This is a genomic window from Modestobacter excelsi (assembly GCF_005930495.1).
In the GTDB taxonomy this organism is placed as follows: Bacteria; Actinomycetota; Actinomycetes; order Mycobacteriales; family Geodermatophilaceae; genus Modestobacter; species Modestobacter excelsi.
In genome coordinates, this window is the sequence record NZ_SJEX01000015.1 from 1 (window position 1) to 57,671 (window position 57,671).

Below are 57,671 nucleotides of genomic sequence, written 5' to 3' on the forward strand. Positions count from 1 at the left end.
GGGTGTCATCTTCACAGTGTTACGGCGGTCATGGCGAAAGGGAAACGCCCGGTCTCATTCCGAACCCGGAAGCTAAGCCTTTCAGCGCCGATGGTACTGCCCGGGGGACCGGGTGGGAGAGTAGGACGCCGCCGGACATAACTCCCAGGAACGGGGTCACAGCAATCTGCTGTGACCCCGTTCCTGCATTCCCGGGCATGTCCCGGGCATTGCCCGGGCTGCGGGATGGGAGCTCGCTTTCCGCGCCGAAAGCAACCTCACCACCTCACCGGCACCCGGTCCCGCGCTCCCACGCGCGCAAACACCCCTACTCACGCGCGAAAGCGTGCTCAGGTCGGTGGGGCCGATCCCGGTGGGGGTCGTCGGCATACGTCAGGACGGAACTGCGGCTGGTCAGCGGCGGCGGTCGGGTGGCGCGGTCGTCGCTCCGACGTTGTCGGCGAGCCACTGGTTGAGGCCGGCGCAACAACGCCAGGCATCCCGGACGTGCTCGAGCGCGGCTCGCGACTGCAGCCAGTCGGCCGGCTCCCAGGACCGGGAGGCGTGCAGCGACTTGTGCCGCAACAGGTCCAGTCGCGGATGGTCCGCGGGGTGGCCGCGGGGCGTCCGCACGAGCCTGTCGCCGTCGATGGCGAAGTCCCGGCCGCGCAGGGACGCGACCTCTGCCTCGAGCCGGGGGCCCTGGACGTCGTCCGCCACCGCGCGCCGGTAGCGCCCGACCTGGTCGGGCTGCAGCCGCCAGCACCCGCCGGACACCCGCAGCCCGTCGGCGGAGATCTGCACGTACACCGAACCCGCGCCGCGGCCCTCCAGGTGGAGCACTGCTCCCTGGTGCGTCTTGTACGGCGTCTTGTCGTGGCTGGAGCGGACGTCGCGGTAGGGGCGGAACAGCTTGGGCGTACCGAACTCCGGTGCCAGCTCGTCGACGAGCTCCTGCAGAGGCCGCCGGACGTGCTCGTCATAGGCGTCCCGGTGCAGTGCCCAGTAGGCCTTGCTGTTGTCCGCATCCAGGCCCTCGTAGAACACGAGCCCCTCGTCGGGGAAACCGGAGAACGTCACTGCACTCCTCGCTGGTCGATCTCGTCGGGCTGCACGTCGTCCAGCAGGGTGTGCCAGCGGAGCTGCCGCAGCGTCGAGCTCCCGGTGTCCAGGGTGCGCACCCATCCGTCGGTCGCCCAGCCGGCCCCGGTCAGGAAACGCCCCGTGACGTCGTCCTCCTCGGGCAGCCACAGCTGCAGGCGCCGGACCTCCGCCGCGACGGACAGGTCGGTGACGGCGGCGAGCAGTCGGCTGCCGTGACCACGCCGGCCCCAGCGCGGTTCCACCAGCAGCGCGGTGACCTCGTTGGTCGGACCGTCGGGCAGGGGCTGCTCCCCGGGGGAGAGCTCCGCCGGACCGAAGGCGGCGAAGCCGGTCAGCTCCGGGCCGTCCAGGGCGACCAGCACGCCGTGTCCCGGAGTGGGGGGCGTGACCACGGCAGCCCGCCACGCGGCCACGGCAGCGGACTCGTCCCAGTCGTCGAGGACCGCGGGCGGCAGCAGCGCGCGGTACGCCGCCCGCCAGGTCACCACCTGGACCCGCGCGATCGCCTCGGCGTCCTCGGGTCGGGCGAGCCGCACCGACACCTCGGCCCGGCCGGGCAGACCGGGGCGGGGTGAGGACGTCACCGGGGCAGCGTAGGTGTCGGGGTCCGGTGGCGGGACGGTCGTACCCCCACGGCAGGATCGCGACCGTGACGTCGTCCGGAGAGCGCCTGTCCGCGGGGCTGGCCCGACGCATCGCCCTGGCCGCGCAGGGCTTCGCCGACCCTCGCCCCGACGGCGACGTCGGCACCCGCCTGCTCCGCCGGACCGTCGAGCGGCTGGGCGTGGTGCAGATCGACTCGGTCAACGTGCTGTCCCGCTCGCACTACCTGCCGTTCTTCAGTCGGCTCGGCCCGTACCCGCGGACGGCGCTGGACGCGCTGTCCAACCGGCGGCACGACCTGTTCGAGTACTGGGCGCACGAGGCGTCGTTCCTGCCGGTCCGGCTCCAGCCGCAGCTGCGCTGGCGGATGGCCGCGGCCGAGGAGCACGCCTGGGGCAACATGGTGCGGCTGCAGCGGGAGCGCCCCGGGTACGTGCGCGAGGTTCACGACCGGGTGCGGGAGGGCGGGCCGCTGCGGGCCAGCCAGCTGCTCGAGCCGCGCCCCGACCGGCCGGGGTCGATGTGGAACTGGCACGCCGGCAAGGTGGCGCTCGAGTGGCTGTTCTTCACCGGGGCCCTCACCGCGCGGGCGCGCACCGCCGGGTTCGAGCGGGTCTACGACCTCACCGAGCGCGTCCTCCCGCGCGAGGTGGTGCAGGCGCCGACCCCCGACCGCGCCGACGCCGTCCGCGCGCTGGTGGGCACCGCCGTCCGCGCGCTGGGCGTGGCGACCGAGACCGACCTGCGGGACTACTTCCGGCTGCCCGTGGTCGATGCCCGGACGGCGATCGCCGAGCTCGTCGAGGGCGGCGCGCTCCAGCCGGTGCAGGTCGATGGCTGGGACCGGCCGGCCTGGCTGGACCCGGGAGCCCGCCGACCCCGGTGGGTCCGTGCCCGAGCGCTGCTCAGCCCGTTCGACTCCCTGGTCTGGGAGCGGCCCCGGGTCGAGCGGATCTTCGGCTTCCGCTACCGGCTGGAGATCTACACCCCGGCCGCGAAGCGGGTGCACGGTTACTACGTGCTGCCCTTCCTGCTCGGGGACCGCCTGGTCGGCCGGGTGGACCTGAAGGCCGACCGGCAGGCCGGCGTGCTGCGGGTGCAGTCCGCCCACGCCGAGCCGGGGTTCGACGCAGCGGAGGTGGCGTGGGCATTGGCTGCCGAGCTCCGGCTGATGGCCGACTGGCTGGAGTTGGAGCAGGTGGCCGTCGCCGGGGTCGGGGACCTCGCGCCGGCGCTCACCGGTGCCGTCACCGCGGCCGGCTCACCGCTGACCGGGGTTGGTCAGCCGGCGGACGGGGGCGCGGTCGCCGGCGGCTGACCGGCAGCCCGGCGCAACCGCAGGTCGCCGGAGACCGTGGCGAGCCGGACCGTGCGGCTGGCTGCCGAGCCGATCCGCACGTCGGCGGAGGCGGTGCGCGCAGTGGTGGCACCACGGGCACGACACGGGTGAGCCGCGTCGGCCGGCCGGCCCCTCGACGTAGGCTCGTCGCCGTGCCCACCATCGCCCCGCTGAAGGTGCAGGTCGTCGCGCAGACCCACTTCACGCCGCCGGCCGACGTCCCGTGGGAGACCGACGCGGACGGGGGGCAGGCGCTGGCGGAGTTCGCCGGGCGTGCCTGCTACCAGTCCTGGGACAAGCCGAACCCGACGACGGCGACCAACGAGGGCTACCTGCGGCACGTCCTCGAGGTCGGCCACCTCTCGGTGCTCGAGCACGGCACGGTGAGCATGTACCTCTCCGGCGTCTCCCGGTCGCTGACGCACGAGCTGATCAGGCACCGGCACTTCTCCTACAGCCAGCTGTCCCAACGCTACGTGCCCGAGCGGGACGCCGCCGTGGTCGAGCCGGCGGTCATCGCCGAGGACCCGGAGCTGCACGAGCGGTTCCTCGCCGCGACCGACGCGGCGATCGCGGCCTACGAGGAGCTGCTCGAGGGACTGGAGAAGCGGTTCGCCGACGTCCCCAACGCCACGCTCCGGCGCAAGCAGGCCCGGCAGGCGGCCCGTTCGGTGCTGCCGAACGCGACCGAGACCCGCATCGTCGTGACCGGCAACTACCGGGCCTGGCGGCACTTCGTGGCCATGCGCGCCAGCGAGCACGCCGACGTGGAGATCCGCGAGCTCGCCGTCGCCTGCCTGCGCGAGCTGCAGCGGGTCGCCCCGCACGTGTTCGACGACTTCCGGATCAGCGACCTGGCCGACGGGACCGCGGTCGCCGCGAGCCCGCTCGTCGCCGAGGGCTGACCGCTCCCGACCTGCTCCACCCACCGCCGCGACGAGGAGTCGACATGGCCGAGCTCGCCGTCCACCCGGGGACGCCGGAGTCCAGCACCGCCGTGGACACGCAGTACGAGGACCTGCTGCGCCGGGTGCTCGAGACCGGCAGCCCGAAGTCCGACCGCACCGGCACCGGCACCGTCAGCCTGTTCGGTGAGCGCCTGCGCTACGACCTGTCGACGGCCTTCCCGCTGGTGACGACGAAGTCGGTGCACTTCCGGTCGATCGCCTACGAGCTGCTGTGGTTCCTCCGCGGCGAGGGCGACGTCGGCTGGCTCAAGGAGCACGGCGTCTCGATCTGGGACGAGTGGGCGGCCGAGGACGGCAGCCTGGGGCCGGTCTACGGCGTCCAGTGGCGGTCCTGGCCCACGCCGGACGGCGGGTCGATCGACCAGATCACGCAGGTGCTGGACACGCTGCGCGCGGACCCCGACTCGCGCCGGATGCTGGTCTCGGCCTGGAACGTGGCCGCGCTGCCGGAGATGGCGCTGGCGCCCTGCCACGCGCTGTTCCAGTTCCACGTGGCCGACGGCAAGCTGTCCTGCCAGCTCTACCAGCGCAGCGCCGACCTCTTCCTCGGCGTGCCCTTCAACATCGCCAGCTACGCCCTGCTGACCCGGATGGTGGCCCAGCAGGTCGGGCTGGAGCCGGGTGACCTCATCTGGGTGGGCGGGGACTGCCACATCTACACCAACCACCTGCCCCAGGTGCGCGAGCAGCTCTCCCGCGAGGTCCTGCCCTTCCCGCAGCTGACCATCGACCCGGCCCCGTCGCTGTTCGACCACGACTACGCCGACTTCCACCTGCTCGACTACCGGCACCACCCCGCGATCCGGGGTGCGGTGGCCGTCTGATGCTCCGGATGGTCTGGGCGCAGGCCGCCGGCGGCGTCATCGGCGCGGACGGCGCACTGCCCTGGCACCTGCCCGAGGACCTGCGGCTGTTCCGGGCGCTGACCGTCGGCTCGACGGTGGTGATGGGCCGGCGCACGTGGGAGTCGCTGCCGCCGCGGGTCCGGCCGCTGCCCGGGCGGCGCAACGTCGTCCTCAGCTCGACGCTGGACGCCGACGAGGGCGTCGAGGTCGCCCGGTCGGTGGACGACGTCCTGGCGCTGGAGGGTGACGTGTGGGTCATCGGCGGCGGAGCGGTCTACGCGGCGCTCCTCCCGCACGCCGACGAGGTCGTCGTCACGGAGGTCGACGTGCGGCTGCCGGGGGACACCTGGGCACCGTCGCTCGGCCCGGAGTGGCATCCCGGCGCGCGGGTCCCCGCGGCCGGCTGGGCCGGGTCCGGAGCCGGGCTCCGGTTCCGGGTGACGCACCGGCACCGCGGGACGACGGCGTCCGGTCCGGTGCCCCGCGTCCTCGCCGACCAACTGGCGGCGTGGAGCGGCGCCGGGCAGTCCGGTGGCGTCGGTGCGGGCCGGTAGATTCCTGGCATGACCACCGACCCCACCCGGCCGTTCGGGCGCGTCCTCACGGCGATGGTCACCCCGCTCGCCGAGGACGGCACGATCGACCTGGCCGGCGCGCAGGAGCTCGCCGCGCACCTGGTCGACCGCCGGGCGCACGACGGCCTGGTCGTCTTCGGGACGACGGGGGAGTCGCCGACCATCAGCGACAGCGAGCAGCACGCGGTGCTGGAGGCGGTGCTCGACGCCGTCGGTGACCGGGCCACGGTGGTCGCCGGCGTCGGCACCAACGACACCGCCCACTCGATCGAGAAGGCCCAGGCCGCCGCCCGCCTCGGGGTGCACGGCCTGATGGTCGTCACGCCCTACTACAACAAGCCCCCGCAGGCCGGCCTGCTCCGGCACTTCACCGCGGTCGCGGACTCCACCGACCTGCCGGTGATGCTCTACGACATCCCGCCGCGCTCCGTCGTCCCGATCGAGGTCGAGACGCTGGTCCGCGCCGCGGAGCACCCGAACATCGTCGCGGTCAAGGACGCCAAGGGCGACCTCGGCGCCGTGGCCTGGACCAAGGCGCGCACCGATCTGGCGTACTACTCCGGTGAGGACATGCTGAACCTGCCGCTGCTCGCGCTCGGCGCGGTCGGCGTGGTCAGCGTCGTCGGCCACCTCGTCGGGCCGCGGCTGGCCGAGCTGGTCGCCGCGGTGGAGTCCGGCGACCTGGTCAAGGCACGCGCCGTGAACGAGGCACTCCTCCCGGTCTACACCGGGATCTTCCGCACCCAGGGCGTCATCCTGGTCAAGGCGGCGCTGCGTGCACTGGGGCTGCCTGCCGGCCCGGTCCGCCCGCCGCTCGTCGACGCCACCCCCGAACAGCTGGAGCAACTGCGCATGGACCTCGCCGCGGGAGGCGTCACCCTGTGACCGCCTCGAACCTCACGTCACAGCCGCACCTGGACCTCAAGGCGCCGCCCCCGCTGCCGAAGGGCGCGCTGCGGGTCATGGCGCTCGGCGGGCTCGGGGAGATCGGCCGCAACATGGCCGTCCTGGAGTTCGACGGCCAGTTGATGGTCGTCGACTGCGGGGTGCTCTTCCCCGAGGCCGAGCAGCCCGGCGTCGACCTGATCCTGCCCGACTTCGGGGTCATCGAGCACCGGCTCGACGACATCACCGCCGTCGTCCTCACCCACGGGCACGAGGACCACATCGGGGCGGTGCCCTACCTGCTGCGGCTGCGCGCCGACATCCCGCTCGTCGGGTCCCGGTTCACCCTGGCGCTGGTCAAGGCCAAGCTGCGCGAGCACCGGATCGACCCGGTGCTGGTCGAGGTGGCCGCCGGTGACGACCACCTGGCCGGGCCGTTCCACTGCGAGTTCATCAGCGTCAACCACTCGATCCCCGACGCCCTGGCCGTGGCCGTGCACACCCCGGCGGGGACCCTCGTCCACACCGGCGACTTCAAGATGGACCAGCTCCCGCTGGACGGCGTGCTCACCGACCTCGGCGCGTTCGCCCGGCTCGGCGTCGAGGGCATCGACCTGCTGCTGGCCGACTCGACCAACGCCGAGGTGCCCGGCTTCGTCACCTCCGAGCGCAACATCGGCCCGGTGCTGGACTCGGTCTTCGAGCGGGCCAGCCAGCGGCTGATCGTCTCCAGCTTCGCCAGCCACGTGCACCGGATCCAGCAGGTGCTCGACTGCGCGGTCAGGCACAAGCGCAAGGTGGCCCTGGTCGGCCGCTCGATGGTCCGCAACATGGGCGTCGCCCAGGACCTCGGCCTGCTCCGGGTCGCACCCGGGCTGATGGTCAAGCTGGACGAGGCGACCGCGATGCCGCCGGAGCAGGTGGTGCTGATCAGCACCGGCTCGCAGGGTGAGCCGCTGTCCGCGCTGGGCCGGATGGCCCGCGGCGACCACCACCAGGTGACCATCGAGGCCGGCGACACGATCATCCTGGCGTCCTCGCTGGTGCCCGGGAACGAGACCGCGGTCTACAAGGTGATCAACGGGCTGGCCCGGCTGGGCGCCACGGTGATCCACAAGGAGACGGCGATGGTGCACGTCTCCGGTCACGCTCCCGCCGGTGAGCTGCGGACCCTCATCAACGTGGCCAAGCCCCGCTACCTGATGCCGGTGCACGGGGAGTGGCGGCACCTGCGGGCGCACGCCGCGCTGGCCGAGCAGACCGGGATGACCGCCGACCGGATCCTGCTCGCCGAGGACGGCGTCGTCGTCGACCTGGTCGACGGCAAGGCCTCCATCGTGGGCAGCGTCCCGATCGGCAACGTCTACGTCGACGGGCTCAACGTCGGCGACGTCGGCGAGGAGTCGCTGCAGGCCCGGCGGATCCTCGGCGACGAGGGGTTCGTCGCGCTGACCGTCGTCATCGAGCCCTCCACGCGCACCATCGTGCGGCCGGTGCACCTGTCCACCCGCGGCTTCTCCGACGACCCGAGCGCCTTCACCGAGGTCCTCGCACTCGTGGAGAAGGAGCTCAAGCGGGCGATGGAGGACGAGCAGGTGGACGCCCACCGGCTCTCCCAGGTGATCCGCCGGACGGTCGGCAAGTGGGTGTCGGACAAGTACCGCCGCCGCCCGATGATCATCCCCACCGTCCTCGAGGTGTGAGCGGCCCGGGCCGTTGATCACCGCACCACGGTGATCGGCTCGATCCCCTCCCCGGCGGGGAGCTCGAAGCCGAGCACCTGGGCGTGGAAGGACAGCTCGCCGTCCAGGGCGGCCCGGATGTTCTCCGCCTTCCGGAAGCCGTGCTGCTCGCCGGCGAAGAGCACGTAGGCGTGCGGGACGCCCTTCGCCCGCAGCGCGGCGACCATCATCTCGGCCTGCTCGGGCGGCACCACCCGGTCCTCGTCGCCCTGGAAGACCGCCAGCGGGGTGTCGAGGGCGTCGGTGTGGTGGACGGGAGAGCGGGCGGCGTAGACGTCGGCGCCGGACGGCCACGGCGCGATCAGCCCGTCGAGGTACCGCGACTCGAACGAGTGCGTGTCCGCGGCCAGCGCCGCCAGGTCCGCGACGCCGTAGTGGCTGGCACCGGCGGCGAAGACGCCCGGGCGGAAGGTGAGCGCGGCCAGCGTCGTGTAGCCACCGGCCGAGCCGCCCCGGATCGCCAGCTTGGCGGGGTCGACGCGGCCCTGCTCCGCCAGCCACTGCGCGCAGGCGACGACGTCGTCGAGGTCGGTGATGCCCCAGCGGCCCTGCAGCGCGTCCCGGAAGCGCCGGCCGTAGCCGGTGGAGCCGCGGTAGTCGACGTCGGCGACGGTGAAACCGCGCGAGGTCCAGTACTGGATGCCGAGGTCCAGCACCGACCGGGCGGCGGAGGTCGGACCACCGTGCACCAGCACGAGCAGCGGGGGCCGCGCGTCGTCCGGTCCGGTCACCTGCGGGTTGGTCGGCGGGTAGACCAGCGCGTGCGCCTCGCCGACCCCGGAGTCCCGCGGGTCGGTGGGGAAGGTGACGTGCTCGGGGCGGGAGAACCAGGCCGGGTCCAGCCCCAGCTCCCGGGCCGGGCGGAGCACCTCGGCCGTGCCGTCCAGCGCGACCCGCAGCACCACCGGCTCGGAGGCCGGACCGCCCGCGACGCAGACCACGGCGTCCCCGGCCGCCCGCACCTGGCCGAAGCTGGCGTGCTCCGAGGGCAGCTCGCGGACCTCCCCGTCGGGGGTCAGGACGGCGAGCCGGTCGGCGCCGTCCCGGCCGTAGGCGACCACCACCCGGCCGTCGGGCAGCAGGGTGAAGCGGCTCTGCCCGAACACCCACTGCGGACCGGCGATGTCGCTGCCCACGTCGAGGACGAGCTCCACCTCCCCGTGCGGCCGCCGGCGGTACAGCGACCACACGTCCGTGCGGTCGTCGAGCCACCACAGCGACAGGTCCGCGCCCCACACCGGCTGGACCACCGACTCGGCGGGGCCGCCGGCCAGCACGTGGTCGGTGCCGTCGGCGGCCCGGACCACGAGCTGGGCGGTGTCCCACGGCATGTTCGGGTGGTCCCACTGCAGCCAGGCCAGCGTCACGCCGTCGGGCGCGCGCCGGGGGTCGGAGACGAAGTCCGGCCCGCTCACCAGGACGTCGACGGCGCCGTCGGCGGCGATCCGCACCACCTCGTGGACGACCTCGGCCGACGACCCCGAGGCGGTGTGCGTCTCGCGGACGGCCAGGACGCCGTCGCCGTCGGCGGACAGGTCGGCGAACCGGACACCGGCGGGGACGGTGGGCTCCGGGGTCACCGCGACCGGCTCGCTGCTGCCCGGGTCGACCCGGTACAGCCGCTGGTCGGCGTGGTCGGTGAACCAGACGGTGCCCCCGGCCACCGTCCACGCGGCACCGCCGTACTCGTGCACCCGGGTGCGGGCGTTCCACGGCGGGGGGAGGAGGTCGGTGGTCGTCCCGTCCGGGCTGCGCCGCACCAGCACCGTGCGACCGCCCTCGCTCGGCCGGCCCTCGGCCCACCAGACGTCGTCCCCGTCGACGACCACCTCGCCGAGCCGGGCCGCGGCGCGCACGACCAGCTCGGAGGTGATCCGGGTCGGCCAGCTGCCGTAGGGGAGGGTCTGCGTCGTCGGCGTCACGGCAGCGACCGTAGCCGGGGAGGCGCCGACCCGGTCCAGGTCAGCGGCGGACCTCGACCAGCAGGACCCAGGCGGTCGCGAGCCCGCCGAGGAACGCGACGAGGACGACGGGCACCACCCAGTACAGCCCGCCCCCCGCGCCGGCGGACAGGGTCACCCCCGCGGCCAGCAGCCCCGCACCGATCGTCGCGCTGGGCAGCAGCCGGATGAGCACCCAGCTGAGCAGCGGCTCCAGGCTGCCGCGGTTGCTGGGCCGGTTCATCCGCAGCAGCAAGCCGCCCGCGGCCGCGCCGGTGAGCACGAGCTCGCTGCCCAACGCCGCCCGTGGCTGGGCCGGCACCAGGACCAGGGTGCCCACCACCAGGGGGACGAGGAACAGCAGCAGCGCGTTCAGGCTGCGGGCGGTGAGCGCGTCGCCGGCCAGGATCTGCTCGACGTTGATCGACACGGCGACGAAGAGCAGCCCGGTGAGGGCGGCCGAGGCGCCCACGACCGCCACCGAGAAGTCCGCCCAGGGCTCGGTCTGGTAGCCGCTCATGCGGGCGCATCCTGCCGCAGCCATGGGGCCGGCGGCGGCAATCAGGACCGCCCGGTGCCCCTCCGCCGGCTGTGCACCGGCTGGGTCCGCGCCGGACACGCTGCGCGAGATGGGCCGCTGGAGCCGTCGACCGGATTACCGTCTGACGCATGCCTGCTCGCGCGTCGACGTCGAACCGGGCGCCGGCGCGTGGGAGCGGCACCACCCGCCCGCGCTCCGGCAGCACCGCAGCCAAGAAGCGCCCCCCGGCCAAGCGCGGCTCCACCGCCGCCCGGCGGCCGGCCCCGAAGCGGAACCAGAGCACCCTCGCCGGCAGCCTGTGGCGCGGCGCCTCCGGCACGTGGGGTCTGCTGGCCCGCGGCGCCGGCGCCGTCGCGCGGTCGGTCGCCCGGCCGGAGGAGGCCGAGCCGCTCGCCGCCGAGCACCGTCGGGACGGGGTCGGTCTCGCCGTCCTCGGCCTGGCCATCGTGCTCGGCGCGGCGACCTGGACCGACGGGATCGGCCCGGTCGGCGCGGGCCTCGCCGACGCCGTCCGCTGGGCGATCGGCGGGCTCACCGCGGCGCTGCCCGTGGTCCTGTTCCTGGTCGCGCTGCGGCTGCTCCGGCACCCGCCGCACCCGGAGGCCCGCGGCCGGCTCGTCATCGGCTGGGTCAGCGTGGTCGCCGCGGTCGTCGGCATCGCCCACGTCACCGGCCCCGACGTCGACACCGACGACCGGTCCGGCGCCGGCGGCCTGCTCGGCTGGGCGGTCGGCAGCCCGCTGAGCGCGGGCCTGGGCAGCGTCGTCACGGTGCTGCTGCTGGTCCTGCTCGCCTTCTTCGGTCTGCTCGTCGTCACCGCCACACCGGTGCACCAGGTGCCCGAACGGCTGCGCGAGTGGGCCGACCGGCAGCTCGGCCGGGACGACGAGGACGGCGACGACCTCGAGTTCTACGACGACGAGGACGAGGACGAGGAGCCCGCGCCGAAGGCCCGGCGCGGCCGGAAGTCCGCCGCCTCGCAGGTGCAGGACACCCTGGACACCGGCGTCATCGACCACGCGGCGTACGCCGAGGCGCCGCAGGCGGTCGCGCAGGAGCCGGCCGCCGAGGCCGTCCCGGTGGCCTCGGCGCCGGCCCGCCGGGCGCCGATGCCGGTCGACCGGACCGCCCCGCCGGAGGACCTGCCGCCGATCGAGGAGCCCGAGCAGCTCCGCATCGAGCCGGTCGAGGGCACCTACACGCTGCCCTCGGTGAGCGTGCTGCGCCCGGGCACCCCGCCGCGCGCCAAGTCCAAGGCCAACGACGTCGCCATCGAGGCGATCACCGGCGTCCTCGAGCAGTTCAACATCGACGCCGCCGTCACCAGCTACACCCGTGGTCCGACCGTCACCCGCTACGAGATCGAGCTCGGCAACGCGGTCAAGGTCGAGAAGATCACCGCGCTGACCAAGAACCTCGCCTACGCCGTCGCCAACGACAACATCCGCATCCTGGCCCCGATCCCGGGCAAGTCGGCGGTCGGTGTCGAGGTGCCCAACACCGACCGGGAGACGGTCAGCCTCGGCGACGTCATGCGCTCGCAGGTGGCCAAGCAGGACCCGCACCCCATGCTGGTCGGGCTGGGCAAGGACATCGAGGGCGGCTTCGTCTGCGCCAACCTGGCGAAGATGCCGCACCTGCTGGTCGCCGGCGCCACCGGTGCCGGCAAGTCCAGCTGCATCAACTCGCTGCTCACGTCGCTGCTGCTGCGCGCCACCCCGGACCAGCTGCGGATGATCCTGGTCGACCCGAAGATGGTCGAGCTGACGCCCTACGACGGCATCCCGCACCTGATCACGCCGATCATCACCGATCCCAAGAAGGCCGCCACCGCGCTGGCCTGGCTGGTCGAGGAGATGGAGCAGCGCTACCAGGACATGCGGGCCACCGGTGTGCGGCACATCGACGACTTCAACAAGAAGGTCGAGCGCGGCGAGATCACCGCCCCGCCCGGCAGTGAGCGCATCTACCAGCCCTACCCGTACATCCTGACGATCGTCGACGAGCTCGCCGACCTGATGATGGTCGCCCCGCGGGACGTCGAGGAGTCGATCGTCCGGATCACCCAGAAGGCCCGCGCGGCCGGCATCCACCTGGTGCTCGCCACCCAGCGCCCGTCGGTCGACGTCGTCACCGGCCTGATCAAGGCCAACGTGCCCTCGCGGCTGGCGTTCTCCACCTCCAGCCTCACCGACAGCCGGGTCATCCTCGACCAGCCGGGCGCGGAGAAGCTGATCGGCATGGGCGACGCCCTGTTCCTCCCCATCGGGGCGGGCAAGCCGATCCGGGTGCAGGGTGCCTACGTGTCCGACGCCGAGATCGAGGCGGTCGTCGAGTTCACCAAGCGGCAGGCCGAGCCCGAGTACCGGGAAGAGGTCTTCACCGCCGCAGCCGGTGAGAAGAAGGAGATCGACGAGGACATCGGCAGCGACCTGGAGCTGCTCGTCCAGGCCGTCGAGCTCGTCGTCACCAGCCAGTTCGGGTCCACCTCGATGCTGCAGCGCAAGCTGCGGGTCGGCTTCGCCAAGGCCGGCCGGCTGATGGACCTGATGGAGAGCCGCGGCATCGTCGGGCCGTCGGAGGGCTCCAAGGCCCGCGACGTGCTGATCAAGCCCGACGAGCTGGAGTCGGTCCTGTTCACGCTGCGTGGTGGACAGCTGTGAGGGAGGACCCCGCTGGTGCGCCACCCGGCCGGGAGCCGGACGACGCCTAGGATGAGGCAGTGCCAGCTCTGCCCAGCCCCCTGACGTCCCCCGAAGGGCAGCCCCCTGTCGCCACGCCCCGCCGCGTGGCGGTGGTGACCCTCGGCTGCGCCCGCAACGAGGTCGACTCCGAGGAGCTCGCCGGCCGGCTGGCCAGAGACGGCTACGAGCTGGTCGAGGACGCCGACGACGCCGACGCGGTCCTGGTCAACACCTGCGGCTTCATCGAGACCGCGAAGAAGGACTCCGTCGACGCGATCCTCGCCGCGACCGACTCCGGTGCCGAGGTCATCGCCGTGGGTTGCATGGCCGAGCGCTACGGCGCCGAGCTCGCCGGCGCGCTGCCCGAGGCGACGGTGCTCGGCTTCGACGACTACACCGCCATCGGGGACCGGCTCGACGACGTCCTCACCGGCCGCCCGCTCGTGCCGCACACCCCGCGCGACCGGCGGACCCTGCTGCCGATCAGCCCGGTGGAGCGCACCGCGGCGGCCGCGACCGCGGACGCCCCCGCGATTCCCGGTCACGACTGGCTGAAGCGCCGGCGGCTGGCCGGCGGGCCGTCCGCAGCGCTGAAGATCGCCTCGGGCTGCGACCGCCGGTGCTCGTTCTGCGCCATCCCCGCCTTCCGCGGCGCCTTCGTCTCCCGGCCGGCGGGCGAGGTGCTCGGCGAGGCCCACTGGCTCGCCGGCCAGGGCGTCACCGAGATCGTGCTGGTGAGCGAGAACTCGACCTCCTACGGCAAGGACGCCGGCGACCTGCGCTCGCTGGAGAAGCTGCTGCCCCAGCTCGCCGCGGTGCCGGGCATCGCCCGGGTCCGGGTGGCCTACCTGCAGCCGGCGGAGCTCCGGCCCGGGCTGCTGGAGGTCATCGCCGCGACGCCGGGCATCGCGCCCTACTTCGACCTGTCCTTCCAGCACTCCTCGCCCGGGCTGCTGCGCCGGATGCGCCGCTTCGGCGGCACGGACGACTTCCTCGGGATCATCGAGCGGGCCCGCGCGCTCGCGCCCGGGGCGGGCTTCCGCACCAACGTCATCCTCGGGTTCCCGGGGGAGACCGAGGACGACGTCGCCGAGCTCGAGCGCTTCCTCGTCGAGGGCCGGCTGGACGCCGTCGGGGTCTTCGGCTACTCCGACGAGGAGGGCACCGAGGCCCTCGGACTGCCCGGCAAGCTCGACCAGCACGAGATCGACGCCCGGGTGCGGCGGATCACCGACCTGGTCGAGGAGCTCACCGCCCAGCGTGCGGAGGCCCGCATCGGCACCACCGTCGAGGTGCTGCTCACCGAGGACCTCGCCGGGTCCGAGGGTGCCGGCACGTGGGCCGGCCACGCCGCCCACCAGGACCCGGACGCCGACGGGACGACGACGGTCGCCGGGGTGCCCGCCGATGCGGTGCCCGGGCAGCTGGTGACCGCGACGGTGGTGGACACCGAGGGCGTCGACCTGCTGGCCCGGGCCGTCGTCCCGGCGCTCGCCGCGGCTGGGGTCTGACGGACGTGGGCGAGCCGGCGAGCCGACCGGAGAGGGACCGCGTGAGCGCCGTGGTGCCCGACGGCTCGGCGGACCCGGCGGCGACGCCCCCGCAGTCCGTGCGGCTGCTCAACCTGCCCAACGCGCTGACCCTCCTCCGGCTCGCGGTCGTACCGCTGTTCGCCCTGCTGCTGCTCTCCGACGGCGGCATGGACGACGGCCGGCGCGTCTGGGCCACGCTCTTCTTCGCCGGCGCCATCATCACCGACCGCTACGACGGCATGATCGCCCGCCGGACCAACCAGGTGACCGAGTTCGGCAAGCTCGCCGACCCGATCGCCGACAAGGCGCTCACCGGCACGGCGCTGCTCGGGCTGTCGATCCTCGGGCTGCTGCCCTGGTGGGTGACCGTGGTGATCCTGGTCCGCGAGGTCGGGGTCACCCTGCTGCGGTTCTGGGTCATCCGGCACGGGGTCATCGCCGCCAGCCGCGGGGGCAAGGCCAAGACCGTGCTGCAGGCGCTGGCGATCGGGCTCTACATCCTGCCGCTCACCGGCGTGCTGGCCTCGGCCCGCTGGTGGGTGATGGCGGCCGCCCTGGTGCTCACGGTCGTCACCGGCATCGACTACGTCTACCGGGCACTCACCCTGCGGCGCACCAGCGCGCGGGCGCTGCGCGCCGCTGAGGCCCGCCGAGCGGCTGCCGGTGGTGACAGCACACCCGGGAGCACCCGCCGGGACGACGCCGCGTGAGCCGGCCGCCGGCCGAGCCGTCGACCGCGGCACGGGTGCACGCCGGGCTGCTGGCCCGGGGCGAGACCGTCGCGGCGGCCGAGTCGCTGACCGCCGGGCTCCTCTGCGCGACCCTGGCGTCCGTGCCCGGCGCCAGCGGCACGTTGCGCGGGGGAGCGGTCGTCTACGCCACCGACCTGAAGATCGCGCTGGCCGGTGTCCCGGCCGACCTGCTGGCCGAGCACGGACCGGTCAGCGAGCGCACGGCCGCGGCCCTCGCCGAGGGCATCCGCGTCCGCTGCACGGCGACCTGGGGCGTCGGGTTGACCGGCGTCGCCGGCCCCGACCCCGTGGACGGGCACGCCCCCGGGCGGGTCTACCTCGGGCTCAGCGACGGGCTGCTCACCGTCGTCCACGAGCTCGACCTGCCCGGGGACCGCGCCGAGGTGCGTGCCGGCGCGGTGGAGGCCGCGCTGCTGCGGCTGCTCGACCGGCTGGAGGAGCACCCCGTGCCGGCCGGGAACCACTCCGGGTCCGGCGGTGTTACGCCATGAGCGGACGTGCCCCCACCGGGACGGTGACCAGGGTCATGGCCGCGTACGGTGACCACACGGGGTCCTCCGGTCCGTCCGGTCGGTGCCCGTGCACACGACACCACGTGTCGGAACTGCTCGTCGGAGTGGACAGGAGACGGCCATGACGCTGCTGCGCACACAGCTCGGGAACACCCTGCGGGGTCACCGGCTGCGGCAGCGGCGGACGCTGCGGGACGTCTCGGGCGCGGCCCGGGTCAGCCTCGGCTACCTGTCGGAGGTGGAGCGGGGGCAGAAGGAGGCGTCCTCCGAGCTGCTCGCCTCGATCTGCGACGCCCTGGACGTGGAACTGGCCGACCTGCTGGCCGAGGTCAGCCTGGAGATGCGGCTGGCCGAGCCGGCCCGCCGCCCCGTGCGCCCGGTCGCGCTCGCCGGGGTCGGCGCCGGTCGTCCCGGCACCCCCGAGGACGACCCGGCCGCGGCCGCCGCGGCCGAGACCGCTGAGCAGGGTGCCACCGAGACACCCGTCCCCGAGCCCGCCCTCGCGCTGGTGGGGGGCGCCCAGCCGGCCCGCTCGGGCGCCCGCGCGACCGGGGCCGTCTGCCTCGCCGCCTGAAGAAGGACCCCCTCGCCCCCCACCGCTCGCACGCTCGCGGCGGGACCCTGCGAGGGGGCCGTTCCAGTACGTCGCCAGGCCCCTGCGAGGGGCCGTTCCACACGCCACCTCATGGGACGGGTGCTGCTCGCGAGGCGACACGAACATCCCTCGGTGTCCACCTGCTTGACCCAGTGCGACCATCAGGGCACAAAGTGTCCATGTCTTCCCCCGGATCCCGCACCCAGCTGACGCCGCAGTCCTCCGCGCCGGCGGCTCCCGCCGGTCGTCCGGGGGGCACCGTCCTGGACGCCGACGCGGCGGAGGCGGCCGCGGCCGAGGCGGCCGCCACCGCCGGGCACCACCTCACGACGCCGGTCCCGGTCGGGGCCTTCCTCCAGCCGCCCGCCCCGGGTCTGCAGCTCACCGCGCCGGTGCCGTCGCTGCCGGTCGCCGTCCCGGCCCCGCGCCCCACGGCCGCGGCACCGCGCGACCCCCGCCGTCCGCTGACCCGGCCCGGCGTGGCGATGAGCCGCACCCGCCGCGGCCTGCTCACCGGGGCCCGCAGCGCCTTCGCCGAGCGCGGCCTGAAGAAGACGACGATGCAGCACGTCGCCGCCGCCGCCGGCGTCGCCAAGGCCACGCTGTACAACCACTTCCGGACCAAGGACGACGTCGCGCAGGCGCTGGTCGCCTTCGAGCTCGACCGGCTGGCCGCGCTCGCCGCCGAGCTCCCGCTCACCGTCGCGGTGCCCGCGCTGGCCGAGGAGGTCGGCGCCCACCCGGTGCTCCGCCGGCTCGCCGACACCGAGCCCGAGACGCTGGTGCAGATGATGGGGCTGGACTCCGAGCGGTGGGGCGACGTCGTCCTGACCCTCGCCTCCGCACTGCGGATCAGCCGCCCTGAGGCCGAGCTCGTGTGCCGGTGGCTGCTGGGCCTGGTGCTGCAGCCGGGCACGGCGCCGGAGCGGGCCGCGCAGGCCGCCGTCGTCACCGGGCAGCTCGTCGGCTGACAGCGAGGATGTAGGCGAGCCCCGGCGGCCGCCCGTGCCCACCTTCGGGGGGCCGGGTGGCCGCATCGTGTCCGGGGTCACACCGACCGGCCGGACGTGACATCGTGGCGCCACGCCGCGAGCAGTGCCGGCGCCGACGGGCCCCGGCCGACCGACTCACGGAGGGCGTGATGCGGTACCTGTTCCGGCCCCCGGCCGCGGAGGCTGCCGGGTTGCTGGCCCTCCCGTGGCACCAGCCGCTGGAGGACTGGGACCCGGACCTGCTGCTCGAGGTGCCGCAGCGCGGCATCTCCCGGCACATCGTGCGCTTCACCGTCTCCGAGGGCCGGGTGTACGCCCTCAAGGAGATCAACGAGTCGCTGGCCCGGCACGAGTACGCGCTGCTGGCGGAGTTCGAGGCGGAGGGGCTGCCCTCGGTCTCGGTGCTCGGCATCTGCGTCGACCGGCCGGGCGAGCAGGACGCCGTCCTGGTGACCCGCTACCTCGAGTACTCGATGTCCTACCGGTACGTGTTCAGCGGACCGCGGGCGGCGCACTCCCCGGACCGGCTGCTGGACACCCTGGCGCAGCTGCTCGTGCGGCTGCACCTGGCCGGCGTGTACTGGGGCGACTGCTCGCTGTCCAACACCCTCTTCCGCCTCGACGCCGGCGCGTTCACCGCCTACCTGGTCGACGCCGAGACCGTCGAGCGCCGCCCGAGCCTGTCCGCCGGGATGCGCGCCTACGACGTCGAACTGGCCCGCGAGCGGGTCGGGGCCGAGCTGATGGACCTGCAGGCGGGTGAGCTGCTGCCACCGGACATCGACCCCGTCGACGTCGCCGACAGCCTGGCCGGCCGCTACACCGCGCTGTGGGACGAGGTGACCCGTGAGGAGGTCTTCCGGCTCGACGAGCAGGCCTACCGCGTGGCCGAGCGCCTGCAGCGGATCAACGACCTCGGCTTCGACGTCGGTGAGGTGGAGCTGGTGACCTCCCCGGAGGGCGCCCGGCTCCGGGTGGAGACCCGGGTGTCCGAGCCGGGGCAGCAGCGCCACGAGCTGTTCCGGCTCACCGGACTGGAGGTGCAGGAGAACCAGGCCCGGCGGCTGCTCAACGACCTGTGGTCCTACCGGGCCTACCTCGAGCAGCGGGCCGGCACGCCGGTGCCCGAGGCGGTGGCCGGACGACGCTGGCTCGCCGAGGTCTACCAGCCCGTGCTCGGCATCGTCCCGGACGAGCTCGCCGGCCGGCTGGAGCCCGCGGAGGTCTTCCACGAGGTGCTCGAGCACCGGTGGTTCCTGTCCGAGCAGGCGGGCTTCGACGTGGGCACCTGGGCGGCCGCGCGCTCCTACGTCCAGCACGAACTGCCCCGCACCCCGGCGGTGATGACCACCCCGTCGGTCATCGCAGATCGCGAACAGGCCTCAGTCTCCGCTCTGGATTGACACAGCATGTGAGCCGGGCCACTCTCCGAGTCCGATGGTGACTGCAGGTCGCCCTCGCCGAACGGAGGCGGATCACGTTGCACACCTCGCGCATCGCCCGACCAGCCAGGGGGGGCAGGAGGACACGGCGCGGGCTCATCGCCGCATCCGCTGCCGCCGTCCTGGCCTCCTCGCTGGCCGCCTGTGGTGGTGGTGACGGCGGCAGCACGCCGACGCTGACCTGGTACATCAACCCCGACTCGGGCGGCCAGGCGGAGATCGCCTCGCGGTGCAGCGAGGCGTCCGACGGGCGCTACAACATCGAGGTCGCCCAGCTGCCCCGCACTCCGGAAGGGCAGCGTGAGCAGTTGGTGCGGCGCCTCGCGGCTCAGGACGAGTCGATCGACCTCATGAGCCTCGACGTCGTGTTCGCGCCCGAGCTCGCCCAAGCGGGCTTCCTCGCGCCGGTGCCCGCCGACCTCGCAGACCGGGTGAGCGAGGGGACCTTCCCTGGCTCCGTCGAGTCGGCGACCTGGGACGACGAGCTGGTGGTGATCCCCTTCTGGGCGAACACGCAGCTGCTCTGGTACCGGAAGTCCGTCGCCGAGGCCGCTGGGCTGGACATGACCCAGCCGGTCACCTGGGACCAGCTGGTCGCGGCGGCGCAGGACCAGCAGAAGATCCTCAGCGCACAGGGCCGGCGCTCGGAGTCGTTGACGGTGTGGCTCACCGCGCTCATCGAGTCGGCCGGCGGGAGCATCATCGAGGAGAACTCCACCAACCCGGAGGACATCAAGCTCGGACTGGCCTCGCCGGCCGGGCAGCGGGCCGCCGAGGTCATGCACGACGTCGCCGTGTCCGGCGTCGTCGGGCCGGCCTTCACGACGGCCAGCGAGGACATCAGCGCCTCGCAGTTCGAGAGCGCCGACGCCGGGTTCATGGTCAACTGGCCGTACGTCTGGGCCCAGGCGCAGACGAAGGTCGAGGCGGGCACGCTGGACCAGTCGGTCCCCGAGGACTACGGCTGGACGCTGTACCCGCGGGTCGACGCGGACACGCCGTCCGCACCGCCACTGGGGGGCATCAACCTCGGCGTCTCGGCGTACAGCCGCTACGCGGACTTCGGCTACGAGGCCACCGAGTGCATCACCAGCGACGAGAACCAGGCCTACTACATGAACACCAACGGGAACCCGGCGTCGTCCGCCGCGGTGTACGACGACCCGGAGGTGCAGGAGGTCTACCCGATGGCCAACACCATCCGGGAGTCGCTGGCCGCTGCGAAGCCCCGTCCGCTGACCCCCTACTACAGCGAGGTGACCGGGGGCATCCAGCGCGAGTACCACCCGCCGGCGTCGGTGTCGGACTCGACCGGACAGCAGGCGGACGACCTGATCAGCGCCGTGCTGTCAGGGGACCAGCTGCTGTGACGAGCACAGAGAACGCGGAGGCGGACCGATGACGCAGACCACCCTCCCGCCGATCAAGAAGAACGAACCGGTCTCCGCACCGAGGGGCGGGATCAGCGACAGGTCGCGCGCCGAACGTCGCCTGGGCTGGAGGCTGGCCGGGCCCGCCTTCGCGGTGATGCTGCTTGTCACCGCCTATCCGATCCTGCAGGCGGTCTACTACTCGCTGTTCAACTACCGGCTGACCGACCCGGAGAACCGGTCGTTCGTCGGGCTGGGGAACTACTTCGTCATCCTGAGCGATTCGCTCTGGTGGCAGGCGGTCGCCGTGACGGTGCTGATCACGGTCGTGACCGTCGTGGTCGAGCTCGTCCTCGGCTTCGCCCTGGCGCTGGTGATGTCCAAGGCGCTGAGCACGCTCCGCCCTGTCCTGCGGGCGGCGATCCTCATCCCCTATGCCGTGATCACGGTCGTGTCGGCGTTCTCCTGGCGGTTCGCCTTCAACATCACGACCGGCTTCGTCAACAGCTGGCTCTCCTGGCTGCCCGGCATCGGCGCGGACACCGACTGGTTCGGTGGCAAGTGGACCTCGCTGCTGGTCATCTGCCTCTCCGAGATCTGGAAGACCACGCCGTTCATCTCCCTGCTGCTGCTCGCCGGCCTCGCGCAGGTGCCGGACGTCCTGCAGGAGGCGGCCCAGGTCGATGGTGCGACGTGGTGGCAGCGGTTGTGGAAGGTCACGATCCCGAACATGAAGGCCGCGATCATGGTGGCGCTGCTGTTCCGCACCCTGGACGCGTTCCGCATCTTCGACAGCATCTTCGTGATGACCGCGGGAGCCAACGGCACCGAGTCGGTGTCGTTCCTCGCCTACCGGCAGACGATCTCACGCGTGGAGATCGGCCTGGGGTCGGCCGTGTCGGTGCTCCTCTTCCTCTGCGTGGTGCTCATCGCCTTCGCCTTCATCAGGGGCTTCAAGATCGACCTGGCGCAGACCAGAGGGGAGAAGTAGATGTCCCGGCGTGAGAAGACCTGGTGGTGGATCGCCGGCGTGGTGATCCTCCTCTACTGCCTGTTCCCGATCGCCTGGATCGCCTCGCTGTCGTTCAAGGGGCCGGCGGACATCGCCAACCAGCAGTTCCTCCCCTCCACGACGACGACGGAGAACTACTCCACCATCCTCACCGGCACCGCCAGCGACCTGTTCCTCCCGGCGCTGCGCAACTCCTTCGGGATCTGCCTCATCGCGACCTTCATCTCGTGCATCCTGTCGATGTTCGCCGCCTACGCCATCGCTCGGCTCGACTTCCCCGGGAAGAAGTTGATCCTCTCCACGGCGTTGGCAGTGGCGATCTTCCCGGTGATCTCGATCGTCACGCCGCTGTTCAACCTGTGGCGGCAGATCGGTCTCTACGACACCTGGCTCGGGCTGATCATCCCGTACCTGTCGTTGACCCTGCCGCTCTCCATCTGGACGATGTCGGCGTTCTTCCGGGAGATCCCCTGGGAGATGGAGCAGGCCGCCCAGGTGGACGGCGCGACCACCTGGCAGGCCTTCCGCAAGGTGATCGTCCCGTTGGCGGCGCCCGGCGTGTTCACCACGGCGATCATCGCCTTCTTCATCGCCTGGAACGACTTCGCCTACGGGATCTCGCTGACGTCGACGAGCAGGGCCCGGCCCGTCCCGGCGGCCCTGGGCCTGTTCTCCGGTGCTTCCCAGTTCGAAGACCCGACCGGCGCGATCGCCGCCGCCGCGGTCATCGTGACCATCCCCGTCGTCGTCCTCGTGCTGATCTTCCAGCGGCGCATCGTCGCCGGGCTCACCAACGGCGCCGTGAAGGGCTGACCCCGTGCGCACCCGAACCAACCTCCCGGAGGGCGAGAACTGATGGCCGAGATCGTGATGAACAACATCGTCAAGCAGTACGGCGATGGCTTCCCGGCGGTCAACGACGTCAGCCTGGACATCGCCGACGGGGAGTTCATGATCCTCGTCGGGCCGTCCGGCTGCGGGAAGTCCACGTTGCTGCGGATGATCGTCGGGCTGGAGGACATCACCAGCGGCGACATGGTCATCGGCGGCACGCGGGTCAACGACAAGGCACCCCGCGAGCGCAACCTGTCGATGGTCTTCCAGAACTACGCGCTCTACCCGCACCTGAGCGTGTTCGAGAACATCGCCTTCCCCCTCAGGCTGGCGAAGATGGACGACGCCGAGGTGCGCCGGCGGGTCAACGAGGCCGCCGACGTGCTCGAGCTGCACGAGCACCTGGAGCGCAAGCCGGCCAACCTCTCCGGGGGTCAACGGCAGCGGGTCGCGATGGGGCGGGCGATCGTGCGGCAGGCAGAGGCGTTCCTGTTCGACGAGCCGCTGTCCAACCTCGACGCCAAGCTGCGCGGCCAGATGCGCACGGAGATCTCCCGGCTGCAGCGCCGGCTGGGCATCACCACCGTCTACGTCACCCACGACCAGACCGAGGCGATGACCCTCGGCGACCGGGTCTGCGTGCTGCGCAAGGGCAAGATCCAGCAGGTCGCCTCGCCCCGGGAGCTCTACGAGCAGCCGGTCAACCTCTTCGTCGCCGGCTTCATCGGCTCGCCGCCGATGAACTTCCTCCCGGCACAGTTGGAGGGCAACCAGCTCTCGACGCCGTTCGGGCCGATCGAGCTCGACGACCGCCGTGCCAAGGCGGTCACCGGCCGAGACCTGCTGCTGGTCGGGATCAGGCCGGAGTACTTCGAGGACGCCTCGCTCGTCGATGACGCCAAGCGGCCACTGGGCTCGGTCTTCCGGGCACGGGTGGACGTCACCGAGTGGCTGGGCGACCAGCAGTACGCGTACATCCCGTACGAGGCGCCGGAGGAGATCACCGCGCAGCTGCGAGCGTTGTCCCGCGAGCTGGACTCGGAGGAGCTGCGGACCCAGGCGATCGTCTCGATCGACTCGACCAGCCGGATCCGGGAGGGCCGGGACGCTGAGTTCTGGCTGGACTCCCGCAAGGTGCACGTCTTCGACCCGACCACCGGTGACAACCTCACCCGTGATGCCGAGGCGGGGGCAGCGCTGACCCGGATGGCCACCGAGGACCGTGAGGAGCAGATCGCGGAGTCCACCGGCGGACCCAGCGGCCGCAGTGCCGACTCCGGGGGCGCGCAAGCGGCCGGCGCCGCCTGAGCACCGGTCTCGGGACGATCGACGGCCCGCCGTGGTGGCGGCGGGCCGTCGTCTACGAGGTCTACCTGCGGAGCTTCGCCGACTCGAACGGTGACGGGCTGGGCGACGTCGGTGGTCTCCGGGCACGGTTGCCCCACCTCGCCGAGCTCGGGGTCGACGCGCTGTGGGTGACCCCCTGGTACCCGTCGCCGATGGCCGACGGCGGGTACGACATCACCGACCACCGGGACGTCGACCCGCGGTTCGGGACGTTGGCCGACGTCGATGCGCTGCTCGAGGAGGCACACGGGCTCGGCGTGCGGGTGGTGGTCGACCTGGTCGCCAACCACACCTCCGAACAGCACCCGTGGTTCGTCGCTGCCCTCGCCGCAGGCCCCGGCTCCGCCGAGCGGGGCCGCTACTTCTTCCGGGACGGCCGTGCGGGGGGAGACCAGCCGCCCAACGACTGGATCAGCGCGTTCGGCGGTCCCGCGTGGACACGGGTCACCAGCCCCGGCGGAGCCCCGGAGCAGTGGTACCTGCACACGTTCGCGCCGGAGCAGCCGGACGTCGACTGGTCCGATCCGCAGGTGCAGCAGGGCTACGACGACGTCGTCCGGTTCTGGCTCGACCGCGGGGTCGACGGCATCCGGGTCGACGCCGCACCGGCGATGGCGAAGGCGCCCGGCCTGCCGGACGCCGGTCACGCCCCCGGCGCCCGCTTCGACTCCCACCTGTGGCAGGACAGCCCGCACTGGGACGTCGACGAGGTGCACGCGATCCTGCGCCGGTGGCGCGCCATCTCCGACGGCTACCCCGGTGACCGGGCGTTCGTCACCGAGGCCGTCGTGCACAGCGCCGAGCGGCTCAGCCGGTACGTCCGGCCGGACGAGATGCACACGACCTTCAACTTCGACTTCCTGCACGCCCCCTGGCGGGCCGAACGGCTCAGGCAGGTCATCGACGCGACGCTGGCCGCGCTGAGACCGGTCGGAGCGCCACCGACCTGGGTGCTGAGCAGCCACGACGACCCCCGGCACGTGACCCGTTACAGCCGGGAGCAGCCCGCGGAGCGGGGCGGGCCGGTGTCCGGGCCGGCCGACCTCGCGGTCGGGCTGCGGCGTGCTCGTGCGGCGACGCTGCTCCTGCTGGCACTGCCCGGTGGGGCCTACCTCTACCAAGGGGAGGAGCTCGGGCTGCCCGAGGTCGAGGACCTGCCCGTCGATGCGCTGCAGGACCCGACCTGGGAGCGCTCCGGCCACACCGTCCGGGGTCGTGACGGCTGCCGCGTCCCCCTGCCGTGGTCCGGCGAGGCCCCGCCGTTCGGGTTCACGGCCACCGACGTCCGTCCGTGGTTGCCGCAGCCGCCCGAGTGGGCAGCCCTGACGGTGGAACGGCAGTCGGCCGACCCGGAGTCGACGCTGTCGCTGTACCGCGCGGCGCTCCGACTGCGCCGGGAGCTGCCGGGCCTGGCCGGGGAGCGGTTCCGCTGGGACGACGACGGGGACGGGTCCGTCCTGGCGTTCACCCGCGGCGCCGGCTTCGGCTGCCTGGTGAACCTCGGCGAGCGGCCGCTGCCCCTGGCCGGGCGGGGCGTCGCGCTGCTCAGCAGCTCCCCGGTCACCGACGAGCTGCCTCCCGACACCGCTGTCTGGCTCGAGCGGGACCCGGCGACCTGAGCCGGGCGATCCCGGGCCGGGCTGTCCGGCAGGGGACGGGCATGATCACCCCAGGGGTTTGTGTCGCGGTCGAGCTGCGCACCTGTCCCCGTGGAGCCACCCGTGGACAGCGGAGCCCGACCCTGGAGGCAGCATGGACATCACCGCGACCGACGAGTGGGCCGCACTGGTCGACCACCACCGCGAGATCAGCGCCCGGACCCTGCGCGAGCTGTTCGCCGAGGACCCGGCGCGCGCCCAGCGGCTGACCGGGACCGCCGGGGACCTCTACCTGGACTACTCGAAGCACCGGGTCACCGACGAGACGCTGCAGCTGCTCCTCGCGCTGGCCGAGAAGGCCGGCGTGCCCGGGCGGATCGAGGCGATGTTCCGCGGCGAGCACATCAACGTCACCGAGGACCGGGCCGTGCTGCACGTCGCGCTGCGGGCGCCGGAGTCGGCGCCGCTGACCGTCGACGGCCAGGACGTCACCGCCGACGTGCACGCGGTGCTGGCCAAGATGCGCGGCTTCGCCGACCGGGTGCGGTCGGGGGAGTGGAAGGGGCACACCGGCGAGCGCATCACCGCGGTGGTCAACATCGGCATCGGTGGCTCCGACCTCGGCCCGGCGATGGCGTACACGGCGCTGGCCGACTACAGCGACCGCGGCATCACCGCCCGCTTCGTGTCCAACATCGACCCGACCGACTTCTTCGAGAAGACCCGGGACCTGGACCCGGCGACGACGCTGTTCGTCGTCTGCTCCAAGACCTTCACCACGCTGGAGACGCTGACCAACGCCACCGTCGCGCGCGACTGGCTGCTCGCGGCGCTGGGCGACGACTCGGCCGTGGCCAAGCACTTCGTCGCCGTGTCCACAAACACCGACGCGGTCGCCGAGTTCGGCATCGACCCGGAGAACATGTTCGAGTTCTGGGACTGGGTGGGTGGCCGGTACTCCTTCACCTCGGCGGTCGGCCTGTCGCTGATGGTGGCGATCGGACCCGCCGGCTACGACGAGATGCTGGCCGGCTTCTCCACCGTCGACGAGCACTTCCGGACCGCGCCGCCGGCGGAGAACCTGCCGCTGCTGCAGGGCCTGCTCAACGTCTGGTACACGAACTTCTTCGGCTCGCAGACCCACGCCGTCCTGCCCTACAGCCAGTACCTGTCCCGGCTGCCGGCCTACCTGCAGCAGCTGACCATGGAGAGCAACGGCAAGTCCGTCCGCTGGGACGGGGAGCCGGTGACGACGTCGACCGGCGAGGTCTACTGGGGCGAGCCGGGCACCAACGGCCAGCACGCCTTCCACCAGCTGCTGCACCAGGGGACGTCGCTCATCCCGGCGGACTTCATCGGGTTCGGCGAGCCCAACCACGACATCGGCGAGATGCACGACCTGCTGATGGCCAACCTGTTCGCGCAGAGCGCGGTGCTGGCGTTCGGCCGGACGGCGGAGGAGGTGGCCGCCGAGGGGACCGCCGCCGACGTCGTCCCGCACAAGGTGATGCCGGGGAACCGGCCCTCGACGACCGTCCTGGCGCCCGAGCTCACCCCCGGCACGCTGGGCCAGCTGATCGCCTTCTACGAGCACACGGTCTTCACGGAGGGGGCGATCTGGCAGATCGACTCCTTCGACCAGTGGGGTGTCGAGCTCGGCAAGGTGATGGCCCGCCAGCTCGGCCCCGCGCTGACCAGTGACGAAGCCCCGGAGATGGACCAGGACGCCTCCACGGTGGAGCTGGTCCGGCACTACCGGCAGCTGCGCGGCCGCAAGGTCTAGCAGGAAGGGCCCAGCACGTCACCGCGCTCGACAGCGGCACCCGGCACGAGGGCAATCGTCCCGGGACCGTCCGCTGTGGCTGGCCGCAGTGCGGGCCTGGGACGATGATCGGGACAAGCGTCGCCCGTGTCGCCCCCACCCACCGCCCCGGTGGCCGGGAGCGCCGGACCAGGAGGAGCCATGCCGAACCCGTTCGTGAAGCTGTGGAAGTACCTGACGGCCTCGGCCAACCAGCAGATCGACCAGCGGGCCGACCCGAAGATCCAGATCGCCCAGGCGATCGAGGCGGAGCAGAACCGGCACCAGTCGCTGGCCAACCAGGCCGCGGCGGTCCTGGGCAACCAGCGGCAGCTGGAGATGCGGCTCAACCGCCAGCTCGGTGAGGTGGAGAAGCTGCAGTCCTCGGCGCGCCAGGCGCTCGCCCTCGCCGACCAGACCCGGGCCAAGGGCGACGAGGCAAAGGCCTCGGAGTACGAGCAGGCCGCGCAGGCCTTCGCCACCCAGCTGGTCAGCGCCGAGCAGGCGATGGAGGACCTCAAGCGCAGCCACGACGAGGCGCTGCAGGCCGCCGAGCAGGCCAAGGGGGCCGTCGAGACCAGCCGGATGCGGCTGCAGTCGACCCTGGCGGAGCGGACCAAGCTGCTCTCCCAGCTGGAGCAGGCGAAGATGCAGGAGCAGGTCTCCTCCTCGCTGCGGCAGGTCAACGAGCTCTCCGCGCCGGGCAACACCCCGTCGCTGGGCGAGGTCCGCGACAAGATCGAAGCGCGCTACGCCAACGCGCTGGGCCAGGCGGAGCTGGCGCAGAACTCGGTGGAGGGCCGCATGCTCGAGGTGCAGAAGGCGACCATCGACGTGCAGGGCGCCTCCCGGCTCGCCGAGATCCGTGCGGCCATGAGCGGCGGCACCCCGGCGATCAGCGGCAACCAGGCGGCCGGCGCCCTCGAGCAGGGCACCCCGCCGGTGACCGGCCTCGGCGCCGAGACCCCGGCCGCCCAGCCGGCGGAGCGGCCCGACCCCGCCTGACGTCGAGGCCCCGGTGCAGGGTCCTGCCGCGGGATCGCGAGTGGCGGGGGGCACCGGGGTCCTTCATCAGGTGGCGGCGAGCGACGCCGGGTGGCCGGGCTCCCCGGTGCGGGCCAGCGGGTCGATCGGGCTGCGCGCGGCCTGGCACGTCGGGCACCAGTAGGTCACCCGTTCCTGGGTGTCCGGACCCTGGTCGCCCAGCAGGATCGGAGTGCGGCAGCGGCGGCACGGCCGGCCCTTCCGGCCGAACACCCAGTGGTCCTCCCCGCGCCGGGTGGAGCCGGTCGTGCTCTGCTCGGGGTGGTCGCGGTTGGCCTGCATCAGCGTGCGGGCCCGGGTGACCAGACCCGGCAGGTCCGGGACGTCGGCCACCCGGGTCCAGGGGTGGGTGCGCGTCAGGAACAGCGTCTCGACCTTGTACAGGTTGCCGATGCCGGCCAGGTTGCGCTGGTCGAGGACAGCGACGCCGATCTGCTCGTCGGGGTGCGCGCGGAGCCGGCGCAGCGCCTCGTCGAGGTCCCAGTCCGGTCCCAGCACGTCGGGACCGAGGTGGCCGACCAGCTCGTCCTCGGCGCTGGTCGGGACGATCCGCATGTCGTGCAGCCGGTAGCCGACGCACTCCCACTCGTCGGAGGCCAGGACGGCCCGGATGCTGTGCCCGGGACCGCCCTTCCACGGGGTGCCCGTGCGGTAGATGTGCCAGCTGCCGTCCATCCGGAAGTGCGTGCGCAGCGTGCGGCCGTCGGCGAAGCGGGTGAGCATGTGCTTGCCGCGGGGCACGACCTCGGTGACGGTCGCGCCGGCGAGGTCGACGGTGGCCAGCTGCGGCACGCGCAGCTCGCCCTTGGTGAGCGTGGCGCCGGCCAGCGCGGTGTTCATGCGTCTGGCGGCCAGCCAGACCGTGTCTCCCTCGGGCATCTGGCCATGATCCCCGTCCACGTCCGCTCGTGCCGACCTGGTGCCGCGGGAGCGGGCCCGGTCGTCACGGGTGGCGGGCGCGGCGCGCCTCGGTGCCGGGCTCACCGGTGCGTGCCCGCGGATCCACCGGTGCAGGGGTGGCCTGGCAGGAGGGGCACCACCAGGTGATCCGCTCCTGCAGGTCGGGGCCCTGGTCGCCGAGCAGGATCGGCGTCCGGCAGCGGCGGCACGGCCGGCCCTTCCGACCGGCGACCCAGTGGTCCTGACCGTGGCGGGTCTCGCCGGTGGTGCTCTGCGCGGGGTGGTCGCGGTTGGCCAGCATCAAGGTGCGGGCCCGGGTGACCAGCCCGCCGAGGTCCGGCACGTCGGCGACCCGGGCCCACGGGTTCACGCCGGTCAGGAACAGGGCCTCGACCTTGTACAGGTTGCCGATGCCGGCCAGGTTGCGCTGGTCGAGGACAGCGACGCCGATCTGCTCGTCGGGGTGCGCGCGGAGCCGGCGCAGCGCCTCGTCGAGGTCCCAGTCCGGTCCCAGCACGTCGGGACCGAGGTGGCCGACCAGCTCGTCCTCGGCGCTGGTCGGGACGATCCGCATGTCGTGCAGGCGGTAGCCGACGCACTCCCACTCGTCGGAGGCCAGGACGGCCCGGATGCTGTGCCCGGGACCGCCCTTCCACGGTCTGCCCGGGCGGTAGATGTGCCAGCTGCCGTCCATCCGGAAGTGCGTCCGCAGGGTCCGGCCGTCGGCGAGGCGGGTGAGCATGTGCTTGCCGCGGGGCACGACCTCGGTGACCGTCGCGCCGGTGAGGTCGACGGCGGCCAGCTGCGGCACCCGCAGCTCACCCCGGCGCAGCGTGGCGCCGGCCAGCGCGGTGTTCATCCGCCGGGCGGCCAGCCAGACGGTGTCTCCCTCGGGCACGACGACCATGGTCCCCGGCGGAGCCGCTCAGCGCCCGGACCCTCCCGGTGACCGGTCCCCGGAGGGGCGGCCCCGCTGTGAGCGGGGAGACAACCGGGAACAGCTCGAGGTCCGCCGGTGCTCACGTGCCCGTGACCATGTCGACGCGTCTGCGCAGCCTCACCAGCGCCCCGGCCCCGCAGCCGGTCGCGGAGCCCGTGACGGTGACCGTCGCCAGGGTGGTGCACCCGCCTCAGCAGGCGGCCTTCGAGCGCTGGGCGGCCGAGATCCAGGAGCTCCTGGCCAGCTTCCCGGGCAACCTCGGTTCCTCGCTGCTCCGCCCCGGTCCGGGCAGCGACGAGTTCCACCTGGTCTTCCGCTTCACCGACGACGAGGCGCTCAGCGCTTGGGAGCGGTCGCCGGAGCGGGCCGAGGCCCTCGCCCGGGTGCACCAGCTGGTCGAGGACTCGCGCACCGCCCGTGCGGTCGGCCTGGAGAGCTTCTTCGCGGTCCCGCCCGAGCCCGGTCCGGCCTGGCGCAGCTGGGTCCTCACCGTCGCCGTCGTCCTGGCGATGACCACGACGTTCCAGCTGGTCGCGGTGCCGTTCGTGGGCAGCTGGCCCTGGGGCCTGCGGCTGCTGCTGTCGGCGGTCTACGTGGTCACCGCGCTGCGCCTGCTCATGCCGCGGCTCAGCCGCCGGTTCGGACCCTGGCTGCAGGGCTCCCGCCGCCGCTGATCCCGGCGCCGCCGGTCAGCTGCGCAGCCGCAGGCCCCGCGGGGTGGCGGCGAAGCCGGCGGCCTGCAGCGCGGCGCTGAGCGGCCCGGACTCGTGCACGGAGGCGCCGTCGGCCTTCTGCACCGTCATCCGCCCGAGCGCCCCGGACGCCACCGCGGACGACAGCGCCGTCGCGGCCTCCTTGAGCACCGTCTCGTCCTCGGTCCAGGACAGCAGCGTCTTGCCGCCCCGCTCGACGTAGAGCACCAGCTCGCCGTCGACCAGCACCACCAGCGCGCCGGCCTTGCGGCCGGCCCGGTGCCCGGTCCTGCGGCCGGCGGTGCCCTCGCCGACGTCGATGCCTGGCACTGAGCCCTGCACGGAGCCCTGCACGGAGCCCTCTCCGGACCCGTCGGCGGAGCCCACCGCCCGCTCGGGCCAGGGCAGGGCTGCGCCGTAGACGTTGGCCGGGTCGGTGGCGGCCAGGACGACCGGTCCGGCCGGCACCCGGTCGGGGCTGGCGAAGCTGCGCAGCCGGTCGATGGAGCCGGGGGTGCCGAACTGCGCTGCCCCGAGGGTCTCCACGAAGTACCCGCGCCGGGCGCCGCCGTTCTCCTCGAATGCCCGCAGCACCGGGTACACCGCGGAGAACCCGCCGACGACCTGCTCGGCCTGCACCGCCCCGCGGGTCAGCACGCCGTGCCGCTCCAGCAGCGCCTCGCTCCGGGCGGTGGTGCGCTTGGTCGTGTTGCCCTCCAGGTCGGGCAGCCGCGACCAGCGGCCGGCCATCGCCGGCGGCCCGGTGCGGGTGGGCATCGCCGGCCGTCCGAGCCGGGTGCGGCCGTACCGGGTCCGGTCGAGCCGGGCGCGCGGCGCCGCGGGCTGCCGCTTGTGGGTGCCGCCGCCGGCGAGCCGGACCCGCAGCGGCGCCAGCGTGTCGTTGGTCAGCGCGCCGGCCCAGACGAGGTCCCAGATCTCCTCGGACAGCGCCGCGTCGTCGGTCGCGCCGACCCGGTCGGACAGCGACCGGAAGAACATCGCCTGACCGCCGGCGAGCTCCTCGAGCAGCGCCGCGCCGTACCCGCCCTCCACCGACGCGGCTCCCGGGGGCTCGGGGAGCAGCAGCGGCGCCAGGTCGGCCGGCACGAGCGTCACCCAGCCGTCGCCGCCGGACAGCCCTCCGGCGCCGGCCCAGAGCACCTCGCCGGCGCTGGTCAGCTCGTCGAGCAGCGCGGGGGAGTAGTTCTGCACCCGCGACGGCAGCACCAGCGACTCCAGTGCCGAGGCGGGCACCAGGGCGCCGGCCAGCTGCTCGACGACGGCCAGCACGCCGTCCACCCCGCGCATCCGGCTCCCCACCGACTGCCAGGACGGGGTGAAGCGGGCCAGCGTCTCGATCGGGACGGGCTCGACCTCCTGGCGCAGCTTGGCCAGCGACCGCCGCCGGATGGAGCGCAGCACCTCGGTGTCGCACCACTCCTGGCCGATCCCGCCGGGCCGGAACTCGCCGGTGACCAGTCGGCCGGTGCCGACCAGCCGCTGCACGGTGGCGGTGACGACGGCGACCCCCAGCCCCAGCCGTGCTGCGGCCTCGGGAGGTGCGAAGGGCCCGTGGGTGCGGGCGTAGCGGCCGATGAGGTCGCCCAGCGGGTCGGCGACCGGCTCGGTGAACGCCTCCGGCACCCCGACCGGCAGCGCCGTGCCCAGCGCGTCGCGGAGCCGGCCGGCGTCCTCGATGGCGACGTGGCGCTGCTCGCCGGCGATCCGGACCACCAGCGCCCGCCGGGAGACGACCAGCTCCTCGAGCCACTCCGCCGGCACGCCCCGGACCGCCGCCTCGGCCACGGTCAGGTCGCCCACGCCGCGGAGCAGGTCGCTGGCGCCGTCGACGTCGCGGGGGTGCCGCTGCTGCGGCAGCCGCTGGAGCTCCGCCTCGACCTCGGCCATCGCGTCGGCGTCCAGCAGCTCGCGCAGCTCGGAGCGGCCGAGCAGCTCGGCCAGCAGCCCGGTGTCCAGGGCCAGGGCCTGCGCCCGGCGCTCGGCCAGCGGGGCGTCGCCCTCGTAGATGAACTGGCCGACGTAGCCGAACAGCAGGGACTGGGCGAACGGCGAGGCGGACTGGGTCTGCACGTCGACCACCCGCACCCGGCGGGCGCGCACGTCGCTCATCAGCTCCACGAGGCCGGGCACGTCGTAGACGTCCTGCAGGACCTCCCGGACCGCCTCGAGGGTGATCGGGAAGCCGGAGAACTCGCTGGCCACCGAGAGCAGCTGGGCGGCGCGCTGCCGCTGCTGCCACAGCGGCGTCCGGCGCCGCGGGTCGCGACGGGGGAGCAGCAGGGCCCGGGCGGCGCACTCGCGGAAGCGGCTGGCGAACAGCGCCGAGTTGCCGACCTCGGCGGTCACCTCCCGCTCGACGTCGTCGGGGTCGAGGATCGCCAGGTCGGCCTCGGGCGCTTCGCCGGTGGTGTCCGGGAGCCGGAGCACGATGCCGTCGTCGGAGTGCATGGAGGCGACGTCGACGCCGTAGCGCTCGCGCAGCCGGGACGCCAGCACCAGCGCCCACGGGGCGTTGACCTGCGCGCCGAAGGGGGAGTGGACGACCAGCCGCCAGTCGCCGAGCTCGTCGCGGAACCGCTCGACCAGCAGCGTCCTGTCGTCGGGCAGGTGGCCGGTGGCCTGCTTCTGCTCGGCGAGGTAGGCGAACAGGTTGGCCGCGCCCCACTCGTCGAGACCGGCGGCGCGGGCCCGGTCGGTGCCGGCCTCCGGGGTGGCCGAGCCGACCTCGCGGAGGAACGCGCCCAGCGCTCGGCCCAGCTCCAGCGGCCGGCCGAGGGTGTCGCCGTGCCAGAACGGCATCTTCCCGGGCAGCCCGGGTGCCGGGCTGACCAGCACCCGGTCGTGGGTGATCTCCTCGATCCGCCACGACGACGAGCCGAGCAGGAAGACGTCGCCGACCCGGGACTCGTAGACCATCTCCTCGTCGAGCTCGCCCACCCGCTTGCCGCCCTCGCCCTTCCCGGAGACGAGGAAGACGCCGAACAGCCCGCGGTCGGGGATGGTGCCGCCGCTGGTGACCGCCAGCCGCTGGGCGCCGGCGCGCGCGGTGAGGGTGTCGGTGACACGGTCCCAGGTCAGCCGCGGCCGCAGCTCGGCGAACGCGTCGGAGGGGTAGCGGCCGGCGAGCATGTCGAGCACCGCGTGCAGCGCGGAGTCCGGCAGCGCGGAGAACGCGGCGGACCGGCGCAGCACCTCGGCGACGTCGTCGACCGTGCGCGGCCGCTCGGACACCATGGCCACGATCTGCTGGGCCAGCACGTCGAGCGGGTTGCGCAGGTACCGCGTGGACTCGATCGCCCCCGCGCGCATCCGCTCGGCGACGACGGCGCTCTGCACCAGGTCGCCGCGGAACTTCGGGAAGATGACGCCCTCGCTGACCGCGCCCACCTGGTGGCCGGCCCGGCCGACCCGCTGCAGCCCGGCGGCGACGTTGGGCGGGGACTCGACCTGGACGACGAGGTCGACCGCGCCCATGTCGATGCCCAGCTCGAGGGAGGACGTGGCGACGACGGCGGGCAGCTGACCGGACTTCAGCGCCTCCTCGACGACCGCGCGCTGCTCCCGGGAGACCGAGCCGTGGTGCGCCGAGGCGACCGGTCTGACGTCGGCCGGCAGCCCGCCGCCGGAACCGGCCTGCGCCATCAGGTCGGCGGGGTTCGCGCCGTGCGGCAGCGGCTCACCGGTGGCCCGCTCGTACGCCAGCTCGTTGAGCCGGCTGGTCAGCCGTTCGGCGAGCCGGCGCGAGTTGGCGAACACGATGGTGCTGCGGTGGGACTGGATGAGGTCCAGCACCCGCTCCTCGACCGCCGGCCAGATCGACGTCCGGGGCTGGTTGCCGGCCGCGGACCCCTCCAGCTCCCCGGTCGGCTGGCCGAGGGAGCTCATGTCCTCGACCGGGACGACGACCGACAGGTCCCACTGCTTGACCGACGGCGGGGCCACCACCTGCACCGGGCGGCCGCCGGCCAGGAAGGTCGACACCTCCTCGATCGGCCGCACGGTGGCCGACAGGCCGACCCGCTGGGCCGGCCGCTCCAGCAGCTCGTCGAGCCGGTCGAGGGAGACGGCCAGGTGGGCGCCGCGCTTGGTGCCGCACACCGCGTGCACCTCGTCGAGGATCACCGTCTCCACCCCGCGCAGCGCCTCCCGCGCCTGGCTGGTGAGCAGCAGGAACAGCGACTCCGGGGTGGTGATCAGGATGTCCGGCGGGCGACGCGCGAAGGTGCGGCGCTCGTCGGCCGGGGTGTCCCCGGAGCGGACGCCCACGGTGATCTCCGGCCGCGGCAGCCCGAGCCGGGCGGCGGCCTGGCCGATGCCGGTCAACGGCGCCCGCAGGTTCCGCTCGACGTCGACGGCCAGCGCCTTCAGCGGGGAGACGTAGAGGACACGGCACCGGGCGAGCGGGTCCTCGGGGGGCGGGGTGGCGGCCAGCCGGTCCAGCGACCAGAGGAATGCCGCCAGGGTCTTGCCCGAACCGGTCGGGGCGACGACGAGGGCGTGCTCACCGCTGCTGATCGCTGCCCAGGCGCCCTCCTGGGCCGCCGTCGGCTGCTCGAACGCGCCGGTGAACCACGCCTGCGTGGACGCGGAGAAACGATCGAGGGCCGACACGTCCCCCAGTGTCCACGCGGGTACGACAGTCTGCCGGTGCCCGCGCAGGTCAGCTGGACGAACCGACACGTCGACATCTCGCTCGCGACGAATGACACTGGTGTCGTTCTGCGTCGTCCGCAGGAGGTGCCCGTGCTCCGGTCACGAGTCGAGTCCTCGACCATCGCCATGGTCGGTTACGACGAGGAGGAGCAGGTCCTCGAGATCACGTTCCGCGACGGTCGCGTCTACCACTTCCTCGAGGTGCCGCCCGAACGGGTGCTGTCGCTGCTGCGGGCGGAGAGCAAGGGCCGGTTCTTCAACCGCGAGATCAAGCCGGACTTCGAGTACCGGGCGGTCGGCCGCCGCTGGGGTTGAGGCAGGTCACACGGCAGGATGACGCCCGTGACGCTGACCCGGCCCGCGGATGACTGACCTCGAGGTCCTCGCCGCGCAGTTCTGGGAGTGGCGCGCCGCCCAGCAGCCGCGCTCCCGCGACGACATCCCGCGGATCGACCGGCCGGCCGGCTGGCTGCCGGACTTCTCGGCCGCTGCCGTCGCCCGGTACCGCCGGGAGCGGGACGCGTTCGCCGACCGGCTGGCGCGGATCGACCCCGGCGCGGACCGGGCCGCCGCGGTCGACGCCCGGCTGCTGCGGTCGGCGCTGGCCCGCGTGCGGTGGGAGCTGGACGTCCTGCGCAGCTGGCAGCGCGACCCCGGCTTCTACGTCGACCAGACCCTCGGCTGCGTCTTCGACCTGCTCACCCCGCTGGAGGTCGACGCCGCGCGGCTGGCTGACGTCCGCCGGGTGCTCGCGGCCACCCCGGCCCTGCTCGACGTCGGCCGGGAGAACCTCGCCGGCGAGGCGGTGCGGGAGTTCGCCGGGCTGGCGGTCACCGCCCTGGCCTCGGTGGAGGACGACGTCGCCGCGACCGTCGCGGCGCTGACCTCCCTGCACCCGGTCGGGTGGGGCGCCGCCGACGATCGCGCGCTGGCTGCCGCCGGCGGGGAGGCGGGGCGCGCACTGGCCGCCTTCCGGGACTCCACGGCCCAGCAGCTGCCGGGGATGGCGAGCGCGGAGCCGGTGGGACCCGAGGACTTCGGCTGGTTCCTCCGTGAGGTCGCCGTCCTGCCGTACTCGCCGCAGGAGCTGCTCGACACCGGCCGCCGGGAGGCCGACCGGGCAGCGGTCCTCGAGCTCCTGGAGCGGCACCGCAACGGCAGCGCCCCGGGCGCGCGGCCCGCGCCGCGGTTCACCACCGGTGCCGAGCAGGCCGCCGCCGAGGCCGACGCCGAGCTCGCCGTCCGCACGTTCTACGAGGACCGCGGGCTGCTCACCCAGCCGGACACCCTGCGGCACTACCGCACCTCCCCGATGCCGGCGTACCTGGCCCCGATCGCGTGGTGCGGCGTCGCCGACGACCTCACCGGGCCCGACCGGCTCGACCAGGACGGTTCCGCGTTCTTCCCGCCGCCGGGCCCCGACCTGCCCTACTTCTACGCGGCCAACGCCGCCGACCCGCGGGCCGGGATCATCCACGAGGGCGCCCACTACCAGCAGCTGGCGCTGTCCTGGCGGCACCCGCGCGCGGTCCGCCGGCACTACTACGACTCCACGGCCAACGAGGGCATCGCCTTCTACAACGAGGAGCTCGTGCTCGCCTCGGGGTTGTTCGACGACGCGCCCGCCACCCGCGAGATCGTCTGCAACTTCATGCGGCTGCGGGCGCTGCGCGTGGTGGTCGACGTGCAGCTGGCGCTCGGCGAGCTCGACATCCCTGCGGCGGCGGCCCTGCTGGAGACGGCGGTGCCGATGGACCGGCAGACGGCGCTGGAGGAGGCCGCCTTCTTCGCCGCCACCCCCGGGCAGGCCATGACCTACCAGGTCGGCAAGACCCAGGTCCTCGCCCTGCTCGCCGACGCCTCCCGGACCGACGGGTTCTCACTGCGCGCCTTCCACGACCGGCTGTGGCGTGAGGGCAACGTGCCGCTCTCGCTGCAGCGCTGGGAGCTCCTCGACGACCGCGGCGACCTCGACCGGATCGAGCAGCTCGCGCGCGTCAGGGCGTGAGCCAGCGGCCGAACCACTCGAGGAGGATCTCCAGCCGCTGCAGGCGGTGCACCGGGCTGCCGCTGCGGGTGAGCTCGTGGCCCTCGCCCGGGAACCGGATGAGCTCCACGTCCCGGTCGAGCAGCTTGCATGCCATGAACAGCTCCTCGGCCTGCCCGATCGAGCAGCGCCGGTCCTCCTCGGAGTGCACGATCGCCAGCGGCGCGGTGATCTGCTGCACCAGCCGCAGCGGCGAGGCCTGCCAGTAGGACGCGGCGTCGTCCAGGTGCGAGCCGCCCAGGTAGGCCTGGAAGAACCACGGCGCCTCGTCCTTGGTCCCGGCGTCGCTGTACAGGTCGTACGGGCCGCGCTCGGCCCACCCGGCCCGGAACAGGTCGGTCTGCGCGAGCAGGTGCGCGGTCAGCAGGCCGCCGTAGGACCCGCCCATGACGCCGACCCGGTCCGGGTCCAGGTCGGGGGAGGAGTCCAGCGTGGCGCGGAGGACGGCCGCGACGTCGGCCACGTCGGAGCCGCCCCACCCGCTGCCCGGCACCGCCGCCCGCGGTCCGGCCACCGTGCGCATCCACGCCGTGCCGTGGCCCGCGGAGCCGCGGGGGTTGAGGTAGAGCACCGCGTACCCGGCGGAGACCAGCAGCTGCAGCTCGTGGGAGAACTGCCAGCCGTACTGGGTGCCGCCGCCCTGCAGCCACACCACCACCGGGTGCGGCCCGGCGCCCTCGGGCCGCACGAGCCAGGAGCCGACCGTCACGCCGGGGGCGACCGGCACGCCCGTGTGCCGGGGCGCGACCAGCCGGCGCTGGGCCGCGACGGTCGCGCTGGGGGCGTGCCGCACCCGCTCGGAGCCGTCCGGCGCCACCACGGCCAGCGCGGGTGGGTCCACCGGCCCGGAGGTGACGACGACGGTCCGCCCGGCGCGGGCGTCGAACGCGGTGATCCGCCGCTCCCCGCCGACCAGCACGCGGTGCGACCCGGGCGAGGCGACGGGGAAGGCGTGCACCGTCATGGCGCCGGCGTCCTCGACCACCACCGCGACGGTCGTCTCGTCGGTCCAGACGATCGAGGCGCAGTCGCGGTCCAAGTCCGCCGCGAGGTCGGTCAGCGCGCCGGTGCCCGGGTCGAGCACCGCCAGGTGCGCCGCCGCGGGGAAGCCGGCGACGTCGGTGACGGTCAGCGCCAGCAGCGAGCCGTCGGGCGAGGGCACGGGGTCGCTGTGCAGCAGGTCGCTGCCGGTGAGCCGGCGCGGCGCCCCGTCCAGCGGCTGGACGAAGACGTCGTTGACGATGCTGCGGTCCGCGCCGGGGTGCCGCTTGCTGACGAACCAGACCGACCGGCCGTCGGGGTGCCAGGCGAACCCGGCGTCGTCGAACCCGCCGGTGGACAGCCGGGTGGGCGCCCCGCGACCGCCGGCGTCGACCAGGTACGCCTGACGCGGGCGGTCCACCGTCCAGCCGACGCCGTCCTCCCGGTAGCCCAGCGTGGTCAGCCGCCGCGGCGGGCGGCGGTCCTCCGGGAGCTCGTACCAGCCCCGGTCGACCGGCTCCCGGACGACGAACAGCAGGCGCCGTCCGTCGGGGGACCAGGCGAGCTCCTCGACCGGGTCCGGCCACCCGGCGACAGCGGAGGTGACCGTCCCGTCCGGCGCGACCAGCCGCACCTCGCACCCCTCCGGCCGGTCCACCACGACGGCCAGCCGGTCGTCGGCCGGTGACCAGCGGGGCAGCCGCACGGAACCCTGCGGGTCCAGCGGGAGCAAGGGGTCGGTGCCGTCGACCGGGCCGGCGAGCACGTCACGGCGGTACCGGTTCGCCACGACGTCGGGCTGCGACACGGCCACGGCGACCCGCGCGCCGTCCCGGGACAGCACGACCTCCCCGATGTCGGCGAACCGGCCGACGTCGTCGGGGAGCACGGGCTGGGGGTCCGTCGTCGTCACCGGGGGATCCTCGCAGCACGCCGTCCTGTACCCGCGGGACGGCGTCGGCCACACTGCGGGGCATGCGTTCCCGCCTGTACGAGGCCGAGCACGAGGACTTCCGGGGGAGCGTCCGCGCCTTCCTGGACAAGCACGTGGCGCCGTTCCACGACGACTGGGAGCGCGCCGGGATCGTGCCCCGGGAGCTGTGGACGGCCGCCGGTGAGCAGGGACTGCTCGGCATCGGCATGGAGGAGCGCTTCGGCGGGGGCGGGGTCCGCGACTTCCGCTGGTCGTGCGTGCTCATCGAGGAGCTGGCCCGGATCGGCGCGAGCGGGGTCGGCTTCGGGCTGCACGACGACGTCGTCGGCCCGTACCTGCGCGACCTCGCCACCGAGGTGCAGAAGCAGCGCTGGCTGCCCGGGTTCTGCTCGGGCGAGCTGATCACCGCGATCGCGATGACCGAGCCGGCCGCGGGCAGCGACCTGCAGGGCATCCAGACCACCGCCCGCCGGGACGGGGACGGCTGGGTGCTCAACGGCTCGAAGACGTTCATCACCAACGGCATCAACGCCGACCTGGTGATCGTGGTGGCCCGGACGGCGACCGACGTCCCGGCGTCCCGCGGGCTGAGCCTCCTGGTCGTCGAGCGCGGCATGGCCGGCTTCACCCGCGGTCGGAACCTGGACAAGGTCGGGCTCAAGGCGCAGGACACCGCCGAGCTGTTCTTCGACGACGTCCGGGTGCCCGACGCGAACCTGCTCGGCGTCCGGGACCAGGGCTTCTCGCACCTGATGCAGAACCTGCCGCAGGAGCGGCTGCACATCGCCGTCTCCGCCGTCGCCTCTGCGGAGACCGTGCTCGCGCTGACCGTCGAGTACGTGACCACCCGGACCGCGTTCGGCCGCCCGATCGGGCAGTTCCAGCACTCCCGGTTCGTGCTGGCCGAGCTGCAGAGCGAGGTGACCATCGCCCGCACCTTCGTCGACGAGTGCGTCCGGCAGCTGGACTCCGGCGACCTGACGGCCACCGACGCCGCCATGGCCAAGTGGTGGACGACGGAGCTGCAGAACAAGGTCGCCGACCGGTGCCTGCAGCTGCACGGCGGCTACGGCTACATGAGCGAGTACCGGGTGTCGAAGGCCTGGCGGGACGCGCGGGTGCAGTCCATCTACGGCGGCACCAACGAGATCATGAAGGAGATCGTCGGCCGCTCGATGGGCCTCTAGCAGGTCAGCAGGCCGAACCGCTCCTTGAGGGCCAGCACCCGGCCGGCGGACTCGGTCACCCGGGCCGCGAACGCCTCGTCGCCGGCCGCCCGGTCGGCGAGGGCCTGCGCCATCGGCGCGGCGTCGTCGGGGCTGATGGTCAGGACGACGTCGACCCCGGCGGCCACCGAATCCACCGCCCGCTGGGCGACCGGGGTCTGGGACACCGCCTCGGCGTCCCCGACGTCGTCGCTCATCACCACGCCCGAGAAGCCCAGCTGCCCGCGGAGCAGGTCCAGGACGGCGGGGGAGAACAGCGCCGGGGAGTCGGGGTCCAACCGGGGGTAGGTGGCCGAGCTGACCATCACCGCACCGACCCCGGCGTCCACGGCCGCGGCGAACGGCGCCAGGAACGGGTCCGCGGGGCTGGTCTCGGGGTCGGTGGCCCCCAGGTCGGTGTCGGTGTTGACGCGCACCCGGCCCAGCCCGGGGAAGTGCTTGGCGGTGGCCACCACGCCGGCGTCCTGCAGCGCCTCCACCACCGTGGTCACCGACGCCGCGACCGCCTGCGGGTCGCTGCCGAACTGGCGGTCGAACGCGCCGATCGGTGGGTTGTCGGCCTCGGTGCCGGCCGGCACGGTGTCGGCGACGGGCCCCAGGTCCATGGTGATCCCCGCACGGTGCAGCTGACCGGCCCAGCCGGCCGTCGCCGAGCGCAGCGCGGCCGGGTCCTGACGGCCCTGCTCCAGCGCGGTCGGCACCCGGTCGAACCCCGCGCCCTTCAGCGTCTGGACCAGCCCGCCCTCCTGGTCGACGGCGATCTGCAGCGGGATGGCCGCCCCCTCCTGGAGCTGCGCGACGGCCGCGCCCACCGACGCGGCGTCGGCCGAGCTGCGGCCCTGCAGGAACAACCCCCCGACGGGGACGCCGGACAGCGCCGCGGTGCCGGACGCCGGATCGGCCGCGGGCACCCCCACCATCAGCAACTGCCCCACCTGCTCCTCGACGGGGAGGCCGGCCAGCGTCCGGTCGGCGCAGGAGGTGACAGGCGCCGACGACGCCGGTGCGGAGGTCGGCGAGGACGACGGCTCCGCGGGCGTCTCGTCCGGCGCCGCACCACCGCACGCCGTCAGGGCCAGGAGGGCGGCCCCGAGGAGCACGCCGGTCCGGGCGGAAGCCGGTCGTCCCATCTCCGATCTGCTCCTGTCGCTCGTACCGCTCTGCCAGGGGGCGCTGTCCGGCACACTGCCCGGGTGACCGGAGCACCGCCGACGACCGCCGACCGTGCGGCCGTCCAGCGCCGCACCGTGGCGGTCCTCTCGGCCGGGGTGGCGCTCGGTGGCCTCGGCGTGACCGTCGGGATCACCGTAGGCGGGCTCCTCGCGCGCGACGTCGCCGGCAGCGACGCGGCGGCCGGCCTGGGGCAGACCGCCAGCGTGCTCGGTGCCGCGCTGCTCGCCGTCCCGCTGGCCCGGATCAGCGACCGGCGGGGACGGCGGGTGGGCCTGGCCAGCGGCTACGGCGTCGCCGTCCTGGGGGCCGTCGTCGTCGTCGGTGCTGCCGCGCTGTCCTCGTTGCCGCTGCTGCTGGCCGGGCTGTTCCTGTTCGGGGCGTCGACCAGCAGCGGTCTGCAGGCCCGCTACGCCGCGGCGGACCTCGCCGAGCCCGAGCACCGCGGCCGGGCGCTGTCCCTGGTCGTCTGGGCGACCACGATCGGCTCGGTGCTCGGCCCGAACCTCGCCGAGCCGGGCAACGACCTCGGCGCGGCACTGGCCCTGCCGGACCTCGGCGGGGCGTTCGTGCTGTCGATCGCGGCGTTCGCGCTCGTCGTCCTGGGTGCGCTGGTGCTGCTCCGCCCGGACCCCCTGCTGCTGGCCCGCCGGCTGGCCGTCGGGGCCGACCCGGCCGGGCCGCCGCCGCGCACCGGGGCCGCCGCGGCGCTGCGCGCCGTCTGGGCCGTGCCCGGCGGCCGGCTCGGGCTCACCGCCGTGGTGGTCTCGCACGCGGTGATGGTCGGGCTGATGGTCATGACCCCGGTGCACATGGGCGCCGGTCACGAGGGCGCGGAGGGGACGACGCTCCGGGTCATCGGCCTGGTGATCAGCGTCCACGTGGCCGGGATGTACCTGTTCTCCCCGGTGGTCGGCTGGCTGGCCGACCGGGCCGGGCGCTCCGCGACGGTGGCGCTGGGCGGGGTGCTGCTCCTGCTCGCCGCCGTGGTCGCCGGCACCGCGCCACCCGGCGCGGCGGTCCAGCTCGGCATCGGGCTGTTCCTGCTCGGGCTGGGCTGGTCGTGCGGTCTGGTCGCGGGGTCGACCATGGTGACCGAGTCGGTGTCCGCAGGACTGCGGCCGACCGCGCAGGGCGCCACGGACCTGCTCATGGGGCTGGGTGCGGCGGTGGCCGGCGCCGTGGGTGGACCGCTGCTGGCCGTGGGCGGCTTCGACCTGGTCGCCGTGGTCTCCGCGGTGCTGGTGGTCCCGCTGGCGGTGGTGTGGACCGCGGCGCGGCTCGCGCCCGCCGGTCAGCGCCGGTTGCGGTAGTCGCGCACGAGCAGCACCAGCGTGACCAGCAGGACCCCGGCGATCCCGATCTGCAGGACCGCGTCCCAGGTCGGCGATCCGGTGCTCAGGCCCATGACCCCAGCGTAGGACCGGAGGGCTGCGGCGGGGCGGCTGCGCACTGGGTACGGTCGTCGCCGTGCGGCTGCAGGAGTTCTGGTCCCGGATGGAGCAGTTCTTCGGCTCGATGAGGGCGCGGACCGTGGCCGGTGACCACGTGTTCAGCACCCTCGGCGGGCGGACGGCGGTGGAGGCGATCGACGCCGGTGTGCCGATCCGCACCGTGTGGCTGGAGATCTGCAAGGAGTACGACGTCCCCCCGAAGGACCGCTGAGGCCCTCCGGCGGGACGACGGGTCAGCGGCCGAGGACGGTCCGCACGTGCTCGGCGAGCGTCGTGGTCGGCCGGCCGGTCAGCTCCGACAGCGTCCGGCTGCCGGTCTCCAGCGCACCCTGCGCGATCGCCTGGTCCAGCCCGACGACGAACTCCGCCGCCCCCTCCGGGAGCCCGGCGCCGAGCAGGGCCTGCAGACCCTGGAGCGGGACGGCTGGGTGCACCGCGAGGTCCGCTCGACCATCCCGCCGCACGTCGAGTACCGGCTCACCGAGGCCGGCGCCGAGCTGGTGCCCCACCTGCTCGGCCTCATCGACTTCGTCGAGGGGCGGATGCCCGCCGTGCGGGCCGCGCGGGCCGCTGCCGACCTGGTGCGCCCGCCCCGCTGAGGTGCTGCACGACCGTCCCGGCGTGTCGCTGGAGTCGAACAGGTGTTCGGCCTACGGTGTCCACAGGTCCGGTCTGCGTCCACAGATGCGCCCGGTCCGCCGAAACTGTCAGACCCCCGTCCTAGCGTCGTCGACGACCCGCTACAGCGACATCCGAAGGTGGCCATCATGGCAACGCTCGACCGCGACAAGGCCCTCGACATGGCCCTCGCCCAGATCGACAAGCAGTTCGGCAAGGGCTCCGTCATGCGCCTGGGCGACTCGCCCGAGGTCGCCATGAAGGTGATCCCGACCGGCTCGATCGCCCTCGACATCGCCCTCGGCGTCGGCGGCCTGCCGCGCGGCCGGGTGATCGAGGTGTACGGCCCGGAGGCGTCGGGCAAGACGACGGTCGCCCTGCACGCGGTGGCCAACGCCCAGGCGTCCGGCGGCATCGTCGCCTTCATCGATGCCGAGCACGCGCTCGACCCCGACTACGCCCGGGCGATCGGCGTCGACACCGACGCCCTGCTGATCAGCCAGCCCGACACCGGTGAGCAGGCGCTGGAGATCGCGGACATGCTGATCCGCTCCGGCGCGCTCGACCTGATCGTCATCGACTCGGTGGCCGCCCTGGTGCCCCGCGCCGAGATCGAGGGCGAGATGGGCGACAGCCACGTCGGTCTGCAGGCCCGGCTGATGAGCCAGGCGCTCCGCAAGATCACCGGTGCGCTGAGCAACTCCGGCACCGCGGCGATCTTCATCAACCAGCTGCGCGAGAAGGTGGGCGTCGTCTACGGCTCGCCCGAGGTCACCACCGGTGGTCGCGCGCTGAAGTTCTACTCGTCGATCCGTCTCGACGTGCGCCGCATCGAGACCCTCAAGCAGGGCACCGACGCGGTCGGCAGCCGGGTGCGGGTCAAGGTCGTCAAGAACAAGGTCGCCGCACCGTTCAAGCAGGCCGAGCTCGACCTCATCTGGGGCACCGGCTTCAGCCGTGAGGGTGGCCTCATCGACATCGGCGTCGAGCAGGGCTTCGTCCGCAAGTCCGGCGCTTGGTACACCTACGACGGCGACCAGCTCGGCCAGGGCAAGGAGAACGCCCGCAACTTCCTGCGGGACAACCCCGACCTTGCCGACGAGATCGAGAAGAAGATCAAGGAGAAGCTGGGCATCGGCGTCGCCAAGGTCGACGCGGCCGACGTGGCTGCTGAGCCGGCCGACTTCTGATCTCGCCGGTGTCCGACACGCTGTTCGGCGGCGGCCCGGGCGGGGGCTCCGAGGAGGACGCGGCGCCGGCCGACGACGCAGGTCGTCGGTCCGGCGGCCGCGGCCGCCGGGGCGGTGCCCGCGGCGGCTCCCGTGCCGGTGACGGCGGACCCGGGGACGGCGCGGGGCGTCGTCGCGGCGGCCGGTCCAGCGGCCCCCAGTGGAGCTCGCGGTCCGCGGACTCCGAGGCCGCGCCGGCCGAGATGGAGGACCCGGAGACCGTCGCCCGGGGCATCTGCCTGCGCGCGCTGACCGGCACGGCCAAGACCCGCAAGCAGCTGGCCGAGCTGCTAACCAAGAAGGACGTCCCGGTCGAGGCGGCCAACGCCGTGCTCGACCGGTTCACCGAGGTCGGCCTGATCGACGACGCCGCCTTCGCCGCTGCCTGGGTCACCTCTCGGCAGTCCGGCCGCGGGCTGGCCAGGCGGGCTCTCGCCTCCGAGCTGCGTGCCAAGGGCGTCGACGGCGAGGTCGCGGCTGCCGCCGTGGCCGAGGTCGACCCGCAGGACGAGTGGGACTCCGCCCGCCGGCTGGTGGAGCGGAAGGTCCCGTCCATGCGCCGGCTGGACCGCGTCACCGCTGAACGGCGGCTGATGGGCATGCTCGCCCGCAAGGGCTACGGCGGCGGGCTGGCCGGCTACGTCGTACGGGAGGCGCTCGACGCCGACGGCGCCGCCGAGGACGCCGCTGCCGAGGCCGAGCCCTTCGAGGCGAGGTCTGGGCAGGGTGACCCCGGACCGTCCGGCTCGCTCGGAGCGGCGTCGCACGGCGAGGCGACCGAGCCTGGGGCCGAGCCGCCGGTCTGGACCGCTGCCCGCTCCGCCGCCCGCAAGGCCCGGGCGGCGGCGACCGAGCTGCCCGACCAGGTCGCGGCGAGCCCCGAGGTGGGGGAGGGCTGGGCGCGGCCGATCAGCCGTGGCCGGCAGCTCCCGGGCCACCTCCTGCGCGGCGAGGACCTGCCCTGACGGCTGCGGGGCGTCGGTCCCGGTCGGACCTCTGACGACAGATCAGCCGGTGCGACAGGTGTCGCATCGGCTGATCGTCCTGCTGCGTGGTCTCCGTCGTCACCCCGGTGGGGTGGCCGGTGCCGGCTGCCCGATCGCGGTCGGGCAGCAGGCCCCGCCGCTCACCGGTCCTCTCGGGTTCCCGGTGAGCGGCGGGTGGTCTGCGTCAGGCGGTGGTCAGGCGCCCAGCTGGTCGAGCCAGGCGGTGACGTCGATGGCCACGCCACCGACGGCCTCCTCGTCCGGCACGAGCCAACGGCGGCTGCGCTCCTGACCGGCGCTCAGCCACTGCTCGATGGCGGAGTCGAACTGGGACATGGTGATCTCCTTGCCGGCGATCGTGCTGGCCGGGCCGAGGAAGGTCACGTCGGACTCCTGGCCGGCGGGGTAGAGCAGCACGACGCGGCAGCGGGCGCGGCGGTGCCGGGCCGGCGGGACCGCTTCCCGCACGATCGCCGAGTCGGCACCGGCGGCGGCGGCAAAACGGCGGGCGCTGGCCCGCAGCTTGCCGACGAAGATCTGGGTCGTGGTCTCCAGGTCGTCGTCGTCGAGGTCCCGGTGCGTGTGGCGTGATGCGGTGGCGGTGGAGGTCACGCTCTCCCTCTCGGCAGACGATCCTCCCGAGGTCACCGGCGACATGTGCCAAGTCCAGCGCGCAACTCCGGCACAACCCCGTCCGCCCGTCCGCCCGGGAGCGCCGCAGCGCTGCCGGACGGAGGGAGTTGGGGGTCCCAGCGGTCACCCGGGTCCGGCACTGCCGGACCCGGGTGTTCCCATCGGCGGCTCAGGCGGCTCGGGTGGCGTAGGCCTGGCGCCCGGCGTCGGCGACCTGGTGGTCCTCCTCGACCGTGCCTGCGCTGACCCCGACACCTCCGGTGATGGCACCGTCAGGATCGGTCAGCAGGACCCCGCCGCCGAAGACGACCAGGCGCCCACCGGTGGTGGACTCGATGCCGAAGAGGGGCTGCCCTGGCTGGACGAGTCCGGCGAGATCCCGGGTGTCGGTCTGGAAGTAGACGGCAGTCAGCGCCTTCTTCTGCGAGATGTCGACGCCGATGAGCTTGGTGCCGTCCATCGACGCGAACGCCACCAGGTTGCCGCCGTCGTCCACCACGGCGATGTTCATCGGCTGCCCGACGGCCGCCGCCTCCGTCTTGCACGCGTCGATGATCGTCTCGGCCTGCTCCAGGGTGATCTGTCTGCTCATGTGCCTCTCCTAGCGTCCGGTGGGGTGGATCGGTTGGTCCGTGCCGCGGCTCGCCGGGCCGTCAGAACACCCGGACCGGTACCTCCGCCGGCGCATCGAGCAGGGCGTCGATCTCGTCGTCCAGCTTGACCAGGGTCAGGGATGCGCCGGCCATGTCCAGGGAGGTGCAGTACTCGTTGACGTAGCTGCGCGTCACCGTGATGCCGCGTTCGGCGAGCTGCTGGTGCGCGCGGCGGTAGAGGATGTAGAGCTCGCTGATGGGCGTGCCCCCGAGCCCGTTGATCATCAGGGCCACGCTGTCGCCGGAGGCGTACGGCAGGTCGGTGACGACCGCCTCGAGGAGTTCGTCGACGATGGCGTCCGCCGTCGTCATCTTCTTCCGCTCGCGGCCGGGCTCGCCGTGGATGCCGACACCCATCTCGATCTCGTCCGGGCCGAGCTCGAAGAGCGGTGAGCCCTTGGCCGGCGGGGTGCAGGCGGTGAGCGCCACGCCCATCGTCCGGGTGACGTCGTTGACCTTCTTGCCGACCCGGATCACCTCGTCGAGGTCGTCGCCGCGCCCGGCGGCCGCGCCCACCGCCTTGATCACGAAGAAGTTGCCGGCGACGCCACGCCGGCCCACCGTGTAGGTCGAGTCCTTGACAGCCACGTCGTCGTTGATCGTCAGGATCTCGACCTTGAGCCCCTCCGACTCGGCCATCTCCTTGCCCATGTCGAAGGCCATCCGGTCGCCGGTGTAGTTGTTGACCAGCAGCAGCACGCCTTTCGGCGAGGCCAGCAGCTTCGCCGTCTCGTAGACGTAGTTCATGGGTGGGGCGGCGAAGACGTCACCCGGGCAGGCGGCGTCCAGCATCCCCCTGCCGACGATCATGACGTGGGCCGGCTCGTGCCCGGACCCGGAGCCCTGCACGATGGAGACCCGGTCCTCGCTGGGAGCGTCAGCCCGCATGATCAGGTTGTGCTCGGGCACGTACTTCAGGCGGTGCGGGTTGGCCAACGCCAAGCCCTCGAGCATCTCCGGGACGAACTGCTTGGGGTCGTTGACGAACTTCTTCATGACGCTCCCTCTGTCTGCCAGGCCTCGTTGATCCGTCCGATGATCACGGCCACGCCCATGGCGCCGGCGTCGACCGAACCCCTGCTGCGCTCCCCCGTGTACGACGCGCGACCGCGCTTGGCGACCATGTCCGCGGTGGCCTCCGCGGCCTCCCTGGCGGTCTCGGCCAGCGCGGCGAGCACGTGCGCTGGGTCGATGCCCGCGGTCACCTCTGCCTCCAGTCGATCGGTGACGGGCACCAGGACGTCGAGCAGGGTCTTGTCGCCGACGTCGGACTGGCCCCGCGCCTTGATCCCCTCGATGGCCGCGCGGAGCATGGCCACGACCTGGTCACCGGTCAGGCTGTCCGTCGCCCCGGCGGTCATCCCGGCGCGCATGAACGCGGTGCCCCAGATCGGCCCCGAGGTGCCCCCGATCCGAGCCGTGATCACCATGCCGATCTTCTTCAGGAAGGTGCCGATGTCGCTGCGGTCGACGTCGTCCCAGCCCTCGAGGACGTTCTCGAAGCCGCGGGCCAGCGAGTAGCCGAAATCGCCGTCGCCGACCACCGCGTCGAGATCTCCGAAGTACTTCTCGTTGTCCACGGCCGTCTGGGCGATCGTGCGGACGACCAGGTCGACCTGCTGCTGTGCCGTGCTGCTCACGCCGTTCCTCTCTCGGGCCGGTCGGTGGACGGGGTGCGGTCCGGTCGGCCCAGACATGCCCGGGCGTCGCTCAGCACGATGTGGTGACCGGGCTGCGCCTCGCCCCGGTTGGCCAGGACCTCGATCGGCGGGCGGTCGGGGTCGCCCAGTTCGGACACCACGAGCACCGCCTCGTCGAAGGGCTCGTGCCGGGTGTAGCCGTTGACCGTGACCAGGCAGGGGAGCCCGGCACCGGTCGCGGCGAGCAGGCCGTTCCGCGAGTCCTCGACGACCAGCGTGTCGGCCTGGTCGAGGCCCAGGGTCTGCAGGACGAGGGCGTAGATCGCCGGGTTCGGCTTCTTCGCCGGGACGACGTCCCCGGCGAAGACCGGTATCCGCTCCGCGGTGTCCGCTCCGACGGCGTGCTGCAGCACGGCGCGCACGGATTCCTCGGCCGACGTGGAGGCGACCGCGACAGTCCACCCCTCGTCCAGCGCCTCGGTGATCAGCCGGGCGACGCCGGGCCGGGCCGGGATCTCCCCGGCCGCTACCAGCGCGCGGAACCTCGCCGTCTTCGTGCGGTGCCACTGCGCGAGGAGCTCCGCGCGGCCGCCGTCGTCGTCCGGGATGCCGGCGGCGCGGACGAACTCCGGGTCGCGGAAGAGGCTGGCCATCCGCTCCTTGCCGCCGCCGATGGCGAGCTTCTCGCCGTAGTCGTCCTCGCTCCACCGCACCGGCAACCCGTGCTCGGCGAAGGTGGCGTTGAAGGCGGGGAGGTGGCCGTACCGCTCGGTGTCGGCGAGCACCCCGTCGCAGTCGAAGACCAGTGCGCTCACCAGGCACGTCCGGAGCTGCCGAAGGTGCGCATGTGCTCCTGGGCCATGCTCATCACGGCGGTCCGCTGGTGGGTGAAGAGGGACGGCGGGTCCCACTTCCCCTGCGCCTCGGCGCCACGGAGGAACTCCAGGCTCGACTGCATGTAGACCTGCTTGAGTGCCGTGGAGATGTTCACCTTCGCGCAGCCCCGCGCGATCAGGTCCTGGAACTGCTCCGCGGACAGTCCCGTGCCGCCGTGCAGCGCCATCGGCACGCCGGTCGCCTGCACGAGGTCGCTGACCCGCTGGTGGTCCAGCACGGGGGCCGCCGTGTACTGACCGTGCGCGTTCCCGATCGCGGGGGCGAAGCAGTCGACACCGGTGCGCCGGATGAAGTCGACGGCCACCTCCAGCGTCTGGACGACGGAGGCGTCGTCCGAGCCTAGGCCGTCCTCGACCCCTTGGATGCCCTCGATCTCGCCCTCGACGTGCGCGCCGCGTGACCGGGCCTCGGCGACCACCTCGGTGGTCTGCCGGAGGTTCTCCGCGACGTCGAGCTCGTGGGCGTCGAAGAGGACCGAGTTCCAGCCGCCCTCGAGGCAGTCGCTGATGACCGAGCGGTCGGGGCAGTGGTCCAGGTGCAGCGTCACCGGCACCGCGACGTCCTCCACCAGGGTGCGGAAGATGTCGGCCAGCTGCCGACGGCCGTACATCCGCACCGTCTTGACCGAGGTCTGCAGGATGACCGGGGATCGCTCCTCGACCGCGGCAGCGAGGACGGCCTCGATGCTCAGGTCGTTGACGATGTTGAACGCCGGCACGCCGTACCGGTCGGCCAGTGCACGGTCGAGCAGCTCTTTCATGGGGACGACAGGCACCGACGCTCCTGTGCTCTCGGTCGGATCGGCTCTCCGAGCTGTTCCAGGAGTAAAGCGTGGTGCGCGTCACAGGTGTATGGGGTGAATCACCCAGTTCAGTCGACGGTCGGTCGGCCACCGGGCCGCGGCAGCCAGCCCCGGTCCAGCGCGGTCATCACCGCGGCGGTGCGGCTGCTCGTCCCGGTCTTGTGCAGCACGGCAGCCACGTGCTTCTCGACGGTCTTGGGCGACAGCACCAGCGCAGCGGACATCTGCCGGTTGCTCATCCCACGGGCGAGCAGGGCGACGGTCTCGTGTTCCCGCCGGGTGAGTGGTGAGCGCCGGCCAGGAGTGCACGACCCGGCCGGCGCAGCAGTGCCCGGGCGGGGCCCGAGCACCCCGCCGTCCTCACCCCGGCGGCGGAGGAGGTGGCTGAGGGAGGGGTCGTCGACCCCGGCGCGGACGATGTCGGGGACCGCGGTCTGGGTGAGCAGTTCGAGCTCGTCGACCTCGGCCACGGTGAACCTGCGGGGGCGGCAGGCGAACACGACGTTGGCACCCACCACGTCACCGCGCCACCAGATCGGGACCGCGGCGACAGCGCCGGAGTGCGCTGCCTCGCCGGCTGCCAGGTGACCGGCACGGATCTCGCCGTAGGTCGCCAGGACGACCGGCCGTCGTCGCGCCACCACCTGTCCGGTGACGCCCTCGTCGAGGGGGAAGCTGCCGCCGAGCTGGCAGGACGTCCCGCGCTCGGCCAGCTTGGCGTAGCGGTCACCCGAGCCGTCGACCAGGGAGATGCTGCCCGCCGCAGCCTCCACCAGGCTGCCGCTGGTCGCGATCAGCCGATGCAGCAGGTCTGCGACCGGGTCCTCTGCAGGCGGAGCCACCGCCCACGCGCCCTCTGCCATGCGACTCCTCGTCGAGCCGGCGGGAACAGCCTGGCGCCACACCGTACGGGGGTCGAGGGCGCCGCGCAGCGCAAGGCTGCTCGTCGTCGGGCAGCGCACAGGCCCCGGCGTCCAGGTGCGGACGACGGGGGCCTGGCGGAGTGCGCTCAGATCGAGGTCTGGCCGGTGACCGAGGGGGTGTCGGGCAGGACGACGGCGTGCGTCGCGGCCGCCTTGGGGCTGCGACGCGACCGGTGTTCGATGTACTTGGCCAGCTGGGACAGCAGCACGTTGACGATGATGTAGATCAGGCCGGCGGCCACGTACAGCTGGAAGGTGTACTGGTTGCCGAAGCGCGGGGTGAAGAACTCCACCAGGCTGCGCGCCTGCCGGAGCAGCTCGAAGTAGCCGATGATGAAGCCCAGCGAGCTGTCCTTGAGCAGCACGACCAGCTGGGCCACCAGCACCGGCAGCATCCGGCGGACCGCCTGGGGCAGCAGCACCAACCGCATGACCTGCGACTTGCGCAGCCCGATGCCGTAGGCCGCCTCGGACTGACCGCGGTCGACCGACAGGATGCCGGCCCGGAAGATCTCCGCCAGCACGGCCATGTTGTAGAGGACGAGGCCGCCGGTGAGGGCCGCGTAGGCGCTGAGCCGGATGCCCAAGCCCGGCAGCACGAAGTACAGCGCGAAGATCACCACCAGCAGCGGGATCGCCCGGAAGAACTCGATGACCGCGGTGACGGCGATCCGCACCGGCCGGTGGTCGGAGAGCCGGCCCACCGCCAGCAGCAGCCCCAACAGGGTGGCGAAGACCATGCCGACGGCGGCGACCCGCAGGGTGCGCAGCAGGGCCTCCCACAGCGCCTGGGGCACCCCGCTGTTCGGGTCGAAGAGCACCGACCAGCGCTGCGGGTCGAGTTGGCCGTTGCGGCCCAGGCGGACCAGCACGAAGGCGATGACCGCCAGCACCAGCAGTGAGCCGATGACCGTGGCGATCCGGATCCGGGCACGCGCCTTGGGGCCCGGGAGGTCGAAGAGGACCGGGGCGCTCATCGGAGGATCGCCACCCGTCGCTCGACCCGGCTGACGACGTACGCCGCCGGCAGGGTGATCAGCATGTAGCCGGCGACGACCGCCAGCAGGACCAGCAGGATCTCCCCGCCGTTCGCATTCGACAGCCGCTGCAGCGACGCGGTCAGCTCGGTGACCGCGAAGCCGGCGGCGATCGAGGTGTTCTTGACCATCGCGATGAGGACGTTGCCCAGCGGGGGGATCACCGTGCGGAACGCCTGGGGGAGCACCACCTCACGCAGCGACTGGCCGAAGGTCAGGCCGAGAGCACGGGCAGCCTCCGCCTGCCCCGGGGGGACGGCGTTGATCCCGGACCGCACCGCCTCGCAGACGAACGCGGCGGTGTACAGGCCCACCGCGAGGACGGCGCCGGTGAAGAAGCCGACCGCGAAGTCGATCTGCGGCAGGCCGAAGATGATGAAGAAGAAGACCACCGTCAGCGGGGTGTTCCGGAAGGTCTCCACGTAGAAGGTCGCCAGGCCCCGCAGCGGGAGGATCGGACTGACCCGGAACGCGGCCAGCAGGGTCCCGAGGACCAGGGCCAGCAGCCCGGCCAGCACGGACAGTTCCAAGGTCTTCAGGAAGGCGTCCCGCAGCAGCGGGAAGTTGTCGATGAAGAACTGCACCACGCCTCCCTCCGAGGCTCAGGCAGTGCGCTGCCGGGCGGGGGACCCCGCCCGGCAGCAGCACGGGTCGGTCAGTAGCGGTCGATGGTCGGCGGCTCGGGGGCCTCCTGGCCGCTGATGGCGCCGGCGGTGGCGTCCCAGGCGTCGGCCCACGAGCCGTCGTCGAAGGACTCCTCGAGCGTGTCGTTGACGAAGTCGCGGAACGGCTGGTCGCCCTTGGCCAGCCCGATGCCGTAGGGCTCCTCGGTGAACGGGTTGCCCACCAGCTCGAAGCCCTCCTTGTTGCCGGCGACCAGGCCGGTCAGGATGACGTTGTCGGTCGTGACTGCGTCGACCTGGCCGTTGGTCAGGGCGTCGGCGCACTTGGAGTAGACGTCGAACAGCGTCAGCGTCGCCTCGGGGTAGTTGGTGCGGATGTTCTCCGCCGGCGTGGAGCCCTCGACCGAGCAGACGTTCTTGCCGGCCAGGTCGTCGGGGCCCTCGATGCCCAGCGGGTTGCCCTTGGCGACCATGATGTCCTGGCCCGCCTCGTAGTACGGCCCGGCGAAGTCCACGACCTCCTTGCGCTTGTCGTTGATCGTGTACGTCGCGATCACCAGGTCGACCTGACCGTTCTGGATGAACGACTCGCGGTTGGCGGACACCGTCTCGGTCCAGGTGATCTTGTCCTCGGGGATCCCGAGCTTGCCCGCGATCAGCTTGCCCATCTCGACGTCGAAGCCCTCGGGCGCCTTGGTGGTCGGGTTGAGCAGGCCGAACCCGGGCTGGTCGTACTTCGTGCCGATGGTGATCGCGCCGGCCTCGTTGAGGTCGGCCATCGTCGTCCCGGCCTCGAACGAGGCGTCGGTGGCGACGGCGGCGGCGCCGTCGTCGGCGGCGTCCTCGGCCTGGTTCCCGGCGTCGCTGGAACAGCCGGCCAGCACGGCGCCGGCCGTGGCCATCGCCGCCAGGGCCGCGAAGGGGCGGGTGATGCGCATGAGGGGTCCTCTCGTGGGGGTGCGGTCGGTCAGTGGTTCAAGATCTTGGAGAGGAAGTCCTTCGCCCGGTCCGAGGTCGGGTTGGTGAAGAAGGTCTCCGGGGTCGCGGACTCGACGATGCGGCCGGCGTCCATGAACACCACGCGGTTGGCGGCGCGGCGGGCGAAGCCCATCTCGTGGGTGACCACGACCATCGTCATGCCGTCGTGCGCCAGTGCGGTCATCACCTCGAGGACCTCGTTGATCATCTCCGGGTCCAGCGCGGAGGTGGGCTCGTCGAAGAGCATCACCTTGGGGTCCATCGCCAGCGCCCGGGCGATGGCCACCCGCTGCTGCTGCCCACCGGAGAGCTGGGCGGGCACCTTGTCGGCCTGGTGGCCCACGCCGACCCGGTCCAGCAGCTCCCGGGCGCGCTTCTCCGCCTCGGTCCTGGACTGCTTGCGCACCGTGGTCGGCCCCAGCGTCACGTTCTGCAGCACGGTCTTGTGCGCGAAGAGGTTGAAGCTCTGGAACACCATGCCCACGTCGCTGCGCAGCCGGGCGAGCTCCTTGCCCTCGTCGGGCAGCCGCTGGCCGTCGATGGTGATCTCGCCGTCCTGGATGGCCTCCAGGCGGTTGATCGCGCGGCACAGCGTCGACTTGCCCGAGCCCGACGGCCCGATGACGACGACGACCTCGCCGCGGTCGATCGTCAGGTCGATGTCCTGCAGCACGTGCAGGTCACCGAACCACTTGTTGACCCCGGACAGGCGGACGAGAGGTTCTCCGGTCGGACGATCAGTCACAGCCGAGCACCCTAAGCGCGTCCGCAGACCGTGACGTCGCCGGGCGATCACGAAGCCGTAACGAACGTGTCCGCGGCTGGGAGTTCCTGGGGCGGGTCTCGATCGGGTCACGACCTGTGCCGGCGGCCGGGTCTCTACGATGCGGTGGTGAACGGCAAGACCTACCTCGTGCGCACGTACGGCTGTCAGATGAACGTCCACGACTCCGAGCGGCTGTCCGGACTGCTCGAGCAGGCCGGCTACACCGCCGCCGCCGAGGGCGCCGACGCCGACGTCGTCGTGCTGAACACCTGCGCGGTCCGCGAGAACGCCGACAACCGGCTGTACGGCAACCTCGGGCACCTGCGCCCGGTCAAGGACGCCCACCCCGGCATGCAGATCGCCGTCGGCGGCTGCCTGGCGCAGAAGGACCGCGGCGAGATCGTCCGCCGGGCCCCGTGGGTGGACGTCGTCTTCGGCACCCACAACGTCGCCTCGCTGCCGGTGCTGCTCGAGCGCGCCCGGCACAACGCCGAGGCGCAGGTGGAGATCGTCGAGTCCCTCGAGGTCTTCCCCTCCACGCTGCCGGCCAGGCGGGACTCCGCCTACTCCGGCTGGGTGTCGATCAGCGTCGGCTGCAACAACACCTGCACGTTCTGCATCGTCCCCGCGCTGCGCGGCAAGGAGAAGGACCGCCGTCCGGGCGAGGTGCTGGCCGAGGTGCAGGCGCTGGTCGACCAGGGCGTGCTCGAGGTGACCCTGCTCGGGCAGAACGTGAATGCCTACGGTGTGGAGTTCCGCGAGCGCGGCGCCTTCGCCGACCTGCTCCGCGCGGCGGGCACCATCGAGGGCCTGGAGCGGATCCGGTTCACCAGCCCGCACCCGCGCGAGTTCACCGACGACGTGGTGGAGGCGATGGCCGAGACGCCGGCGGTCTGCCACCAGCTGCACATGCCGCTGCAGTCCGGCTCGGACGACGTGCTGCGCCGGATGCGCCGCGGCTACCGGCGGGACCGCTACTTGGGGATCATCGACCGGGTGCGGGCCGCGATGCCCGACGCCGCGATCACCACCGACATCATCGTGGGCTTCCCCGGCGAGACCGACCAGGACTTCACCGACACCCTCGACGTCGTCCGGCAGGCCCGCTTCGCCAGCGCCTTCACCTTCCAGTACTCCAAGCGCCCGGGCACGCCGGCGGCCGAGATGGCCGGGCAGTTGCCCAAGGAGGTGGTGCAGGAGCGCTATCTGCGGCTGACGGCCCTGCAGGACGAGATCAGCTGGGCGGAGAACACCGCGCTCATCGGCCGGCGGGTCGAGCTGCTGGTCGCGTCGGGGGAGGGCAGCAAGGACGCCGCCCGCGGCCGCCTCTCCGGCCGGGCCCGGGACGGCCGGCTGGTGCACTTCACGGCGACCGACGGCGTCCGCGCCGGGGACGTCGTGGAGACGGTCGTGACCGCCGCGAAGCCGCACTTCCTGGTCGCCGACGGCGAGCTGGTCTCCCACCGCCGCACCCGGGCCGGAGACGCCAGCGAGGCCGGCACCCGCCCGAGCACGCCCGGCGTGCTGCTCGGGATGCCGCGCATCGGGGCTCCTGCCCCCGCCTGACCGCACTGCTGGGGAGTGCACCGCAGACCGCCCCGGCGCTGGTCCCGGCGGTCGCTCCTGCCCGCCGCGGGCCGCGGTGCCGGCCCCCGCGGGTGGTCCGGTGGCTGACTCCGAGCCCCAGGAGAGTGCCACCTGGACATGGAGACCGCGAGCTACCGCGCGCTTCGCGGCTGGCGCCCGGGACGCACGAAGGGCCCCGTCCGGACCGGACGGGGCCCTTCGTGGACCAGGTCAGCGGCGGGAGGAGGACTTCTCCGCCTCGGCCAGCCACTCGCGCCGGGTGGTCAGGTTGGCCTCGGCCTCGCTGATCCGCTTCGCGTTGCCGGCCGCCTGCGCCTTGGCCAGCTGGTCCTCGGCCTTGCTGACGGCTGCCCGCATCGAGGTGAGCAGCGGGTTCTCCGGCTGGACCCGCGGCCGGGCCGAGTCCGCGACGCCGCGGAACTTCTCCTCGACGGCACGCATCCGGTCCTCGAGGGGACGCATGGCGTTGCGCGGCACGTGCCCGATGGCGTCGTAGCGCTCCTGGATCTTGCGCAGCGAGCTCTGCGCCGCCCGGTTGCCGGGGTCCAGCGCCTCGGCCTCGGCCAGCAGCTCCTCCTTCTGCTTCTGGTTGGCCAGCTCGTCGGAGCTGCGGGCCTGGTCGGAGGCGGTGCGGGCGGCGAAGAAGACGTCCTGCGCGGCGCGGAACTTCTTCCACAGGTCGTCGTCGGTGTCCCGGCCGACCCGCGGCACCGCCTTCCAGCGGTCCATCAGCGAGCGCATCGCGGCGCTGGTCGGGCCCCACTCGGTGGAGGTGGACAGCCGCTCGGCCTCGGCGATGAGCTCGCTCTTGGCGGCGCGGGCCTCCGCACGCTGGGTGTCCAGCTGGGCGAAGTGGGCGCCCCGGCGGCGTCCGAAGGCGTCCCGGGCGGCCGCGAAGCGGTGCCACAGCGCCTCGTCGGTCTTCCGGTCGATGCCCTTGATCGTCTTCCACTCCTCGACGATCGCCTTCAGCCGGTCGCCGGCGGCCTTCCACTGCGTGGACTCGGCGGCGATCTGCTCGGCCTCGGCGGCGAGTGCCTCCTTGCGGGCGATCTGCGCGGCCCGCGCCTTCGCCTTCTCCGCCCGGTTCGCCGCGACGGCCGTCTCGGCCATGCTCGAGATCGCCCGCGCCCGCAGCGCCAGGTGGTCGAGGTCGCCGACGGCCGCGGAGGTCAGGATCTGGTCCGCCAGCTCCTCGGCCTTGGCCTTGATCTCGCCCGGGTTGCCCGTGTGCGCGGCCAGCCG

52 protein-coding genes and 1 rRNA gene (1 of these 53 running past the window's edge) are annotated in these 57,671 nt (G+C 73.2%); 31 read left to right on the top strand and 22 right to left on the bottom strand.

All coding sequences use genetic code 11. The annotated features are described in order from the left end of the window. Nucleotides 1-20 precede the first annotated feature (20 nt). Nucleotides 21-137, top strand: a 5S ribosomal RNA gene (gene rrf, locus FHL80_RS07520). Between the two features lie 256 nt (nt 138-393). Here rrf and FHL80_RS07525 read toward each other — a convergent pair. Together FHL80_RS07525 and FHL80_RS07530 are read right to left on the bottom strand one after the other, a co-directional pair. Then, a complete protein-coding gene (locus FHL80_RS07525) occupies nt 394-1,059 on the bottom strand; it encodes a DUF2461 domain-containing protein (RefSeq protein WP_138732832.1) in 666 nt (221 codons plus the stop codon). Next, nucleotides 1,056-1,667, bottom strand: coding sequence for a GNAT family N-acetyltransferase (locus FHL80_RS07530; RefSeq protein ID WP_138732833.1), 612 nt, complete (start codon nt 1,665-1,667; stop codon nt 1,056-1,058). The genes FHL80_RS07525 and FHL80_RS07530 overlap by 4 nt, the downstream gene beginning before the upstream one ends. Before the next feature lie 65 nt (nt 1,668-1,732). Between FHL80_RS07530 and FHL80_RS07535 the strand changes: the two genes are divergently transcribed. The 6 genes from FHL80_RS07535 (at nt 1,733) to FHL80_RS07560 (ending at nt 8,001) form a co-directional block, all read left to right on the top strand. Continuing rightward, nucleotides 1,733-3,004, top strand: coding sequence for a winged helix-turn-helix domain-containing protein (locus FHL80_RS07535; protein WP_138732834.1), 1,272 nt, complete (start codon nt 1,733-1,735; stop codon nt 3,002-3,004). Between the two features lie 173 nt (nt 3,005-3,177). Next, a complete protein-coding gene (thyX, locus tag FHL80_RS07540; RefSeq protein WP_138732835.1) occupies nt 3,178-3,930 on the top strand; it encodes an FAD-dependent thymidylate synthase in 753 nt (250 codons plus the stop codon). 44 nt (nt 3,931-3,974) lie between these two features. Then, nucleotides 3,975-4,817, top strand: a complete 843-nt coding sequence (locus FHL80_RS07545) for a thymidylate synthase (RefSeq protein WP_138732836.1) — start codon at nt 3,975-3,977, stop codon at nt 4,815-4,817. Further along, complete coding sequence (locus FHL80_RS07550; protein WP_138732837.1) at nt 4,817-5,392, top strand: dihydrofolate reductase; 576 nt, start codon at nt 4,817-4,819, stop codon at nt 5,390-5,392. The genes FHL80_RS07545 and FHL80_RS07550 overlap by 1 nt, the downstream gene beginning before the upstream one ends. A 9-nt stretch (nt 5,393-5,401) precedes the next feature. Beyond that, on the top strand, nt 5,402-6,298 hold the full coding sequence (gene dapA, locus FHL80_RS07555) for a 4-hydroxy-tetrahydrodipicolinate synthase (RefSeq protein WP_138732838.1): 897 nt from the start codon (nt 5,402-5,404) through the stop codon (nt 6,296-6,298). Continuing rightward, a complete protein-coding gene (locus FHL80_RS07560; protein WP_138732839.1) occupies nt 6,295-8,001 on the top strand; it encodes a ribonuclease J in 1,707 nt (568 codons plus the stop codon). Before dapA ends, FHL80_RS07560 begins: the two co-directional genes overlap by 4 nt. 17 nt (nt 8,002-8,018) lie before the next feature. Here the strand turns inward: FHL80_RS07560 and FHL80_RS07565 are convergent, their stop codons facing one another. Then, nucleotides 8,019-9,962, bottom strand: coding sequence for a S9 family peptidase (locus FHL80_RS07565; RefSeq protein ID WP_138732840.1), 1,944 nt, complete (start codon nt 9,960-9,962; stop codon nt 8,019-8,021). Between the two features lie 40 nt (nt 9,963-10,002). After that, nucleotides 10,003-10,500: a hypothetical protein gene (locus FHL80_RS07570; protein WP_138732841.1), complete on the bottom strand. Its 498-nt coding sequence runs from the start codon at nt 10,498-10,500 to the stop codon at nt 10,003-10,005. Between the two features lie 149 nt (nt 10,501-10,649). On the opposite strand from FHL80_RS07570, the gene FHL80_RS07575 reads away from it, so the two are divergent. From FHL80_RS07575 to FHL80_RS07640, 14 genes are all read left to right on the top strand, one after another. Beyond that, nucleotides 10,650-13,184 carry an FtsK/SpoIIIE family DNA translocase gene (locus tag FHL80_RS07575; RefSeq protein WP_138732842.1) on the top strand — a complete coding sequence of 845 codons (2,535 nt, stop codon included), beginning with the start codon at nt 10,650-10,652 and terminating at the stop codon, nt 13,182-13,184. A 125-nt stretch (nt 13,185-13,309) separates the two neighbouring features. Continuing rightward, complete coding sequence (locus FHL80_RS07580) at nt 13,310-14,716, top strand: MiaB/RimO family radical SAM methylthiotransferase (protein WP_246078526.1); 1,407 nt, start codon at nt 13,310-13,312, stop codon at nt 14,714-14,716. Between the two features lie 41 nt (nt 14,717-14,757). Next, nucleotides 14,758-15,447: a CDP-diacylglycerol--glycerol-3-phosphate 3-phosphatidyltransferase gene (gene pgsA, locus FHL80_RS07585; protein ID WP_138732844.1), complete on the top strand. Its 690-nt coding sequence runs from the start codon at nt 14,758-14,760 to the stop codon at nt 15,445-15,447. Next, on the top strand, nt 15,444-15,980 hold the full coding sequence (locus FHL80_RS07590) for a CinA family protein (protein ID WP_138732845.1): 537 nt from the start codon (nt 15,444-15,446) through the stop codon (nt 15,978-15,980). Before pgsA ends, FHL80_RS07590 begins: the two co-directional genes overlap by 4 nt. 142 nt (nt 15,981-16,122) lie before the next feature. Continuing rightward, nucleotides 16,123-16,575 carry a helix-turn-helix domain-containing protein gene (locus FHL80_RS07595; protein WP_138732846.1) on the top strand — a complete coding sequence of 151 codons (453 nt, stop codon included), beginning with the start codon at nt 16,123-16,125 and terminating at the stop codon, nt 16,573-16,575. A gap of 200 nt (nt 16,576-16,775) precedes the next feature. Continuing rightward, entirely contained in the window at nt 16,776-17,567 is a 792-nt protein-coding gene (locus FHL80_RS26160; protein WP_246078527.1) for a TetR/AcrR family transcriptional regulator, read from the top strand. 170 nt (nt 17,568-17,737) lie between these two features. Next, nucleotides 17,738-18,991: a DUF4032 domain-containing protein gene (locus FHL80_RS07605; RefSeq protein WP_138732847.1), complete on the top strand. Its 1,254-nt coding sequence runs from the start codon at nt 17,738-17,740 to the stop codon at nt 18,989-18,991. A 77-nt stretch (nt 18,992-19,068) separates the two neighbouring features. Beyond that, complete coding sequence (locus FHL80_RS07610) at nt 19,069-20,400, top strand: extracellular solute-binding protein (protein ID WP_246078528.1); 1,332 nt, start codon at nt 19,069-19,071, stop codon at nt 20,398-20,400. A 28-nt stretch (nt 20,401-20,428) separates the two neighbouring features. Next, nucleotides 20,429-21,391, top strand: a complete 963-nt coding sequence (locus FHL80_RS07615; protein ID WP_138732848.1) for a carbohydrate ABC transporter permease — start codon at nt 20,429-20,431, stop codon at nt 21,389-21,391. Continuing rightward, nucleotides 21,392-22,225 carry a carbohydrate ABC transporter permease gene (locus tag FHL80_RS07620; protein ID WP_138732849.1) on the top strand — a complete coding sequence of 278 codons (834 nt, stop codon included), beginning with the start codon at nt 21,392-21,394 and terminating at the stop codon, nt 22,223-22,225. A gap of 42 nt (nt 22,226-22,267) precedes the next feature. Further along, nucleotides 22,268-23,554 (top strand): ABC transporter ATP-binding protein, encoded by a 1,287-nt coding sequence (locus tag FHL80_RS07625; protein ID WP_138732850.1) that lies wholly within the window; start codon nt 22,268-22,270, stop codon nt 23,552-23,554. 65 nt (nt 23,555-23,619) lie between these two features. Further along, the gene (locus FHL80_RS07630; protein ID WP_342777326.1) at nt 23,620-25,212 is read left to right on the top strand and encodes a glycoside hydrolase family 13 protein; all 1,593 of its coding nucleotides are present in this window, start codon (nt 23,620-23,622) and stop codon (nt 25,210-25,212) included. A 133-nt stretch (nt 25,213-25,345) separates the two neighbouring features. After that, nucleotides 25,346-26,974 carry a glucose-6-phosphate isomerase gene (pgi, locus tag FHL80_RS07635; RefSeq protein ID WP_138732852.1) on the top strand — a complete coding sequence of 543 codons (1,629 nt, stop codon included), beginning with the start codon at nt 25,346-25,348 and terminating at the stop codon, nt 26,972-26,974. Between the two features lie 180 nt (nt 26,975-27,154). Further along, on the top strand, nt 27,155-27,997 hold the full coding sequence (locus FHL80_RS07640) for a PspA/IM30 family protein (protein ID WP_138732853.1): 843 nt from the start codon (nt 27,155-27,157) through the stop codon (nt 27,995-27,997). 66 nt (nt 27,998-28,063) lie between these two features. Here the strand turns inward: FHL80_RS07640 and FHL80_RS07645 are convergent, their stop codons facing one another. Next, complete coding sequence (locus FHL80_RS07645) at nt 28,064-28,915, bottom strand: DNA-formamidopyrimidine glycosylase family protein (protein ID WP_138732854.1); 852 nt, start codon at nt 28,913-28,915, stop codon at nt 28,064-28,066. A gap of 64 nt (nt 28,916-28,979) precedes the next feature. Continuing rightward, entirely contained in the window at nt 28,980-29,834 is an 855-nt protein-coding gene (locus FHL80_RS07650) for a DNA-formamidopyrimidine glycosylase family protein (protein WP_138732855.1), read from the bottom strand. Nucleotides 29,835-30,037: 203 nt separating this feature from the next. Between FHL80_RS07650 and FHL80_RS07655 the strand changes: the two genes are divergently transcribed. Next, complete coding sequence (locus FHL80_RS07655) at nt 30,038-30,550, top strand: antibiotic biosynthesis monooxygenase (RefSeq protein ID WP_246078530.1); 513 nt, start codon at nt 30,038-30,040, stop codon at nt 30,548-30,550. A 15-nt stretch (nt 30,551-30,565) separates the two neighbouring features. Here FHL80_RS07655 and FHL80_RS07660 read toward each other — a convergent pair whose 3' ends face one another. After that, on the bottom strand, nt 30,566-35,200 hold the full coding sequence (locus tag FHL80_RS07660) for an ATP-dependent helicase (RefSeq protein ID WP_138732857.1): 4,635 nt from the start codon (nt 35,198-35,200) through the stop codon (nt 30,566-30,568). A gap of 132 nt (nt 35,201-35,332) precedes the next feature. On the opposite strand from FHL80_RS07660, the gene FHL80_RS07665 reads away from it, so the two are divergent. Beyond that, entirely contained in the window at nt 35,333-35,557 is a 225-nt protein-coding gene (locus FHL80_RS07665) for a KTSC domain-containing protein (RefSeq protein WP_138732858.1), read from the top strand. A 49-nt stretch (nt 35,558-35,606) separates the two neighbouring features. Beyond that, the gene (locus FHL80_RS07670) at nt 35,607-37,250 is read left to right on the top strand and encodes a DUF885 family protein (protein ID WP_138732859.1); all 1,644 of its coding nucleotides are present in this window, start codon (nt 35,607-35,609) and stop codon (nt 37,248-37,250) included. On the opposite strand, the gene FHL80_RS07675 is transcribed toward FHL80_RS07670, so the two are convergent. Continuing rightward, nucleotides 37,240-39,183, bottom strand: a complete 1,944-nt coding sequence (locus tag FHL80_RS07675) for a S9 family peptidase (RefSeq protein WP_138732860.1) — start codon at nt 39,181-39,183, stop codon at nt 37,240-37,242. The two genes, FHL80_RS07670 and FHL80_RS07675, sit on opposite strands and share 11 nt — an antisense overlap. Before the next feature lie 62 nt (nt 39,184-39,245). On the opposite strand from FHL80_RS07675, the gene FHL80_RS07680 reads away from it, so the two are divergent. Then, nucleotides 39,246-40,391 carry an acyl-CoA dehydrogenase family protein gene (locus FHL80_RS07680; protein WP_138732861.1) on the top strand — a complete coding sequence of 382 codons (1,146 nt, stop codon included), beginning with the start codon at nt 39,246-39,248 and terminating at the stop codon, nt 40,389-40,391. Here the strand turns inward: FHL80_RS07680 and FHL80_RS07685 are convergent. Continuing rightward, on the bottom strand, nt 40,388-41,560 hold the full coding sequence (locus tag FHL80_RS07685; RefSeq protein ID WP_138732862.1) for a glycoside hydrolase family 3 N-terminal domain-containing protein: 1,173 nt from the start codon (nt 41,558-41,560) through the stop codon (nt 40,388-40,390). The two genes, FHL80_RS07680 and FHL80_RS07685, sit on opposite strands and share 4 nt — an antisense overlap. A 63-nt stretch (nt 41,561-41,623) precedes the next feature. Between FHL80_RS07685 and FHL80_RS07690 the strand changes: the two genes are divergently transcribed. Together FHL80_RS07690 and FHL80_RS07695 are read left to right on the top strand one after the other, a co-directional pair. Then, nucleotides 41,624-42,913, top strand: a complete 1,290-nt coding sequence (locus tag FHL80_RS07690) for an MFS transporter (protein WP_138732863.1) — start codon at nt 41,624-41,626, stop codon at nt 42,911-42,913. 157 nt (nt 42,914-43,070) lie between these two features. Next, a complete protein-coding gene (locus FHL80_RS07695; protein WP_026846876.1) occupies nt 43,071-43,265 on the top strand; it encodes a DUF3046 domain-containing protein in 195 nt (64 codons plus the stop codon). Between the two features lie 22 nt (nt 43,266-43,287). Here the strand turns inward: FHL80_RS07695 and FHL80_RS07700 are convergent, their stop codons facing one another. Continuing rightward, nucleotides 43,288-43,488, bottom strand: coding sequence for a Rossmann-fold NAD(P)-binding domain-containing protein (locus FHL80_RS07700; protein ID WP_216870523.1), 201 nt, complete (start codon nt 43,486-43,488; stop codon nt 43,288-43,290). On the opposite strand from FHL80_RS07700, the gene FHL80_RS07705 reads away from it, so the two are divergent. From FHL80_RS07705 to FHL80_RS07715, 3 genes are all read left to right on the top strand, one after another. After that, nucleotides 43,483-43,653 carry a winged helix-turn-helix transcriptional regulator gene (locus tag FHL80_RS07705; protein ID WP_246078531.1) on the top strand — a complete coding sequence of 57 codons (171 nt, stop codon included), beginning with the start codon at nt 43,483-43,485 and terminating at the stop codon, nt 43,651-43,653. The two genes, FHL80_RS07700 and FHL80_RS07705, sit on opposite strands and share 6 nt — an antisense overlap. A gap of 168 nt (nt 43,654-43,821) precedes the next feature. Beyond that, nucleotides 43,822-44,862 (top strand): recombinase RecA, encoded by a 1,041-nt coding sequence (gene recA, locus FHL80_RS07710; RefSeq protein ID WP_138732864.1) that lies wholly within the window; start codon nt 43,822-43,824, stop codon nt 44,860-44,862. Nucleotides 44,863-44,870: 8 nt separating this feature from the next. Further along, a complete protein-coding gene (locus FHL80_RS07715) occupies nt 44,871-45,866 on the top strand; it encodes a regulatory protein RecX (protein ID WP_246078532.1) in 996 nt (331 codons plus the stop codon). Between the two features lie 216 nt (nt 45,867-46,082). Here the strand turns inward: FHL80_RS07715 and FHL80_RS07720 are convergent, their stop codons facing one another. The 11 genes from FHL80_RS07720 to FHL80_RS07770 form a co-directional block, all read right to left on the bottom strand. Continuing rightward, the gene (locus tag FHL80_RS07720) at nt 46,083-46,499 is read right to left on the bottom strand and encodes a hypothetical protein (protein WP_138732865.1); all 417 of its coding nucleotides are present in this window, start codon (nt 46,497-46,499) and stop codon (nt 46,083-46,085) included. A 190-nt stretch (nt 46,500-46,689) separates the two neighbouring features. Continuing rightward, complete coding sequence (locus tag FHL80_RS07725) at nt 46,690-47,112, bottom strand: GlcG/HbpS family heme-binding protein (RefSeq protein ID WP_138732866.1); 423 nt, start codon at nt 47,110-47,112, stop codon at nt 46,690-46,692. 61 nt (nt 47,113-47,173) lie between these two features. After that, nucleotides 47,174-48,169 (bottom strand): dihydroxyacetone kinase subunit DhaK, encoded by a 996-nt coding sequence (gene dhaK, locus FHL80_RS07730; protein WP_138732867.1) that lies wholly within the window; start codon nt 48,167-48,169, stop codon nt 47,174-47,176. After that, nucleotides 48,166-48,813 (bottom strand): dihydroxyacetone kinase subunit DhaL, encoded by a 648-nt coding sequence (dhaL, locus tag FHL80_RS07735; RefSeq protein ID WP_216870518.1) that lies wholly within the window; start codon nt 48,811-48,813, stop codon nt 48,166-48,168. Before dhaL ends, dhaK begins: the two co-directional genes overlap by 4 nt. After that, complete coding sequence (locus FHL80_RS07740) at nt 48,810-49,628, bottom strand: HAD-IA family hydrolase (RefSeq protein WP_138732869.1); 819 nt, start codon at nt 49,626-49,628, stop codon at nt 48,810-48,812. The genes dhaL and FHL80_RS07740 overlap by 4 nt, the downstream gene beginning before the upstream one ends. Beyond that, nucleotides 49,625-50,485, bottom strand: coding sequence for a class II fructose-bisphosphate aldolase (locus FHL80_RS07745; protein ID WP_138732870.1), 861 nt, complete (start codon nt 50,483-50,485; stop codon nt 49,625-49,627). Before FHL80_RS07745 ends, FHL80_RS07740 begins: the two co-directional genes overlap by 4 nt. Before the next feature lie 95 nt (nt 50,486-50,580). After that, entirely contained in the window at nt 50,581-51,375 is a 795-nt protein-coding gene (locus FHL80_RS25305) for a helix-turn-helix transcriptional regulator (protein ID WP_216870519.1), read from the bottom strand. A gap of 146 nt (nt 51,376-51,521) precedes the next feature. Then, nucleotides 51,522-52,412, bottom strand: coding sequence for an amino acid ABC transporter permease (locus FHL80_RS07755; RefSeq protein WP_138732871.1), 891 nt, complete (start codon nt 52,410-52,412; stop codon nt 51,522-51,524). Then, nucleotides 52,409-53,056, bottom strand: coding sequence for an amino acid ABC transporter permease (locus tag FHL80_RS07760; protein WP_138732872.1), 648 nt, complete (start codon nt 53,054-53,056; stop codon nt 52,409-52,411). Before FHL80_RS07760 ends, FHL80_RS07755 begins: the two co-directional genes overlap by 4 nt. A gap of 71 nt (nt 53,057-53,127) precedes the next feature. Further along, nucleotides 53,128-54,033: a glutamate ABC transporter substrate-binding protein gene (locus FHL80_RS07765; protein ID WP_138732873.1), complete on the bottom strand. Its 906-nt coding sequence runs from the start codon at nt 54,031-54,033 to the stop codon at nt 53,128-53,130. Nucleotides 54,034-54,062: 29 nt separating this feature from the next. Further along, nucleotides 54,063-54,818, bottom strand: a complete 756-nt coding sequence (locus tag FHL80_RS07770; protein ID WP_138732874.1) for an amino acid ABC transporter ATP-binding protein — start codon at nt 54,816-54,818, stop codon at nt 54,063-54,065. Nucleotides 54,819-54,965: 147 nt separating this feature from the next. On the opposite strand from FHL80_RS07770, the gene miaB reads away from it, so the two are divergent. Then, the gene (gene miaB, locus FHL80_RS07775) at nt 54,966-56,405 is read left to right on the top strand and encodes a tRNA (N6-isopentenyl adenosine(37)-C2)-methylthiotransferase MiaB (RefSeq protein WP_138732875.1); all 1,440 of its coding nucleotides are present in this window, start codon (nt 54,966-54,968) and stop codon (nt 56,403-56,405) included. A gap of 231 nt (nt 56,406-56,636) precedes the next feature. On the opposite strand, the gene FHL80_RS07785 is transcribed toward miaB, so the two are convergent. After that, nucleotides 56,637-57,671, bottom strand: the 3' portion of a protein-coding gene (locus FHL80_RS07785) for a DUF349 domain-containing protein (RefSeq protein ID WP_138732877.1). It continues 780 nt past the right edge of the window; 1,035 of the gene's 1,815 nt are visible here — the last part of the coding sequence; its start codon lies off the right edge, out of view — the gene reads right to left on this strand; the stop codon is at nt 56,637-56,639.

What these genes read in the sequence shown, in the direction of transcription:
- FHL80_RS07680 (WP_138732861.1), top strand. Translation starts at nt 39,246, where the DNA reads ATGCGTTCCCGCCTGTACGAGGCCGAGCACGAGGACTTCCGGGGGAGC.
- FHL80_RS26160 (WP_246078527.1), top strand. Translation starts at nt 16,776, where the DNA reads ATGTCTTCCCCCGGATCCCGCACCCAGCTGACGCCGCAGTCCTCCGCG.
- FHL80_RS07640 (WP_138732853.1), top strand. Translation starts at nt 27,155, where the DNA reads ATGCCGAACCCGTTCGTGAAGCTGTGGAAGTACCTGACGGCCTCGGCC.
- recA (WP_138732864.1), top strand. Translation starts at nt 43,822, where the DNA reads ATGGCAACGCTCGACCGCGACAAGGCCCTCGACATGGCCCTCGCCCAG.
- dhaK (WP_138732867.1), bottom strand. Translation starts at nt 48,169, where the DNA reads ATGAAGAAGTTCGTCAACGACCCCAAGCAGTTCGTCCCGGAGATGCTC.
- FHL80_RS07550 (WP_138732837.1), top strand. Translation starts at nt 4,817, where the DNA reads ATGCTCCGGATGGTCTGGGCGCAGGCCGCCGGCGGCGTCATCGGCGCG.
- pgi (WP_138732852.1), top strand. Translation starts at nt 25,346, where the DNA reads ATGGACATCACCGCGACCGACGAGTGGGCCGCACTGGTCGACCACCAC.
- FHL80_RS25305 (WP_216870519.1), bottom strand. Translation starts at nt 51,375, where the DNA reads ATGGCAGAGGGCGCGTGGGCGGTGGCTCCGCCTGCAGAGGACCCGGTC.
- FHL80_RS07615 (WP_138732848.1), top strand. Translation starts at nt 20,429, where the DNA reads ATGACGCAGACCACCCTCCCGCCGATCAAGAAGAACGAACCGGTCTCC.
- FHL80_RS07575 (WP_138732842.1), top strand. Translation starts at nt 10,650, where the DNA reads ATGCCTGCTCGCGCGTCGACGTCGAACCGGGCGCCGGCGCGTGGGAGC.
- FHL80_RS07725 (WP_138732866.1), bottom strand. Translation starts at nt 47,112, where the DNA reads ATGAGCAGACAGATCACCCTGGAGCAGGCCGAGACGATCATCGACGCG.
- FHL80_RS07645 (WP_138732854.1), bottom strand. Translation starts at nt 28,915, where the DNA reads ATGCCCGAGGGAGACACGGTCTGGCTGGCCGCCAGACGCATGAACACC.
- FHL80_RS07620 (WP_138732849.1), top strand. Translation starts at nt 21,392, where the DNA reads ATGTCCCGGCGTGAGAAGACCTGGTGGTGGATCGCCGGCGTGGTGATC.
- FHL80_RS07625 (WP_138732850.1), top strand. Translation starts at nt 22,268, where the DNA reads ATGGCCGAGATCGTGATGAACAACATCGTCAAGCAGTACGGCGATGGC.
- FHL80_RS07605 (WP_138732847.1), top strand. Translation starts at nt 17,738, where the DNA reads ATGCGGTACCTGTTCCGGCCCCCGGCCGCGGAGGCTGCCGGGTTGCTG.
- FHL80_RS07685 (WP_138732862.1), bottom strand. Translation starts at nt 41,560, where the DNA reads ATGGGACGACCGGCTTCCGCCCGGACCGGCGTGCTCCTCGGGGCCGCC.
- FHL80_RS07570 (WP_138732841.1), bottom strand. Translation starts at nt 10,500, where the DNA reads ATGAGCGGCTACCAGACCGAGCCCTGGGCGGACTTCTCGGTGGCGGTC.
- FHL80_RS07755 (WP_138732871.1), bottom strand. Translation starts at nt 52,412, where the DNA reads ATGAGCGCCCCGGTCCTCTTCGACCTCCCGGGCCCCAAGGCGCGTGCC.
- FHL80_RS07545 (WP_138732836.1), top strand. Translation starts at nt 3,975, where the DNA reads ATGGCCGAGCTCGCCGTCCACCCGGGGACGCCGGAGTCCAGCACCGCC.
- dapA (WP_138732838.1), top strand. Translation starts at nt 5,402, where the DNA reads ATGACCACCGACCCCACCCGGCCGTTCGGGCGCGTCCTCACGGCGATG.
- FHL80_RS07595 (WP_138732846.1), top strand. Translation starts at nt 16,123, where the DNA reads ATGACGCTGCTGCGCACACAGCTCGGGAACACCCTGCGGGGTCACCGG.
- FHL80_RS07670 (WP_138732859.1), top strand. Translation starts at nt 35,607, where the DNA reads ATGACTGACCTCGAGGTCCTCGCCGCGCAGTTCTGGGAGTGGCGCGCC.
- FHL80_RS07765 (WP_138732873.1), bottom strand. Translation starts at nt 54,033, where the DNA reads ATGCGCATCACCCGCCCCTTCGCGGCCCTGGCGGCGATGGCCACGGCC.